The sequence below is a fragment of the Belliella buryatensis genome (assembly GCF_900188245.1).
Lineage (GTDB): Bacteria > Bacteroidota > Bacteroidia > Cytophagales > Cyclobacteriaceae > Belliella > Belliella buryatensis.
Map to the genome: position 1 here is coordinate 1 of NZ_FZOK01000018.1, position 53,796 is coordinate 53,796.

Consider the following 53,796-nt stretch of genomic DNA (forward strand, 5'->3'; position numbering starts at 1 on the left):
GAAATCCAGAGGTTATTAGACCTAGGAATCGTAAGTAAAATTCATTGTTGGCAAATTGATCGCTGTGGACGTGACTTAAGGGATATTATAAATTTTCTACATTATACTACTGCCAAGAAGATCCCTGTTCATTTTATCAGCCAAGGACTTACAACATTAAATGAAAATGGTGAGGAAAACCCCGTCGCAAAAATGATGATTTCAATATTAGGGGTTGTAGCCGAGATGGAGAGAAAACTCATTTTGGAGCGTCAAAAAGAAGGGATTGCGATCGCTAAACTTAAAGGAAATGTTTACTTCGGTCGCAAACCAAATACCAAAGAAGACCCACTCCGTTTTTTGTCTAAACCACGAAATAAAAAAGCGATGGAACTACTTAAAAAGGGATATAAGGCCAGAGAAGTGTCTAAAATAATTGGGTTATCACCTAATACTGTTACAAAAATCAAGAAACTAATAAATGTTAAAGTATGACCTACGATGCAGTTGATTTCGTATTACAGTATGAGGAATTATTGGATAAAGTGAAAGAAATCATTCATCCTGATATGCATGATATGCATTTGATGTTGTTTAGATTCAGGTACCTCGATCCCCATGAACTCATTACACCTGATATGATATTTAATTCATCTAATCAAATGGTAAATTATTTAGCGATGCAGGTGTGGGTTGAGTTTAATGATTACGGTCATAGTCTGGAAAATTGAAATCGAAAAAGTTAGATGTAAATCTGACTTCCACCTAATTTTGCAGATTAAAATTCACTTTCTGGTGGCGCTGGATTTAGCGCTAATAGCATGCTCTATATTTTTTAAATTTATGTTCGAGATTCATGAATAGGTCAATCCCCACGTTTATAATTTCCGACAAAAATTCAGACCTATTTTTTTCAAGAAATCCATTTATTGGTATTGAAATCGGTAAAATGTTCTATTGGTAAGGGGTTTAATCAACTGGATTCACACATACTCTTACTACGACAAAAAACAGTCTACTGTATTGTCAAAAACATTGGTAAAACTTCATAGGAATCAGGCCTTCCCTTTTTCTTTTTTTTTGTTTATATTTTTTAATGTACAGGTTTGATAGTGAAGGATCTTACCAATAGTACATAAAGATTTTATTTTTCCCTGTCCGAGTAATCGTCCTTCACCGATGAAAAGATGGGGATTATTATTTTATGAATGAGCATGAAGAAAAAAGGTATTACATCACGATTGATCCAACACCACAAACAACTAAACCGCCGAAGACACGTAAGGTTGTAGGAAAAATTTCAAATAACCTGAATGTCGTTACAGGATGTACTATTAACGAGGTTGCTACCTTAGTTAATCAACCATATAGTTATACTTGGTCAGGTGGTATATTTAACGGCAATCCTGCAAATGGTAACTGGCAAAAACAATCTGTTATAGGACTTGATTTTGATAACAAAAAACTTAAGGTCACACCAGATATCGTAATAAAACGATTTGATGAAATTAGTATTACACCACAGTTATGGTACCGCACATTTTCATCAACGGATGATTTAATTAAATTTCGGGTATTACTTTTTCTAAATACTCAAATTGAAGACCATCAAATTCAAAACCTATTATTTACTGGACTACAAACCATGTTTCCTGAGGCAGATCCCCAATGTTTCAGTTTGGCCAGATTCTTTTATGGTGGTAAAACTCCTGAAATTATTACCTACCAACCAATAGATGCGATTAAACTATTTGAACATGTGTCTATTAATAAAATTTCTCAGGATAAGGGAAGAACTAGATCCATTTCCGCCCCCTTACAGGGATGTAGTTTTTTTATTGATCAACTGGAAGAAAATGGAGAAAAACGAACATTTCTATATAATAAGTATAGAAGTTCCTCTTTTTCTCCAAGTTCCAGTACACTGGATGGAAAGGGCGAGAAAATTAAAATTGATTGGAAGGTAGCTAGATCTAGAGTGAAGATACTGGACCAATTTCTAAAAGGTGAGTGGCTCTACCATGACCAATTGTTTGGATTGGCAACCAACCTGATCAACGTGAAAGGAGGAAGGAAGATGATGAAGGAGACCATGACCAAATTCAATGAGCAGGGTCTTACGCATTATACGGAAAACAATTTCAACATTCTTCCATACCTGAACATCATCAATTATCCACCGCAACCGATACATGCGTTTTCAACTTACCCTGAGGATGATAACGTGTATGACTTAATAAGTGAGGTGAGGGATCAGAGAGGAAAGATTGAAATAATTGAGAAAGTAAATAAAATTCAATTGGAGGAAGCAGAAACAAAACTCAATGAAGAATTCGAGAAGGTGATTAAATCGGGCAATACTGGAAAGATCCACCTATTTAAATTACCAACCGCTATAGGAAAGACCAAGTTGATCACTTCTGTTACTGGTTGTACGATTGCGTTACCAACGAATGCACTTAAGAACGAAGTAAAAGATAGAATGACTGTTGATTGTAATACCAGTCCTGATCCTGTGATTTTTGCTGATGATCGTATTAATAGAATGATTCAGTATTATTATTCAATTGGTAACTTCAAGAAGGCTGTTCGTATCATCTATGATATGGTTTCGAAAAACAATCATTACAATGTAAGTGAAGAAGATAAGATGATGGCACAGTCCTTCATTGATCAAGTCCAGTTAAGTCAGTCAAGTTTCGATACAGTCGTGACCACCCATGCTAGGGCATTACATACTGAATTCAATCATGATACCTTGATTTTTGATGAAGATCCATTAGGTTCCTTGATCCAAATCCAACAAATCAGGATTTCAGATTTAGTCCGATTGGAGTTGACCATGCAAAAAGATCGAAAAGATATAACCAATACGGTTAATCTCTTGCGTAACGCCAACCAATCCGAAATAACTGCCACACCATTGTTGGACGTTAAATTGGATGAAATGATTGAGAAAGTTTCAGATACCTATACGATGGATTCCAACTTATTTGGGTTCTTCGCCAGTACCTATTTCGTGAAAGATCGGCTGGACCCTGATTTAATTCACTATGTGGTAAAGAAAGAATTACCCCAAGACAAGAACATCATCATATTATCTGCAACGGTGAGTCCTTATATATATAAGAGTCTTTTTGGGGATAGAGTAGAAGTATTTGATGTGGGTGATGTGGTACAAAAAGGACAAGTGATCCAATACACCAAAAGATCCTTTTCCCGAAATTCATTGAATCGGTACGTGAAACAGATCAGTGATGAAGTTGGGGATAAAACGGTGATTACGTTTAAGTCTTTCACACATCAATTTGAAAATGGGGTAAAAGATATCTACTTCGGAAACTGTTCAGGATATGATACGTTGGCTGGTAGAGACATTACGGTAGTGGGTACACCGCACCGCAATAATGTGGAGTATCTGATGATTGCGAAGATGTTGGGAATTGAATTCAAGACTTCAGATACCTCAGTTAGTCGAAAACAGATCGATTATAATGGCTTCAGATTCATGTTCAACTGTTTTGACAATGAAGACCTCCGTGAGATTCAACTGGCACTGATCGAGTCCGACCTGATTCAGGCAGTTGGTAGGGCTAGAACTTTAAGAACACCGGCAACGGTTGAACTGTATTCCAACTTTCCGCTGAGGATTTCCGATAGGTTTATTTATTGAAATATAACGTTCTTAAAAATTGAAGGAAGATGTAAGTGGTTTTACTATCATCCTCTCAGGTACCACCAACTTCTTAACAATTTAAAGGAAGTTCTGAATCTCACCTTTCGTAAAATTACGATTTGTTAATGGGGTACTGTTTTCAACCAGTACACAAAAGTATTGGTTGTTTTTTTATGGATAATATCACCCTCAAATGAACGTGAATAACCCTGAATTCCTGAGATTGATACCGAATCAAACATATGTTTTTAAAATTTTTTAATCTGGAAATCAGCATGTTAAAATTTTATTATGAATTACATACAGGTAAGTTGTGATTAAAATTTGCACAACAATTTTATTCTCCCTAGCTTTGTTGTGTAAAAATAAAAGTCAACATGGATTTATTAATTGAAGTCACCAACACACCGGTCATCGAATGTTTACTTCTTCTCTTATTAACAGGAGATAATGGGAAGATAGATTGGACAAATAATCTAATTAAGGATTACAGATTACAATTCATGGAGCTGAAAGAAAAGTCTGAAGCAACTGAATTTATTAATCTAGTTATCCAAAGTAACTTGGAAAAAGAAGTTTTGGAGGATAAATCATTAACACACCTTCATATTAGACTTGAAAAACAAAAAAGAAAACTCCTAAAAACTTATTTTACCTCAATAAAACAAGAAAAAGAGTTTTTGGATGAATATGAATATGTTGGTGATTTCAATTCTCTTATTTCAAAGTATTTTCTTCAAATGAAAAGACTTCAATTAGTCATTCAACCTGATGTTCAGATTGCTACTAGTGTCCATTCTAAGTCAAAAATTACATATCTAACCGCCCGTGGTTTTTGGTTAAATGATAAAGGAGAGAGGGAAAGGAAGTATGTCAAATCCCTTGGTAGGTTAGATGAGTTCGATGGTGGTAAGAAAGATCCATTGGTCATAAAACTTGGAATTGAAAAAATCAGAGAGGAAAGTCTTAAGGACTACAATCAAAGATACCCAGACTAATGGGTGTTTTTTTGGGAACAATGTTGACCTTAAAAATATAACAACAATATAAGAGGTGTAATCACTTAACCCAGTTTTAGAGGTTTAAACTCCTCTACTGGGAAACCTATGCCCATATTGTCGACCTAAATAAAATAACAACAAATTACAATTTTATACTTCAAAACTATGATTACTTCCAAAATCAATGATACCCACGAGGTATCCATTCCTACTGTAACAGTAGAAGAGGTGTCTAATCAGACTCTTGGTATGTTAGAAGATTCACGATCAAACTGTTTCAAGTTGATCGGTGATCATGGTTACAGGATTCAACCTGTTGTGTATGCTCATAAATTCCCTGAAAACTTGGATACCTCGAAATTGAGACCAGTTTTGGAGGGAACAATGGTGTTGATCAAAATCCGCCAGGTTATTGAAGTAGAATCTCTTAAGTCTTTCTACGAGACTTGGTCTGATGAAGAAAAAGAGGAAATGATTACCTCTATTGAAGACCATGGACAAAAAGTTCCGATGATTATCAATCAAAAATTTGAGTTGGTTGATGGGTACCGACGAAAGTTTTGTATTGAACATCTTGGATTGGAAGATGTGTGGGTCATTATCAAAGATGTCGAAGCTTCAGAAGAGGAAAGAATCATACACAACAAATATCGAAAAAAAACGAAAAGTGATGAGGTAAAGGAGATTAAGACTGTTTTCAATCGAATTCCAAAAAGACAAGGTAAGAAGACACTTGGAGAAAAATACAATAGACATGAGGTGATTGCACGAGAACTTGGGAACAGATGGAAAGGTGATAAGACCATTAAAAAAGTTGAGGATATTATCAATAATGATCTTGAAAATGATACTCTTTTGACCGGGATTGTCACCCAAAAATGGTCAATTGATAAGTGTCATGAATATCTTGAAAAATGGAAAGATATCGACGAAGAGAATAGGTATGGGTTTACAGAAAGACTTGTGAAAGGTGAATTGGGTATTACCGAAGCCTGTAAATTGATTGAGTCACGAGACTCTCTCAATAAATATAAGGATACGTTCGTAATCCCAAATAAGTCATTTTCTTACAACATGAATTGTCTTGAAATTAAAAATAAGACAGAGTTCATCAATAAGGTAGATCTCATTTTCACGTCTGTACCGTATTACTCCCTTCGTTTTTATGAGAATGGTGAAGGGTATGACCAAGCAGGACATGAAGAGACACCTGAGGAGTATTGCGATCGAATGGCAAAAATCTTTAGAGAGGTTTCTGTGACAATGAAAGACACTGGTAATGTCATGATCAATATAGGTGAGACTTATGATAATGGTGTTGGACTTGGAATCGTAGATATGCTCAAAGATGCCATTGTTAGGAAAACTAAATTGGTGTACAAAGACAGAATTGTATGGTCAAAACCAAACCCTAAACCTCAGAATGAGCATGTACAAAGACCGATTAATAATTTGGAGTATATTCTTTGGTTTGTGGTAGACCCCAAAAAAGCTAAGTATAATTTGGTGACTTACACTCATCCTGAAAAAGTGAAGAAAATGAAAATTACCAATGGTGCTAAAGATGTGGATGAAAATGGAACGGTATGGAAGAAAGTGAAATCAATTTCTAAACCGTACCAAAAAATCATGTCCCATATTAAGGCTCAGGATGTACTTCATATGATTGAGTGTACTACAGGGAAAAACAATGAGGTATACAAAGTTTACAGCGAGGGAGGACCAGCAGTTATGGCGGAACTTCTTCCTTTCATTCCGATCATGATGACTACTGATGAAAATGATATTGTGTATGATCCTTTCGCAGGGACTAATGTCGTGGGTCGTTCATCTATCCTCTTGAATAGGGTCGCATTGTCAACTGAGTTGTCAAGAAAGTATCATACCATTGGATGTGGAGTTATTGAAAATGCTGTCAAACATTTCAATTCGAGTGATTTGGAATTGGTCAACTATCACTGTCTCCCTGAAAAAGGGGACAGTGGTCTCCTTCTTAATGCAGCTTAATATTTCCCAAAATCTTTAGAGTATTTTCTTACAGATAAATAAAAAACATGAACTCCTTCATTAAAAATACAACTCCAGAATATGCCCTTTATAAAGGTGCCAGAAAAAGACGTTTGTTCCTTTCCCGTGTTGAATCGGTTGTTAAGATTTCAAGTTCACAGAAATACAGACATTTGTACTTGTATTCACCTCCTGGACTTGGGAAAACATTCTCCGTTAAACATGTTTTGAATAATCTAAAAATCAATCATTTGGAATTGACGGGAAATACTTCAATGTATGCCTTTGGTATTATGTTGGCAGTAATTCAGTATAGAAACCCAAATCTCATTCCATTGACAATCTTTGTAGATGATTCGGATGAGTTGTTCCGAACGGAACCATCATGTAATGCCATGAAAAATGTGTTGGAGGGAGCAAATAAATTTACTTATGAAAAATCAATGGCCAATACGGAAGGTGATCTTACTGAACTACAATTGGAGGCTGTAAAGTTTTTCAGACATGAAGGAAGGTCTGGATTTGAAGTACCAACCCATAATTTGAAATTCATTTTCACTTCTAATAATCGTCTACCTCTCGACGAAGAAGTGGAAAAGGCCAGAAAAAAGGGAGCAGCCAAATCACCGTTGATTGTTCACCGAAACGCAATCAGATCAAGATGCAGAGTATTGGATTTTGACTTATCTAAGACGGAACATTGGGGTTGGTTGGCAGATGTGGCACTAAATACCAACTGTCTTTCTGAATTGGGTATAGATGAGAAGTCAACCAATGAAATACTCATGTACGTGTGGGAAAATTGGGATCACCTTAAAGAGAGATCCATTAGGGTTGTGGAAAAAATGGGATTGACGATTCTTGAACAACCACACAACTACGAGAAGTATTGGAGGATGGACTTTCTTCAGGTTGCCTAACATGGAAAAACTCCCAAAACATCTCAATATCGATTTAATACAATCTGAATTGAATCGGATCATGAACTCTGATTTTGTAATGAAGTCAGATAAAAAATTGGAACAATACCAAAACCTATCTGACAGATTTAAAGGGAAAAACAAAGGGATTCAGGCCTCAGGTCTGATCCCTTTTAACCGACCTGAGAATAGAAGTACATGTAAACTTACAAGAGAACAAGTGGAAGAAATTAGGAAAAAACATATCCCTAAGGTATATGGTAAGGCCAAACTTGCCAAGGAATATGGTGTATCACGATCAGTAATCTACAGAATAATCAAAGGTCAATCATGGAAATAAACTCTTAAAAAATATGATCATCATAATTTATGAAGACAGTTAATTTAAAAGAAGTCTCTTCCAATTTAGAAGATGAACGAATAAATTCAATAGCAATCCTTTTATATGAGTTCGCTGAAATTGAATATCAGTACTTTTTGGAAAAAAACGAAAATATAGGTGCAGCAAAAGAGGATAAGAATCTGGAAATTGGCCAAAATCAAAAAACAGCAGCCTGATGAAAAATGTCATTACTTATTCTCGTGTCTCGACCGATGAACAAGCCCAACAAGGATATTCATTGGACTATCAGGAACAGACTATTCGAAGGTTCTGCGAACTAAAAGAGTATAACGTTATTCAGTCTTTTCGTGAAGACCATTCTGCAAAGGATTTTAATAGACCTGAATGGAAAAAGATCATCAAATTGATCAAATCCAAAGAAAAACAAAAAGACAAGATTACCGCTGTGGTAATACTAAGAGCGGATAGGTTTTCAAGAAATCTCTTGTTGTCTCTGATGGAGAAAGCCAAACTTACTGTTCTCGGGTGTGATGTGGAGTTTGTTGAAGGGGGGATAGATCTCACAAGTCCTGAATCATTGGTCGTTGAGGCTATTCAATACGCACTGCCACAAGTTGAGAACGAAAAACTATCTCTTAGAACCAAAGAAGGATCATATCGGTGTCGTTTATCTGGAGGATGGACAGGTTCACCATTACGCGGATATAAACCGATAAGGTTGGAAAAGTATCCTTCGATGGCGTTTAATGAACAGGCGAATTTGATAAGAGAAGCATTCGAAAAAATGGCTTCAGGTTTATATTCAGCTGATCAGATCCGAAGGTGGTTGAATGGAAAAGGTATGAAAATAACAAAAAACCAATTCCCCAATATCATTAGGAATGTTGCATACACTGGAAAAGTAGTGATAATGCCATTTAAGGATCAACCTAAAAAGATTGTGGATGGTCTTCATCCGCCACTGGTCAGTGAAGAACTATTTGCGACAGCAAATGACGTCTTGGACGGAAAAAAACGAAATATGGATTTCAAGAGTGACAAATCAGAACTCTATCCATTGAAAGGTTATTTAAGATGTTCTGAACATGGTAGAACACTATCAGCTTATGGTGCAAAGGGGAGAAATGATATCTATCATTATTACGTGTGTACAAAAAATGGTTGTCCAAGATATCCAGTTCCATGGACACATGATGTAATAGAAAAAATATTAGAAAAGATTCAGTTTTCGGCTAAAACCATTTCTGACTATAAGAAAGTTTTGGTCAAGAAATTTGAATCAATGGATGTTGACCGAAAACACAAATTAAGGAGTTTAGAAAAAGAATTAGAAGTTCTAAAAGGTCGTAAAACCTTTTTACAGAATGAATATTTGGAAGGTAAAATTGATGCTAGTGATTATAATGAGTTGAAATCGTCAGTTGAAGTAAAACTCTTTCAAATTGATAGTGAACTTTCAAATCTAAGAAGTCAAAAGACCCCATTTAAAGACTATCTGGACAACGATATCAAGTTAATGGAGGATTTGGTTGGATTTTATAAGAAAGCGGACGGCAGGACCAAAAAAAAGATTCTGGGATTAATCTTTGCTGATAAGATTGAATTTGATGAGGACAAAAATCCAACATATCAGTTTACTCCTCCAATCAAAGCACTCATTCAAATCTCAGAGGACGCAGACAAAGACAATGTATCGATGGGTCAATTGGAAACATTTGTAAAAGGCAGTGGAGATTTCAAAGTTCTTCGGACATGATCAATTCGAAAAAAACGAAAAGTAAGTAACTACCTTCTAAACCTTGAATCAACAATACGTTTTGACTTTCAATCAGTTACAACCTTCAGCTGCAGCTTGGTACTTTTTGTCAAGATGGACTTTTAAAAAAGCTGCAACCATCCAAAAACCTTGTTTAAATGAAACTGGAGGGGTTAAAAACAAAAAAAGAGGTCGATTCTGACCTCTTTTTTGAATTGGCTCCCCCTCTAGGGCTTGAACCTAGGACCCCATGATTAACAGTCATGTGCTCTAACCAACTGAGCTAAGGAGGAATTTGTTGTATTTGTTAAACCCGTTTGTCTAACGTGATGCAAACATAACAGGTTGCTTCATTTTTTCCAAACTAGACCCTCAAAAAAAATGTATTTTTCAGCCAACAAAAGCTATTTCTATTCAAAATCAGGAACTTATTTTTTCAATTTTCTCCAGTTCTGGTACTTTGTTCAAAAGCATGTTGTAAATAGCAGTAACTCCTAACACCATCAGCCCAGCTATTATAGCCAAACCCACATTGTAATAGGCAGGAGCTGACAAAGTCAATCTGAGGAATATAGTCGCCAAGGCAAATGAAGAATAACGGAAAAGATTGAAATATTTGGTCGTATACCGCAGTGAAAACAAGAGAATAAAGACATCAGTAAATATCAATAAGGTATAAAACAACTTGATGCTATAAATAAACTGATGTGTCTGATAAGTCGAAATCACATCATAAACTCCCAATCCAAAAAAAGAAATCGTCAAATATATAGATAGCAACTTTTTGATTCCTATAAACCCTTTTTGTTCCTCATGGCTTTGAGTAATCCGAAGATGCCTTTGATTCTTATAAAAAATCCCCGTAATGAAAAAGATCAGTATAGCCCCGAAAGCGTCAGATATGATCGGAAGCAATTCCATGACAAATTCTAATTCCCAATTTACAGATTCCAAGTAATGTCCAAACTCCTTGAATGCATCTCTAAGTAGCACCAATGATATGATTTCGAACTGCTTTCCTACTGAATCAGCAACTGACTTAGGAATCAGGAAGATCAAGCCCAGCACTTCAAAAATCAACAATACATTGAAAGCTAACTCAATAGCAAAGAAAGGACTGAAAAGGGCATTGTATACCCAAAAACCTAAATAATTCAATAACCCCAATAGTAGCCCAAACAAAAAGAAGCCTAGCACAATATTGCTGATCACTTTGGAAACTGTTGAGCCTTCCCAATGACTATCTAGGTAATCAAACGCTTTGATTTGCAATTGGAAGAAGGAACGCAACATAACCCGAATTTAAATCACTAACAATAAAGCAATTGCTAAAGGTAATTGTTCAAACTTAAATCTAATTGCAACAAAGGTCACATAGGAAGTTCTAGCATTTCTAAAACAGATTCCAAAGACATTCCTCCGGGATTCAAACCTAACTTTCCTTCTGGAATTTCAACATTTAGCTTTTCAAAATAATTAATCCAAATCGGAAATAATTCTCCAGTATCTGGATCTTTGTAGGTCATTGGCTTAGGAGTAAATAAATCTTCCCCCCCATTAGCTGCTTTGAAAGCGAAATGAATCAATTCGGAACAATAATAGGCCTCATTTTCAAAATCAAAAACAGAATCATAAGGTTTGCCTAGATGCTTTTTTGCTTCCTCAATGGCTTTTGGAACCAAATCTTGGTATTCAGATTTAAGTCTTCCTACCATGACTTTTGGTTTTCCTTCACCGTCGAGGTGTTTGTTGAGAAAATCATCCAAAGGTGTCTTGGTTACCCCTGTGCCAATGGCTTCTAGCACATACCAACGGCCTTCTTCCTGTATCAAAAGTCCATTATGGGAAAAATCTCTTCCCTGATATCCTTGGGTCACCTTTCTGATCGCATCACAAAAATCTCCACAATCGCCATCCTGAAATAAAATATCTCCTTCTTGCCAAAATTCCTGCTGTCTGCATGAAGCTAGAAATATCAGAGTCAACCCAAATACAAATAGAGCTCTTTTAATCATACCTTAGTTGATTTAAACTCAGATGACCATAAAGAAAAACAATAAAGAAACTCCTAATACCAAAATCATTTGCTTGGCCTTGTCCTTTGTTTCCTCTTGGATTTTACGCTTTCTCAATACAAGAACCGCTATACTCAACCCGAAAAACTGCAAAGCTACCCCAACTCCGTTCAAAGGTCCCATAGGAGCTTGTAATAACTCAAAATAAGTATTGGCCAATGCTAATAAACATAAGGCAATTCCAGTTGCTCCAAATAAAAACGAGCGCTGCAACAAGAGCTTCTCGTCCTTTTCCATCCAATTCATAAGTACTTATTTACTTGAGTTCTTTTTTCTTTCTTTGAAATACTTGTCTATTGCATCAAGGCTCAGTGCATTGAAAGTCATGTCTGCAGTAAGTCCTCCTTTCCTTCCTACCAGTACTCCATAGCGCATATCTGCATAACCTTCCATAGCATGGGCATCAGGATTGATGGAAAGCTTCACTCCTTTTTCTAAAGCATAATGAACCCACCTCCAATCCAAATCTAGCCTCCAAGGATTAGCATTGATTTCAATCACTACCTGATTTGCCGCACATGCTTCTATGATTGCCTGATGATCTATTGGGTAGCCTTCCCTTCTTAGTAACAATCTTCCAGTAGGGTGTCCAAGTATGGTTGTATAAGGGTTTTCAATGGCTTTAAGTAATCTTGCCGTGGCTTTTTTTCGATCCATACTCAAACCTGAGTGAATAGAAGATACGATAAAGTCAAAACTAGCCAATACTTCATCAGGATAATCCAAGCTACCATCAGTCAAAATATCACTTTCTATTCCTTTGAATATCTTGAAAGGGGCGAGTTCTTTGTTCAATTCATCAATTTCACGATGCTGCTTTGCTACTTTCTCAATATCTAGTCCTCCAGCATAAGATGCAGTACGGCTGTGGTCAGAAATTCCTAAATATTCATAACCCAATTCCTTGCAATATTCGGCCATCTGTCTCAAGCTGTGCTTTCCATCGCTATAAGTAGAGTGATTATGCAGAATCCCTTTAAGGTCTTTTTCTTCCAAGAGAGATTCTTCCTTTTTGGCCCAATCAAACTCAAAAAAACCTTCTCTTAATTCTTCTGGGATCCAATTCAATCCTGCCGATAGATAGACTTCCTTCTCTGATTGGAAGTCACCTGTTTTTAATATATCCGCAAATGGAAGGTTTCCTTCCATTGGATAGAGTAAGTGTGCCTTACTTCCTGTTCTTAAAATTTTCTCTTTAATAAATTCATCCTTGGATGTCAGATGAATCACCAAGCTAAGTTCTGGATCTAGCAGTTTTCCCCTCCACTTAAATGGGCTACTTTTTTTCTCGTTGATTACTATACCCTGGATTTTGGCTAGTCCCTCAAACACTCCTTTCCTATCAGCGGTGGCTACTAAAAACTCTACCTCTGTGATGATTTCAAGTTTCCTAGCAAACTCACCCACTGTAACTATATCATTGATCCAATCTAATTTTGCTAAGTTATTTAACAAATCATCGACAACATCTTCAATATCTGCATAAAGCCATTTGCCTTGATTGGCTGCTTTGAATTCCAGAGCCTGGATGATGCTTTCCTGTGTTTTTTCACCAAAACCTTTAATCTTAGCAACCTGACCTGACTGACAAGCCTCCATCAACTCGTGAGTAGAGGTGATATTCATTTCTTCCCAAAGGACTTTGACCTTTTTTGGTCCCAGGCCTTTTACGTCTAAGACTTCAAGAATACCGCTTGGTGTTTTTTGTAACAATTCCTCCAAATAAGCATTTGTACCTAAGTCACTTAGAGAATAAATTACTTCTGCAATACTTTTTCCTATACCGCCTATTTCTTGTAGCTCAGCAATACTTTTTCCCACGATTTGGATATCCTCTCCACGTTCCAAAGTATTCACTGCAGACTGATAACTCCTGATTTTAAATGAATTTTCATCATGCAACTCCATAAGTTTGATGATGAGTTTTAATTTTTTTATAATTTCTTTTTGATCCAAGGCTTCAAAAATATTGGTTACAGATAAGGACAAATGTCAGGATTAATTGTTTTAAAATAAAATCTTAAGGTGTATCTTAAGCATCAATCATTGAAAACTTGTTGCCACCCTTTCTGTTTAATGAAAAATGTCTCATAGCTGAATTAAGAATTTATGAAATATATACTCAGCATCTTTTTAGCAATCTATCTCTTTTCGCCAGTAGTGGCTCAGGTTGATTTTGTCCAAAGACTTGAAATGGAAGTCAAGTTTGGGGAAAGTGATTATATGACCATTTTTACAGAAAGTGGACTAATTGCGTTCAGAACAAATAAAGACAGAAGTTCCAGTAGTCAGCCTATTTTTGAAATATTTAGTACAGATTTTAATCTTAATAAAGGAGCGATGAATACGATTCCTGTAAAACCTGGGTATGATTTAATCGGATATGACTGGAATGATGGTAGCTTTTATGCCCTATTTCAAAAAGGTAACTCTTATGCTAGTAAAGATCGATATATCATCAAAATAAAGCTTTCTGAGGAAGCGAATTTGGAATATGATATGTCCAACGTATTGGATATGGAGCTGAAGGAATTTTTTGTCTTGGGGGAAAAAATTGTATTTATGGGGGATTCGGAATCACTACCCGTCATTCAATTTTTTGATATAGAAACGAGCAATGTGATCACCGCGCAAGGAATATATTCTAAAGATTCAAAGATCCTCCAATTACGCAAAGATGAAGAACTTGGTGTAATTGATGTGCTGTTGAGTAAACGAGATCAATATAAAGTCAAGCAAGTATTCGTGATTACTTTTGACCTTGAAGGCAACAAGCTTAGAGAAATCAACCTTAAAGGTCTTGATGACCCCAAAATGGAGATCATAGAAGGGATACTGACCCCCTTCCAAGAGTATCAACAAGCTTTGATCGGAACTTATGGAAAGAAAAAGCAAGAGGCTTATCAGGGGATTTATATGTCTGAAATTAACGAGTTTGGAGAAATCACTAGTAAATACTATACACTCGAAAATCTAGAAAACTTTTATAATTATCTGCCTGAAAAAACCAGACAAAGAAGAATTAGAAGCTTAGAACAAAATCTAAGTAAAGGTAAAATCCCTACTATCAAGCCTGCTTTTTCCTCACGAGAAGTTATCACACTAGGAAATGGGCACCTGATTTATAGTGACCTTTTCACAGCCAATAATCCTAGGTATTTCCCTCGAGATGGTGTCTATGCCAATAGTTTTTACAGAATCAATCCGTACAGCCCTTTTTACAACAATATGTTTTATGATCCCTATTTTGGATACAGAGGTATGCCGTATAACCCCAACTTCAATACCTCAAGAGAGGGAGAGTATAAATTTCATGCTGCTCAAATTATACTACTAGATAACAATGGTGACATCGTCTGGGATAATGCTCTCCGACTACCAAGTAAGACTACCAACAACCCAAGTAAGTTTGGGGAGCTTAGTTACGATGGAAAGAAATTGCACTTTATGTATCTAGAGGGAGAAAAGCTGGCTTTAAGCTATATAGAAGATGGGGTAGTAATTTTCGAAAATGAACTTTTCGATATAGAACTCATCAACGAAACAGAAAGAATCAGGGATACGCAAGTGAGAAGTTTGATGCTATATTGGTGGTATGACAACAATTACTTATTGACAGGAAAGCAAAATATCAAGTACCAAGACGAAGATGGCAGACAGCAAAACAGAGATGTATTTTTTATTACTAAAATTGCTGTCGATGGGGCATTGTTTGATTTTGAAGACAGTAAATATAACTCAAACTAATCTATTGCGTAATAAAATAGTGAGTGGTTAAATTTTTAAAAAAAAAGATTCTTTATGCTTAATAAATCAACAGTCTTCTTATCCTGCTTTTTACTATTTATACAATCTACTTTTGCTCAAATAGAAATAGAAAATAAACTTGATCTTGATGTAAAATTTTCAGAATCAGACTTTATAACAATTAATACTTATGAAGGGGTTATTGGATTCAGGTCATATGTGAATCAATCAAAAGGTCCCATTTTAGAAGTTTTTGCAACAAATAAAGGTTTAGATATCACAAAATCCTATCAAGTTCCACTTCAGACTTATTACAGTATGGTAGGGTATTATTTATTTGATTTGAAACTTTATTTGATTTTTGAAAAGAGAGATCTCAGTGAAACAAAAAGATATTTGATTGAAGCAGATTTTCAAGAACAGCGCACCAAACAATACTCAATCGATAATCTGACTGAAATGATACTGAGGAATTTTATGGTCATAGATAGAAAGGTAGTTTTACAAGGAGAATTAGACCAAAGTCCCGTTTTACAATTATTTGATTTAGAAAATGGAGAGATAACAACTTTGCCAGGAATATTTTTTTATAAGGCTAAAGTCTTACAGCTTCACCATGATAAAAATATTGATTATTTCAATGTCTTAATCAGAAAGGAAGTTATCAATAAAGTTTACGAGTCATCACTTATTTCATTTGATACCAATGGAAATTTAATTAGAGAAATTACATTAAATAATCCAAATGAGAAAAAAATGGAATATATAGAATCAATACTTTTTTCAAGCGATAATTTAGACGAATCCTTGATTGGGACATACGGCCAGAAGAAAAAGTCAGCTTATTATGGGTACTATCAGAATACGATTGAGGATTTTGGAAATCAAAATATCCAATTTTTTAACCTATATAAATTTCCCAAATTTTATAATTACCTACCTGAAAGAAAAGCTAAAAGACTAACCAAAAGACTTGAGAGAAAAAAAGAAAACATTAAAAGCCCGAAACTTAAACCTTTAATAGCAGTAAGGAAAATAGTCGAACATGAAGATTACCAATTGGTGTATTCAGAAACGTTTACGAGTAGAGATGTTCTTTATTATCCTAGAAGAGGTCGTTATGCCGATTATTCTGCCTTAAGGATGGGATCCATCACACCTTCTCTTGTGGCATTCAATCCAATACCTAGAGGACTAACGAGAGGGGATAGTTACAGACTCCACGCAGGTAGTGAAACTTTTACCAATAATTTTATAGAAAATTTCAGGTATGTTTCAGGACATCTATTTTTAAAAGACAAAGAGGATAATATCATATGGGATGATGCCGTTTCATTGAAACCCTCAGGATCACATTTCCCAATCAAAATAGGAGAAGTCAACATTATGAACGAGAACGAGCTTCATCATATTTATAATGTTGAGAACAATCTTTTCATTCATTTTTTCAATCCTATAAATGGGACCAAGGAAAAATATGAAGTCCTTGTCACAGGATTGAACAACAATGAGGAATTAGTCGGAATCAAGCGAAACAGTTCAAAAATCGTTCATTGGTATGAGGATTACTATCTTTTCTCGAGCACTCAAAGAATTAGGTACACAGATGATGATGGAAATAGAAGTTTAAAAGATATCTTTTCTTTATACAAAGTAAAAATTCATAGAGATCAATTCAATCAAATTGAAAGATAGATTCTTTTTGAGTCTAGAAGGTTACTATTTAATGCTTAAAAAAAGGCGTTTTGACTTTAAATTGAGTTGAAAACAGAAAACTCTCTATTGATAATCTGACACTGTCAATATCTCTATCCAATAGAATAGGAAGATTCTTTAAAGTAAAGCACGGAAGTAAAAAACTAACTTACTGTTATGAAAACTACTACTTAGTCACATTTAAAGGGATGATTGATTCTATAAATAGAATTGCAAATGGCACATAAAATAACATAGAAGTCTTCAGTGTATCAAAAATAGAAGTAAACGCAGATTGAAATTGTTTGAATATCAAACAAAAAGCGTCCGACAAAATCGGACGCTTTTCTAACCATAAACGAACTCTAAATATTACTCCTTACTTAATTAACTGCCGCACATTTCACAGTCATCAGGATTATCTAATGAACATGCGATAGCATCTTGCTTTTGTTGTGTCATAGTCAAGTCAGAAGATACAGGCTGTGCCTGAGAGTCAACATTCAATGCTGCCTTATCTACTGTAAACTGAATAGCACTTGTTGCGGCCTGTGATCTCAAATAATACATACCTGTTTTCAGTCCTTTCTTCCATGCATAAAAATGCATAGAAGTCAATTTTCCAAAATTAGGGTCCTGCAAGAACACATTCATACTCTGAGATTGACAGATGTATGCTCCTCTATCTGCGGCCATATCAATGATGTTTTTCTGAGATATTTCCCAAACAGTTTTATATAAATCCTTGATGTTTTGTGGAACTCCAGGGATATTTTGTACAGAGCCATTAGCTGCTATCAACCTATTTTTCAAGTTGTCATTCCACAAACCTAAATTAATCAGATCTCGCATCAGGTGCTTATTCACCACAATGAACTCTCCAGACAAGGTTCTTCTGGTATAAATATTTGAAGTATAAGGTTCAAAACATTCATTGTTACCTAGAATCTGAGAAGTAGAAGCCGTTGGCATAGGGGCCACCAAAAGTGAATTTCTGATACCGTACTTTTTCACTTTATCCTTCAATTCTGACCAATTCCACCTGCCAGATTTAGGAGTTACACCCCAATGATCAAATTGGAACAAGCTCTGAGACACTGGTGATCCTTCATAGGTTTCATAAGTCCCTTCAACTTTTGCCAATTCCATGGATGTTTCCATCGCTGCAAAATACATGGTCTCAGCAATGTCTTCATTTAGTCTCCTTGCCTCTTCAGAATCAAATGGCATTCTTAAGAGAATGAAGGCATCAGCCAAACCTTGTACGCCAAGACCAATTGGCCTATGTCTGAAATTGGATCTTCTTGCTTCTTCTACTGGGTAGTAGTTGACATCTATGACCTTATTGAGGTTTCTTGTTGCTACTTTAGTGATTTCGTAAAGCTTTTGATGATCGAAATATTTTACACCATCCTTTCCTTCCAACACAAACTTAGGGAGTGCTATAGAAGCTAGATTACATACAGCAACCTCATCTGGAGCAGTATACTCGATGATTTCAGTACACAAGTTGGAGGACTTGATTGTCCCAAGGTTTTTCTGATTGGATTTCATATTTGCTGCATCTTTGTACAGCATGTATGGCGTTCCAGTCTCTATTTGGGATTCTAATATTTCGAACCACAACTCTTGCGCTTTTATAGTCTCGCGAGCAAGTCCTTCTCTCTCGTACTTTTCATATAATTTCTCAAACTCAGCACCGTAGCAGTCCGCCAATCCAGGTGCTTCATTTGGACAGAACAGAGACCAGCTTTCATTCTGCTCCACACGCTTCATGAACAAGTCTGGAATCCACATGGCGTAAAACAAATCTCTAGCTCGCATCTCTTCTTTACCATGATTTCTCTTCAACTCCAAGAAATCCTTTACATCAGCATGCCAAGGCTCCAAATAAATCGCAAAGCTTCCTTTCCTTTTTCCTCCACCCTGATCTACATAACGGGCAGTCATATCAAAGTTTCTCAACATCGGAACGATGCCATTAGAAACACCATTGGTTCCCTTGATGTAAGAGCCTTTTGCTCGTACATTATGAATAGAAAGACCAATGCCACCGGCAGACTGAGATATTTTGGCACACTGTTTCAAAGTATCATAAATACCATCAATACTATCATCCTTCATTGTCAAGAGAAAACATGAAGATAGCTGTGGCTTAGGTGTACCAGCGTTGAAAAGTGTTGGTGTAGCGTGTGTAAACCACTTTTCAGAAAGCAAGTTGTAAGTTTCGATTGCCGCTTCAATATCTTCTTTGTGAATTCCCACCGATACACGCATCAACATGTGCTGAGGCCTTTCTACAACTTTCCCATCCAATCGAGTCAGGTAGCTTCTTTCAAGCGTCTTAAAACCAAAATAATCGTAAGAGAAATCCCTATTATAATCAATGGCCTCGTCGAGCTTAGCTGCATTTTTCTTTATAATACCATAGACATCCTGGGCAATCAAAGCCGCATTTTCACTAGTCTTGGGGTTGATGTAAGTGTACAATCTTTTCATTGTATTTGAAAAAGATTGACTTGTGGTTTTGTGAAGGTTAGAAATCGCTATCCTCGCTGCCAAAGTTGCATATTCCGGATGCTTTACAGTAAGAGAAGCACAGATCTCGGCAGCCAAGTTGTCAAGCTCTGTAGTAGTCACACCATCATACAAGCCATCGATTACCTTTTTGGCAACCTCAATGGGCTGAATGTATCTATTATCCAATCCATAGCAAAGGTTTTCTATCCTTGCGGTGATTTTGTCGAATCTTACAGATTCTCTTCTTCCGTCTCTTTTGATTACTAGCATGATATCTTTGGTTTGGGCTTTAAAAATTTATTAGAAATCTTCTCCAATGGAGAATTTTGGGGAGTCACTTATTTCTGTGGACTTCATGACACCTGCCTTCTGGTAATCACCTACTCTTTTTTCAAAAAAGTTAGTTTTCCCTTGTAGAGAGATCATATCCATAAAGTCAAACGGATTGGTGCTGTTCCAAACTTTCTCACAGCCCAATTCCATAAGCAATCTATCGGCTACGAACTCTATATATTGACACATCAAGTCAGAGTTCATACCAATCAGTCTTACAGGTAAAGCATCAGTTACAAATTCTTTTTCAATTTCAACAGCATCTTTAATGATCATGGTTACTGTTTCTTTTGGCAATTGATTATTGACATGCTGCGTGTAAAGATGGCAGGCAAAATCACAGTGCAAGCCTTCGTCTCTTGAAATCAATTCATTTGAAAATGTTAATCCAGGCATTAAACCACGCTTCTTCAACCAGAATATAGAGCAAAAAGAACCCGAGAAGAAAATTCCCTCGACAGCAGCAAATGCAATCAAGCGCTCTTGGAAACTGCCATTATCAATCCATCTCAGCGCCCAGTCTGCTTTTCTCTTTACACAGTCTATGTGTTCAATGGCATTCAGGAGTTTATCCCTTTCCTTTGCATCTTTGATGTAAGTATCAATCAACAAACTATAGGTTTCCGAATGGATATTTTCCATCGCAATCTGAAACCCATAAAAGAACTTTGCTTCTGTGTATTGCACCTCAGCTACAAAATGCTCCGCAAGGTTTTCATTTACGATTCCATCACTAGCAGCGAAAAAAGCTAATACGTGGGAAATAAAATGTCTTTCTCCATCATTTAGATTTTTCCAGTCATTTAGATCTTGACTCAAATCGATCTCTTCAGCAGTCCAAAAACTAGCCTCTGCTTTCTTGTAATACTGCCAGATATCGTTATGCTGAATTGGAAAAAGGACAAAACGACTTTTGTTATCCTGAAGAATTGGTTCGATCTGTTGCATTTTTATAATAATTTAATGATTGAAAGCCTCGTCTCTAAGACTTTAAACATGATTTACTCCGACGTGCTAGGGCTTAAAAGGCAAAAAGATTCACTTGCCTCTGAACAAATATGGACAACAATTTTGAATAATAAAACCCGAAAACAGGCTATTTACTTAGTTTTTTGACCATTATTCAAAATACTTTAATTAATTGATTTACAAATTTTTAAATATATTATAGTATAACTTTAATTAAATCAAATACATCAAGATCACGCTTTTGATCTTTTTGAAAAAAAAATAAAAAAATATTTTTGGACTAAAACCAAGAAAACTTTGACCGTTGGTCAATTAATTCCCTTCAGAAGGAACTCTTTGAATGAATATCAATAAAAAGCTAATGAATAGCTGTAAATCAATTATCTTTGAAAGAAATAAAGGTTGAAAACCTCAGTAATCACTAAATTATCGTCCAATTTTATATACTTATTTTTTTGTATGAGGTAGACTTCCTATATTTGCACCTCAATTTGATAAAATAGTTTCAAACAAATTCTATGTACGCAATCGTTAACATCGCAGGTAAGCAGTTCAAAGTAACTAAAGATCAGTACGTCTATGCACCAAAATTGCAAGGCGAAGCTGGCGCTTCCGTGGAATTTGACCAAGTATTGTTGGCAGATGACAATGGTACAGTGTCAATCGGTGCTCCAGTAATCGCAGGAGCAAAGGTATCAGGAAAGATTCTTGATCATGTAAGAGGTGATAAAGTAATCGTCTTCAAGAAAAAAAGAAGAAAGGGTTACAAAAAGAAGAACGGTCACAGACAAGACTTCACTAAAGTATTGATCGAAAATATTGTATTATAAGAATTCCTTCAGGAATCAATAAACATTAAAGATTATGGCTCACAAGAAAGGTGTCGGTAGTTCCAAAAACGGAAGAGAATCACATAGTAAGAGACTAGGTGTTAAGAAATTTGGCGGTGAATCAGTAATTGCTGGTAATATCATCGTAAGACAAAGAGGTACTAAACATCATCCAGGAGAAAACGTAGGTCTAGGTAAAGATCATACGCTTTTCGCTACTGCTGATGGAAAAGTAGAATTCAAAAAGAAATTTGATGGTAAATCGTATGTTAACGTAGTTCCTGCGGAAGCATAATTAATACAATCAATAAATTATAAAGAGGATTTGTTTAGACAAGTCCTCTTTTTTTTGTCCGAACAAACCAACACCATCAATGTAATTTTTATTTGATTACTCCTGTTTTCATTTGATATTGGATTTTGATCAAAAAACTTACTAAAATCCAATCATATGAATTTAAATAAATACAGTATCATTTTATTACTAATGATCTTGGTGGGAAACAGCTATGCCCAAAAAAAGCTATTACAATTGGAGGACTATAGCAAATGGTCTAGAATAGTCTCTCCTACTACATCATCAGATGGAAATTGGTTTGCTTATGCCTTGCGCCCCAATGGAGGTGATGATACACTTCATCTCAAGTCCTTAGCTTCAGAGAAGCTAGAAAGGATTCCTTATGCTTCCTCTCCAACTTTTTCAAGTAGCAACGCTTATTTTGCTTATCTAACAAGACCAAACAAGGCTGAAACAGAAAAATTAAGAAAAGCTAGAAAACCTGTACCGACTACAGCCCATGTTAAATCCCTTAATTCTGATCATAAATTCTCAGTTGAGAGAGCAAATAGAATGGCTTTTTCAAATGATGGGAAGTTTTGGGCGGTATTGAAAGACAAGGCTGAGAATGCAAAATCGGATGTAAGGGGTTCTGATTTGGTCTTGTATGATTTATCGACTAAAACAGCCCTCAACCTGGGAAATGTTGTAGAATTTGCTTTTAATCAAAAAAGTAGCCACTTAGCTTACCTAGTAGATGCAGAAGATCAAATAGGTAATGGTGTTTTTATTCTTGACCTTAAGAGCATGGCTACTAAGAGTCTAGACAGTGACAAAGCTATCTATCAAAGCCTTACTTGGGATGATGCTCAAGCAAAAAAAGCTGAGTGGAGCAGTAAAGGCAATCAACTTGCCGTATTGAAAGGAAATAAAGTTGACTCTCTTATTCATCAAAATAACGAACTAATTGTCTTTACAGCTGTAGATAAAGCACCAGTAAAAAAAGTGCTCTCCAATAAGGTGAATGGTTTCCCAGATGACTACGTCATTAGTGAAAAAGGAAGACTAAGCTTTAGCAATGATGGTAAAACGGTAGGTTTGGGAATTAAGGAACAAGAAGCTAAAGTAAAAATGAGTAAGGACACCATTGCAAATGTAGATGTTTGGCATTGGAAAGATGATTATATTCAGTCGGTACAGATCGTAAGAGCAAATAGAGACAAAAACTACACTTACAATGCTATCTACCATGTAGCAGATGATAAATTCGTCAGACTCGCTGATGATGATCTCAAATATGTGATGGACTCTAAACATCCCCAATACAGAATAGGAAGAGATGACAACCCATATATCAGTGATGTCAACTGGGGGATTTCGCCAGCAGATCTTTATAGGGTAGACATCAATAATGGCTCACGTAAAAAAATCGAAGATTTAGTGATCAGAACTTTAGAGTCTTCGCCTGACGGAAGATATTACTTATATCAAAAAGATACGGCTATTATCGCTTACGACCTTCAAACTGATAAAAAAACGAATATTTCTGAGAAAGCAGCAGTCATCTTCATGGATATGGAGCATCCTTATCCGCATGAGAACCCAACTTTCGGTGTGGCTGGATGGACTAAGGATGGTAAAAATGTAATTCTCAATCATAAGTATGACCTCTGGATGCTAGTGCTAGACGGCTCTAAAGCTGAAAACATTACCAAAATAGGAGATCAACAAGAAATTAGATTGAGATATATTTCTCTAGACAGTGAAGAAGAGTGGATTGATACGAAAAAACCACTACTTCTGACTGCCTATGGTGACAAGACGAAAAAAGAAGGTTTCTTTGAATTGAACTTAGGTTCTCAGCCAAAAGCTTTGGTGTACGAGGACATGAGCTATGGTAGACCTATGAAAGCAGAAAATAGTGATAAAGTCTTTTTCACCAAACAAACATTTGTAGATTATCCTGATTACTATGCTGCAAATAGTAAGTTTAATGGCCAGAAAAAACTAACCGATGCCAATCCGCAGCAAGTTGAATATGCATGGGGAAGCAGAAAATTGGTTGATTTCACTGACAGCAGAGGCAACAAGTTGCAAGGTACCATGACGTTACCTGCTGATTATGAAGAAGGGAAAGCTTACCCTACGATTATTTACTTTTACGAAACCATGTCAGAGCGACATCACCAGTACTCTATGCCAGTATATGATGACCGACCGCATTTCTCCACTTACGCAAGTAATGGCTATGTGATTTTTATGCCAGACATTGTATTTGAAGAAGGCAAGCCTGGTACTAGCTCACTTGATGTCATCACATCTGCTGCCAAAGAATTGATCAAGCAAGGGTATGCGGATGAAAACAACATAGGGCTTCAAGGACACAGCTGGAGTGGATACCAGACTTCATTTATCCTGACTCAGACTGATATGTTTAAGTGTATCGTGACAGGCGCTCCACCTACCAATTTGGAGAGCTTCTACAATAATATTTATGGTAGTAGTGGAACTGTACACCATGGAATCATGGAAATCGGTCAAGTAAGAATGGGGTATGGCGTGACACCTTGGACACATAGAGAAATCTATCAGCGTGAAAATCCGATGTTTCATATCCCAAATATCAAAACGCCATTCATGATTCTTCATGGCACCAAAGATGGAGCGGTGGATTGGTCACAAGGACTTGAATTATACAATGCTGCCAGAAGAATGGGTAAAGAAGTGATCTTCCTTTCCTATCCAAATGAAGGTCATCACCTAGCCAACGAGGCTAATCAAAAAGACTTCCAAAGAAGGATGAAAGAGTACTTTGACCATCATTTGATGAATAAGCCTGCTCCTGAGTGGATGGAAAAAGGTGTACCTCATCTTAAAAAGCTTTACGAGAAAGCTGATTAACAAACCAGTCTTTAAAATCTAAAAACTATCAGTCAATTCATTTTGGTTGACAGTTTTTTTTATCATATATAGTTAATAATTCAGAATTAAATACGTGGTAATTAATAAAAAAAAATAAAATATTCTAATCATAAAAGAATAATAAACAGAGACTAACAATAGTAAATTTCGATTAATACTTATATTAATTATTTAAACTAATATTATCACTTGATTTTAAAACTATTCTAACATTATTTTTCAGTTTACCATTTTTAATACTTTTATTTAGATGAACCCTTGAAAATTAAGCAAGATTTTTTCTAACTTTTAAGAAGTTTATTGTTCAACAATACTAAACCAGTCTAACTATGAGGAAAGTTTTACTCGCAGTCATGTTATCATTGATTGCATCGACGGGCTATCTGCATGCCCAACAAAAAAACGTATCTGGTACAGTGATATCAGGCTCAGACAACCAGCCAATACCTGGTGCAAACATCCAAGTCAAAGGAACTACTATCGGGACAGTAACCGATATTGATGGTTCCTTTACAATTCAAGTCCCCAATAGTGATGCGGTCTTGATCTTTACCTACATTGGCTATTTAAGTCAAGAAGTGGTCGTTGGAACTAGAAGCAGTATCAACATTACGCTACGTGAAGATGTCAAGCAGCTAGGAGAAGTAATCATCGTTGGTTATGGAGAGCAAGACAGAAAGACCCTAACCTCAGCTATTTCTTCAGTAAGCTCCAAAGACATTGAAAATCTACCTATGCCAAGCCCTGATCAAATGATGCAGGGTCGTGCAGCTGGTGTTTTAGTATCATCAAATTCAGGAATTCCTGGGGGTGGTATGTTTGTCAGAGTAAGAGGTACAACTTCGATCAATGCAAACAACGACCCCCTCTATGTAGTGGATGGTATTCCAATTGTCTCGGGAAACTTATCAGCAGTTGGGCTTGGTGGTAGTACTGCAAATGCGATGGCTGATATCAATCCCGCCGATATTGAATCTATGGAAATCCTAAAGGATGCATCAGCAACAGCCATATACGGAGCAAGAGCTGCCAATGGAGTAGTTTTGATTACTACCAAAAGAGGTAAAAGTCAAAAAGCTAGGGTAACAATCGGCGCCTATCACGGTGTACAAAGCGCTTGGAGAAAGCCAGACTTGGTAGATGGATCCACTTTTGAGATGCTTCGCAATGAAGCAGCTGTTAACAATGGTGGCCAACCAATATATCCGAATCCATCTCAAGCAATTAGTACAAATTATGCTGATTTTGTTTTTAGAGATGCGCCAATTACCAACTTTGATGTTTCTGTTACTGGTGGTAATGACCAAATAAGGTATCTAGCATCTGCTTCAGATTTCAATCAGGATGGAATTGTTGCTCCATCTTCATTTACAAGAAGAACTGGAAGACTTAATCTTGATGCTTTCGTTTCGGATAAATTAAAAATTGGAACCAGTATCCTATATTCAAGAAATATCAGAAATAGGGTCAATAATGATGACAACATTGCTGGAGCACTAGGTGGTACGCACTTCTTTCCATCTAACTTACCACCATACCAGCCAGATGGTAGTTATACAAAGTTCTCAATTTTCGAGAACCCTATTGCTGTAATCAATGAAAATGATATTACCATGGTGACAAACAGAGTATTAGCCACAGTATATGGTGAATATGAATTTTTCCCTGGTCTGACATTAAGAAGTAATTTCAGCGTAGATTATAATAATGTAAAAGAAGATACCTACATCAACACTCTACTCAATGCTGGTGCTGCTGTAAATGGTCAAGCAACTTCAATAGTTTCTGTAAATGACAACTGGATTCAAGAAAATGTTTTAAACTATCAGACCAATTTCGATGGAGGTCATAGTCTAAGCGTACTGCTAGGAACAACATTACAACAATCAACTTTTGAAAGAACTTCGGCAACAGGACAACAATTCCCGTCCAATGACTTCAAAAGAATTGCTTCTGCTGCAGTTCAAACATCATCTTCTGATGGATCTATCTGGGGAATTGCTTCTTTGTTTACCAGAATAAATTATTCCCTTCAAAACAAATATTTACTAACCTTGAATGTGAGGCGAGATGGTAGTTCTAGATTTGGTACAGCCAATAGATGGGGAACATTCCCTTCTGCAGCAGTAGGCTGGAGAATTTCTGAGGAAGACTTCTTTAATAAAAGTAAACTTGTATCTGACCTAAAACTTCGCTCAAGTTACGGTGTCACTGGTAATCAAAACGGTATCAACGATTTCCAATCAAGAGGACTATGGGCAGGTGGAGCAAATTATGCAATCACTCCTGGAACCGAACCTTCTCAGTTAGCAAATCCAGATTTAAAATGGGAAAGAACGGCTCAATTTAATATTGGAGTTGACTTTGCCATGTTCAGTGACAGGCTCAATGTCTCTTTTGATTATTACAACAAACAGACTACTGACCTGCTCTTAGCAGTACCTATCCCTAGAGCCAGTGGTTTCAGCAGTATTTTCCAAAACTTTGGTGAAATGGAAAACAAAGGATTTGAACTTTCAATCGCTGGAAACTTGGTGAATAGACAAGATTTTACTTGGGATGTCAATTTCAATGTCGCTCAAAATAGAAACAACATTAAAAAGCTAGCACAGGCCATTCCAGTGTACAACAGAGATATCATCAGAATGGAAGAAGGAATACCTATGTACTCATTCTGGATGCACAAGCAGTTAGGTGTAAATCCTGAAACTGGAGACCCAATATGGGAGACAAAAGATCCAAATAGACCATTTGATCCAAATATTGATAGGTTCATTGTAGGTGATGCATGGCCTGATTTCTTTGGAGGACTCACCAATACCTTTAGGTATAAGAATTTCGATGCCATGATTTTCTTCCAGTACTCTTATGGAAACGATCAGCTTTTTTGGAATAAATTCTTCCAAGAGCACGGAGGAACAAGGAATACGAACTTCCTATCCAGCCAGCTTGAAAGATGGCAACAGCCTGGAGACATCACCATGGTTCCAAGAATGACTAATGCCAACTATGCAGCCAACCTTAGGCCTTCAAGGTTTGTGGAAGATGGATCCTATTTGAGATTGAAGAATTTAAGCATTGGCTATACTTTACCAGCCTCTCTGGCATCCAAACTAGGGATGACCTCAGCAAGAGTGTATATCAGCGGACAAAATGTACTAACCTTCACGAATTACAGTGGAATGGATCCTGAAGTCAACTCTACAGCTAGTACAGCTACCACGCAAGGAGTTGATTTCTACGCTATGCCGCAGCCAAGAGTATTTATGGGAGGTTTCAATATCACATTCTAAATCCAAGAAATCATGAAATTTAACAAATTAATATTAGGTATATCGATTTTAGGATTTGGTCTGAACACAGCATGTAATGTATTGGATCAAGAACCTGAAACACAAATATCAGATCAGACAGCATTCACCAACGAAAAAAGTGCTGATGCTGCACTAGCAGGATTGTACCATCAATTACAATCTGGTTTCTATTATGGTAGAAATTTCCAAATCATCAGTGATGTATCCAGTGACATTTCTCAAAGTGTAGGAACTTGGGATTTCTACAGAGAATTGGATACATATCAACTGGACGCCTCAAACCTTGAAATCACCAACTTCTATACGGCTGCTTATAGAGCCGTGAACCAAGCCAATAATATCATTGCAGAGGTTCCGAACATAGAAATGACTCAGGCCAGAAAAGACAACATCATCGGTCAAGCATATTTTGTCAGAGCATTGGCATTCTTTGATTTGAATAGAGTCTTTGGGGGTGTTCCTGGAGTGCATGGTGAGCGTAGTGTTGTGCTTCCCACGACACCTTCTAGAGCTGTCAATGAATCACTTTACCCAAGTAGACCTGTACTGATAGACGGCTACAACCAGGTAGAGGCTGACCTATTAAATGCACTCAACCTTCTTCCTGAAACACAAGCGAATAACACCGCCACCAAAGCTAGGGCTGTAAAAGGAACTGCAAGAGCTTTACTTTCTAGGTTTTACTTGTATACTAAAAACTACCAAGAAGTAATCAGACTCAGTACTGACGTGATCAATGATAGCAAATACAGCCTCTTAAATGATTATTTGGGAATATTTGCCGGGGAGTTTACTTCCGAATCTATCTTTGAACTTGAGTTTATCGCGGCGGATCAAAGTGGTATGCGATTTTGGTATTTCCCAGGAGCTCAAGGAGGTAGGGGTGAGTTAGCTGTTCACGAAAGCTTCATTGCAGAGATTCAAGCCAACAGCAATGACATAAGAGGTACCATGTTTGGCTTTGATGGTGTGCAAGGTGTATTCTATCCTACAAAATATAGAAAGCCTGGGAATATCGACAACTTCCATGTCATTAGAGTCTCTGAGATGTATCTCAATAGAGCTGAAGCTTATGCTCAAAGTCCAACTACTCTTCCACTTGCTATCGCTGACATCAATGCAGTGAGAAATAGAGCGGGTGCTGGAGCATATTCAGGACCTATTTCTACACAGGATATTCTCTTAGAAATCGAAAAGCAAAGAAAATTTGAGTTTGCTTTTGAAGGTCATAGTTTCTTCGACTTGGTAAGGACAGGGAGAGCACTTACAGTGTTGGGGAGTGTAAGTCGCAAGAATTCTGCTGCGCCAGTGAGTTTGGACCAACCTTGGAAGCAAATTCTACCAATCCCAAGGGATGAGTTACTCTCCAATCCAAATATGACACAAAATCCAAATTACGGAAATTAATATTTCAATCTTAGCAAGCTGTTTGGGATCAGTAGTATTCCAAACAGCTTTTTTTCAAATAGACTTTTGACCATTGATCATTTTCCCTAATGTGTACCCTTCAAAATAAAGTAAATTTTAAGAATCAATAACAAACCCTTTATACTATGAGAAAAATCTATATTCCAATCTTAAGCTTTCTTCTCTGGTTTTTGATCATACCAACGCCAGAAATCAAGGCACAGACCTATGATGAAAAGATATATGAAGCAGTACAATGGCGACTAGTAGGACCACATAGAGGTGGTAGATCTGCAGCCGTAGAAGGTATTGCTGGAGCTCCTGACACTTACTACTTCGGTGCAACTGGAGGCGGTGTATGGCGAACAGACGACTCGGGGAAAACTTGGCGATCTGTTTCTGATGGTTATTTTGGTGGCTCTATTGGTGCTGTCGCTGTAGCTCCAAGTGATACGAGTATCGTCTATGTAGGCGGTGGCGAAAAAACTGTCCGTGGTAATGTATCCTATGGCTATGGCATCTGGAAAAGCAAAGACTCTGGCAAATCATGGGAACAAACAGGGCTCAAAGACTCAAGATTTATCCCGAGGGTAAGAATTCACCCAAAAAATCCAGACGTAGTATACGCAGCAGTACTAGGTGATATATTCAAACCAACCCCAGACCGAGGCGTATACAAATCTACCGATGGAGGATACAATTGGGAAAAGATACTATATGTCAATGAAGTATCAGGTGCCATCGACTTGATCATGGATCCAAATGATCCAGAAACACTCTATGCGACCACTTGGGAAGTCAAAAGAACTCCATACAGCTTAGAAAGTGGTGGCCCAGGTTCTAAAATGTTTAAGAGTACCGATGGTGGTAAGAACTGGACACAAATATCTAGAAATCCTGGACTTCCTGAGGGATTGCTTGGGATCATGGGCATCACGGTTTCTCCTGTAAACTCAAATAGACTTTGGGCCATTGTAGAAAACCTCAATGGAGGTGTTTTCCGATCTGATGACGGAGGCAAAACTTGGGAAAAAACCAATGAAGATAGAAACCTCAGACAAAGAGCGTGGTATTACACCAGAATCTATGCAGACACACAAGAAGAAAATACTGTCTATGTTGTCAATGTAAGGTATCATAAATCGACCGATGGGGGTGAAACATTCACAAGCCATTCCGCTCCACATGGAGATCATCATGACCTTTGGATAGATCCTAACAATAACAAGAGAATGGTGATCGCTGATGATGGCGGCGCTCAGGTTAGCCATGATGGAGGTGCTAATTGGTCTACTTATATGAACCAACCAACCGCACAGTTCTACAGAGTGACTACAGATAATCATTTCCCGTACAGAATCTACGGCGCTCAGCAAGATAACAGTACCATGCGAATCGCTCATAGAAATGAAGGTGGAGCAATTACAGAATCTGACTGGGAAGTTAGTGCTGGATCTGAAAGTGGATGGCTCGCTGTAGATCCTGACAATCCTGATGTGGTCTTTGGTGGAAACTATGGTGGACTACTCCAAAGACTGGATCATGGCACCATGGCAAGAAGAAATGTCAATGTCTACCCTGACAACCCAATGGGGCATGGAGCAGAAGGAATGAAATATAGATTCCAATGGAACTTTCCTATTTTCTTCTCTATACACGATTCAAAAGTACTCTATACTACTTCTAACCAAGTTCACAGATCTACCAATGGAGGTCAGTCATGGCAAACCATCAGCGGAGACCTTACCAGAAATGCTAAGGAAAAACTTGGACCATCTGGAGGGCCAATTACTAAAGACAACACTTCTGTAGAGTACTACAGCACTATATTCTCAGCAGCTGAAAATCCAATCAAAGCAGGAGTAATCTGGACAGGTTCTGATGATGGATTGGTTCATGTATCCAAAGACAATGGAGCTACTTGGGAAAATGTCACTCCAAAAGATCTTCCAGAATGGACTCAAATCAACAGTATGGAAGGACATCCTTTTGAAGAGGGAGGAGTATATTTTGCTGCTACTTCTTATAAAAATGGGGACTTTGCACCATACCTGTACAAGACTACTGATTTTGGTAAAACTTGGACTAAAATAGTCAACGGTATCGACGGGGAACATTTTACCAGAGTGGTAAGAGCAGATCCTGTCAAGCGAGGTATACTCTATGCGGGGACTGAGACTGGCATGTACATTTCATTCAATGATGGATCAAACTGGCAACCTTTTCAACTTAATCTACCTATAGTTCCAATCACAGATTTGACGATCAAAGAAAATAATTTGATAGCAGCTACTCAAGGGAGAAGTTTCTGGATAATAGATGACTTGACAGTCTTGCACCAAATGTCTGAAGACATCTCTAATAAACCATTTCATCTTTTCAAACCACAGGATTCTTATCGACTTGATGGTATGAGGAGAGAGTCTCTGACTGCTGGAACAAATAGACCAGGTGGTGTATTGGTATATTATCACTTGAAAGATGAACCTAAAGATGAGCTTAGATTTGAGTTTTATGACAACAACAATAAGCTCATTAGAGAATTTTCTTCCAAAGCGGAAGGTGGCGAAAAAATAAAATATAGCCTTGGATCTAATGAATTTAACTGGAATTTGAGAATACCAGATGCGAGAGGATTTGAAGGGATGATCATGTGGTCAGGCCCATTGAGAGGTCCAAAGGTAGTTCCAGGTGATTATAAGGTAAAGCTAATCGTAGATGGAGTAGCTCAAGAACAAGGATTCAAAGTTCTGCCTGACCTGAGATATCCTTCTACACAAGATGATCTGCAAGCACAATACGACTTCTTGTTGGCTGTCAGAGATAAACTCACTGAAACTCACGAGGCCATCATCATGATCAGAAAATATCGAGATGAACTCAATGCAATCGTTGAAAAAGATGCTAGACAAAAAAGGAGAATTGAACCTATCATAAAACAAATATCTGATATCGAGAAGGAACTTTATCAAACTCAAAATAGAAGTGGTCAAGATCCATTGAACTACCCTATCAGATTGAATAATAAACTCGCGCACCTCAACGTGATCGCAGGTACAGGAGAATACCGGCCAACCGACGGTGCTGAGGAAGTTAGAGCAGAAATCACCAAACAGATTAATATTCAACTCACTAAATTCAGAGAGATCGAAAGCAATCAAATCTCGAAAATTCTCAATATTGAAGAGATGAAAACTGAATTGACAAAAAAATAAGTCTCAGACTGAGATGATTAAAAAAGCCACTCAAATTGAGTGGTTTTTTTGTGACTTTTAACACCTTAAATCCGTATAATTAGATATATTTTCGAAACAAATCTAAATTTTATAACCATGAACTACACTGAAAATTATAAAGGAGTAAAGATCGATGTTCAATCTCCAAATCTCGATGTAAGCGAATCTGTTCAAGCCGAAATCAGAGCCAGCATAGATAAACTCTCTAGATTCACTTCAAATATCAATGCACTAGATATATACTTCAAATCTGAAGGTCAAGGCGGCACGGCTACCACGACAATCGGAATGAGAGTAGGTGTTCCAGGGCCAGATGTATTTGCAGAAGAAAAAGGCGAAAATTGGATCGGCATGCTGAAGTCTGTAACAGACAAAAACATCAGACAACTTCAAAAAGACAAATAAAAATTCAATACCGTTTAGATAAATCTACAAGTTGAATTTAAACTTTTCCAAAGTTGGATTAAAAGTAAAAACAAACATTGTTTACAAATCTAAACTTTGGAAAAGTTACCCTTAACTAAACGACATTGAATAAAGGTTAGAAAAAATTAATCATAATGTAAAAAGCTTCAGGTCAGAACAACCTGAAGCTTTTTATTTGGTCTAGAAAATTCAAAGCACTACCAGGACTGAGAATCAAGATAAATACAATTCCAAATAATGCACCATACAAATGGGCATTATGATTGACACCATCGTTTCCTTTGCGAGCTTGTACAATAGAATAAATTAAAAACAAAGCTCCCAAAGCAAAGCCTGGCAAACAAATCAACCCAAACAAACAAATATCAGATAAGGGCATCAAAATGATACTGGCAAATACCGTAGCTGCCACTCCCCCACTTGCTCCCAAAGCACGATAGTAGCTATTCCCTCTTTCCTTCATATAGGTAGGAATATCCGCTACTACGATAGCTGCCACGTAAAAAGCTACAAATGCCAACGTCCCTGGTATAAAACCCAACTGATACAAGAGAAACCGCTCCACAGCTCCACCAAAGAAAAAGAAGGTAAACATATTGAAAAGCAAATGTGTACCATCCTTATGAATAAACCCTGACAACACAAATCTATACCACTGATTTCTTTCTTGGATTAAATAAGGCGTAAACATCCACCGATTGAGTAGCTGAGGGTTTTTGAATCCCCAGTAGGAAGTCAAAACGGTGATCACTATTAGGACCACCGTCGTTGATAATTCTATCATGATTGAAAAGCTAAAGGATTATTTCTCTCTATTGACTAGATCTTCTGTAAGCTTGAGAAGGATCTCAAAATTGGCTCTATTAGGCACTTTCAGAGACTTAAACTGCTCAAACCCTTCCTGAAAGTATTCGTGCATCTTTGCCTCGGTCAATGCTTTGATGCCTAATTGATCATAGATTGCTGTTACAGCTTTTACTTTTTCTTCTTTGTCAAACGCTGTCTTTGCAAGCCAACTTTCTAATTGCTCCCTTTGAGAACCAGTTGCCAATTCCTTGGCTTTGATCAACAAGTAAGTCTTTTTATTGGCAATGATATCACCACCTACTTGCTTACCAAACTTAGCTTTGTCTGCATAGACATCTAGCAAGTCATCTTTAAGCTGAAAACCAATCCCAATATTGACACCGAAATCATACAACTTCTGTACCTCTTCAGGTGTAGCATCCGCGAGTAAGCCGCCAAGTTGCAATGAAAAACCAAGTAAAACAGCCGTTTTCTGCCGAATCATATCTATATACGCCTCGTCAGTGACATGATCCATTCTTTCGAAATTCATGTCATGTTGTTGTCCTTCGCAGACTTCAGCCGCTGTTTGGTTAAATAGACTCAAAGCTACTGGAAGCTTATCAGAGGAGATATCTAGCAGCATATCGTAAGCTTTGACCAACATCACATCACCAGACAAGATTGCAGTGTTGGCATTCCACTTTTCATGTACAGTCGCTTGCCCCCTTCTCAGCGGAGCATCATCCATGATATCATCATGCATCAAAGTGAAGTTATGAAAAACCTCCACTGCTGCGGCAGGGCTAAGGATGTCCTGATAGTTGTCCTTATAAAGACTATAAGCCATCAATGCCAAAAGAGGCCTGATCCGCTTGCCTCCCAAGCTCATGATATAACTAATGGGCTCGTATAGTTCATTAGGTGACGCACCATAATGGTGCCTTTGAATGTGGTTTTCTAAATCAGCTAAAAGCTTATCTACGCTTAGGTTTTCTGTCGTTTGATTCATTATCTGCAAATTCCAAGTCTATGGTTCTTCTGTCTATATCGGTAGCTACTACACGGACATTGACTTGATCACCCAAAGTGATCATTTTTTTATTTTTGCTACCTATCAGGCGCATATTTTTTTCATCAAATTCATAATAATCATCGTCCATATCTTGGACTCTAATCATTCCTTCACATTTGGTTTCGGTGATTTCTACAAACACACCCCATTCTGTCACACCTGAGACAATTCCCACATAATCCTTGTCTTCAGCCAAAGACATAAATTCTACCTGCTTGTATTTGATAGATGCCCGCTCAGCATTAGAAGCTCTCTTTTCTCTATCTGAGGAATGCAGACATTTATCTTCCCAGCTCTCTGACTCAGGAGACTTTCCACCATCCAAATAATGCTGCAATAACCTATGCACCATCATGTCAGGATACCTTCTGATAGGTGAAGTGAAATGCGTGTAATGCTTAAATGCCAATCCAAAATGGCCTCTAGGCTCTACTGTATAGATTGCCTTAGCCATACTACGAATCGCCAATTGTTCCAATACATTCTGCTCAGGTTTACCCTGAATCTCATCCATCAATTTATTGAGTGCCTTGGAGATCCTATTCCCTTCTCCCATCTGGATTTCATGACCGAATTTCTTGGCAAAATTGGAAAATGTCTCTAATCGCTCTAGATCGGGATGATCGTGAACTCTATATACAAAAGTATCTGCACCTTTGTTTTTATTATAAATGAATTCTGCCACCGTCCTGTTTGCCAACAGCATGAACTCTTCTATCATCTTGTGTATATCCTTGCGCTCCTTGACAAAAAGTCCCAGTGGTGTACCTTTTTCATCAAGTTTAAACTTCACCTCCACTGTTTCAAAATTCACCGCTCCTTTGTCAAACCTTCTTTTTCTTAATTTTTTAGCCAATTCATTCAGCAAAGTTAATTCTTCAAAGAAGTCACCTGACTGGTTATCGATATTTTCTTGTGCCTCTTCATAGGCAAACCTGCGATCCGAATGAATCACTGTCCGACCGATCCAATGATTCAAAACGTCACCTGATTCATCCATCTCAAAGACACATGAAAAAGTCAATTTGTCTTCATTGGGTCTCAAAGAACACAGTCCATTACTCAATCGCTCAGGAAGCATTGGGATGGTTCTATCTACTAGGTAAACAGATGTAGCTCTATCAAAAGCCTCTTTTTCAAGACCTGTTTTGGGTTGCACATAATAAGTAACATCTGCGATATGTACGCCTATTTCATAATTCCCATTATCTAGTTTTCGGTAAGAGATGGCATCATCAAAATCCTTCGCATCTGCTGGATCTATGGTGAATGTAGTAATTCCCCTAAAGTCCTTTCTAGCACTGATCTCTTTGGGAGAAATCTGCTCTGGGATCGTGTCAGCTTCTGCCACTACATCTGCAGGGTATTCGAATGGCAAACCAAACTCAGCCATGATGGAATGAATCTCTACTTCATGTTCTCCCGCTTTTCCTAAAACTCTGGTGACTTTTCCAGTAGGATTCTTATCCCCCTCTCTCCATTCGGTCAGCTTCACTACTACTTTTTGATTGTGCTCTGCTCCTCCTAGATCTCCCTTGTGCACGAAGATATCATGATGCATTTTCTTGAAATCTGGCACCACAAAGGCAAATCTTGGGGATATCTCCACCCTACCTACAAATTCATCCCTACTTCTCTCTAGTACTTCAAGTACTTTGCCCTCGGACCTTCCTGTTCTCCCCTTCATAGGCAAAACCATCACTCTCACCCTATCTCCATCCAAAGCATTTTTCAAGTCTGCTTCTTTGACAAGGATGTCTTCTTCCACATTGAACTTGGCATCTGCTATGATATAAGCAAATCTCGGATTCACATAATCCACTACACCTTCGACAAACTCAGGGTCTTTGGTCGAGGAGAAATAATTCCTCGGTGACTTGGATACAGATCCTCCAGCGGCAAGCTTATGTAAGATAGGCTCTACCCCTCCTTTGGTGACAGAGTCTCTGATTTCTAATTTCTTAATAATCTGTTTGGCATTGAATTCTTCTCCAAAGTTATTATCCAAAAAGTTTAAGATTTTTCTAGCAAGCTGGGCAGCATCCATGACCTTACCTCCTTTTTTCTTGCCTTTATCTGATTTGTTGTTTGATTTTCTTCCCATAAAAATGGTCGTGTATTTAATTTCTTTAATTTAATAATTATCTCTTTCGGAATTTAACATTCCGAAGAAAAGTATTGGCATGCATTGAAAAGCTTGTAAGCTGAAGTACTTTTTCAAATAGCTTCGATTCGCTATGTACTGAAAAATTGAGGCGACTAATCTTTACTTTTGGGTGGCTATTCAAAGCGACTACATTTATTATACCCAAAGATAAGAAGAAGATTATTGTCTAAAAGGTTCCATTCCAAAAACAAAGATTATTTAACTCATCTTGGAAAACGCTTCCATGAAATCAAGTCACCTGCTGTTCTTAATTGATTATCATCGCCTCCATAGACAAGTGATTTTTCCAAATTCTGAATTTTTGAAATATCTTGAAACTTATTGAGCCCATCAAACATATCCGTTGTAATGGTTTTTGTCGCTTTGAATTCGTAAACCCTAACATCCAACCCTTGGTCCACAAGTAGATCGACTTCATTACCTCCAGAATCTCGCCAAAACCATATATCTTCCAAATTATTGGAATGATGCATTTGTTTGACATATTCTGCAATCATCATATTCTCAAACAAAGCTCCTTTGATAGGGTGAATCAAAAGCTTCTCCACAGATGAAATCTTAAGCAAATGACATAACAATCCTGTATCATAAAAATACAGTTTTGGGGTTTTCAAAATCCTTTTGCTGAAGTTTTTAAAATAAGGATCCAGCTGAAACGTAATAAAACTTTGCTCCAATGCTGAAAGCCATGCTTTTGCAGTAGGCTGTGTGATACCACATTCATTAGCCAAAGCATTCAGATTCAGTAACTGTCCCGCACGAGCCGCACAAAGCGAAAGGAAATTTTGAAATAATCGCATTTCCCTAATAGCAATCAATTCACTTACATCTCTATTGATATAAGTCTGAATATAATTGGAATAAAAGACCTTAGACGGAATATCTCTATGATAAATCGCGGGATAAAACCCTTTGACTAAATTGTCTAAAAACTCATCTTGCAATAAGCCAACAGAACTTAGTTCCTGATGATCAAGCGGGAAAAGCTTAAATATCGCAACCCTTCCCGCCAGACTCTGTGTGATATTATGCATCAAATGGAAATTTTGTGACCCTGAAAGTACATAAGTTCCCATCCGATCTGGATGATTATCCACTTTTGTCTGGAGATAAGAAAACAGTGCTGGTACCCTTTGTACTTCATCAAAAATTACTTGATGATCATACTCTTCCAGAAATCCATTTGGATCCTTTTCAGCGAAATTTCTATAGTCAGGATTCTCAAGACTGATATATCGATACCCCTGAAACAAATCCTTCAACAAAGTAGTCTTCCCAGATTGTCTCGGACCAGTCAAAGCAATAATAGGGTACTTTGGAATCATTGCCTTTACCGAATCATATATCTTCCTGTTAATCAGCATTTTTTATTTCAAAAATACTAATTATTTTGAAATAACACAACATAAATTTTGAATTATCATGACTTCAATTTTGAAATAGCACGAGTTTAATTTTGAAATAGCACAACATAAATTTTGAATTAACACGAATTCAATATTGAAATAACACGAGTGTAATCTTAAAATATAAAGCGAAAAAGTTATTTTAGGTCACTCTTTTTCTAGATCCAAATTGATGATTTCAAACTCAATTTCAGGTGGCACCCCCCTAAAGGCTAAGTAAATTCTCGCAGTCACCAATACATCTCGAAGGCAATATGCCCTGATACTTGTTAAGCCAGCTTGGTTGTAATACACATCATTCACTTGGGAGCCATCTATCCCTCCTTTGGAAGTAGGAATATCAAAAACAGTTGCCAACAACTCTAAGCGCGTATAATGCTTGTAATCACCAAACTTCCAAAGCTCCAAGGTATCCAAATGTCTGATCTCCCATGGTCTTCTACCAGCCATCTGTAATGGCTCTGGCAGAGGAATTCTATTAATCAAAATTCTTCTGGAGAGATAGGGAAAATCAAACTCCTTCCCATTGTGTGCACAGAGAACCCATGGCTTTTTTTCAAGTAATGTCGCGAATGCCTGTAGTGTTTCATACTCACTATCTTCTGCAAAAGTCTTGGTTCTATACACCAACTCTTCCTTTTCTTTATCAAACACAAAGTAGCCAACACCTATGCAGAGCACCTTTCCAAACTCAGCATAAATCCCTGCCTTTTCGAAAAATAACCCCCCTGGCTCAATGGCTTCATCTGATTTCTGGATGAGTTTCTCTTTTTTCAACCATTCCTCTTGATATCTTTCTGATAGAGTTTCAAAATCTGACTCAAGAGATGCTGTTTCAATATCCAAAAACAGGATATCATTCAATTCTTCAAAAAAATTCTTCATAAATCTGTCGTTTATCCATGAAGGACACCCTCTAGACCAAGTTCAGGAATCATCCTGATGTTAGAAGGATCCATACTCCCTTCTGTAAAGATAAACTTTTTGTCAAATATCTGATCCAAAATGTAATAGCTTAGCCAAAATTCATTGTTCAATGTAAATACCGCAGGATCAATAGGCTCTATCTTAGCGATAGATTGAGAACCCACTTCTTGAATCATGTGTCTCAATACAGAGGTCTTTCGCTGTTCTCCATCGATGAGCCCATATCCTTTGCTCGTGATCATCACTGTGTGTAATTCTATCAAGTTCAAATTGATCATGTAAACAGCCCATTCCTCTTGACCGTCCACCATCTCTCTAGCTATGGCTAATTTCACTCCTGTGACAGGGTGAAAATCGATATCCTTCTTCATATTATATTTCTCCTTCTATCAACTCCATTTCAAAAAGATTGACCAAATGTTGCTTCACTTTTTCTTTGACTACTACTTCATCTACTGATCTCCCTAATTCGAGATGCATGGAAGTGACAGCTTTGTCTGCAATTCCACATGGCACAATATTTCCGAAATACTCCAAGTTAGCATTTATGTTAAAAGCAAAGCCATGCATAGTGACCCAACGGCTAGATTTAACACCTAAGGCACAAATTTTCCTTGGGTTCTTTTGCTCGATATGATCCAGCCAAACACCAGTAAGTCCCTCAATTCTGCCTGCAATGATCCCATACTCTGCTAAGGTCAAAATAATCGCCTCTTCTAAGTACCTCAAATACTTATGAATATCTGTAAAGAAATTATCCAAATCCAAAATCGGATACCCTACCAATTGCCCTGGGCCATGATAAGTAATATCTCCACCTCTATTGATCTTATAAAAAACCGCCTGCTTTTGCTTCAATCCTTCTTCATCCAAAAGCAAATGGGCTAACTCTCCGCTCTTACCCAAAGTGTAGACGTGAGGATGCTCTACAAAAATTAGATAATTGTCAGTAGTTAGTTGCTTATCAACTGTTGATTTCCTGTTTTCAATTTTTCTGGCAACAGTAGTTGCAAAAAGAGTTTCTTGAAAATCCCAGGCCTCTTTATAATCTTTGCTGCCTAAGTCTAGAAATTTTACCTTTTTATTGATAACTTGATTCACCTTTGAAATATTTATTTGTCAAAACGCCCACCAAGTACTTTAAGTTCTAGTAGTGGTAGATGATTCAGAGGACATTTTTAAAATGATTTTTCAAAATTAAACATTTATTGTGATGGCAACACATAATGAAAAGGGAAAGCAAGCGGAAGACCTGGTAATGGAATGGCTTTCGGGCAAAGGCTACAGCTTCAGAACTGCAAACTACAGGTATGGCCATGCAGAGATCGACTTGATTTTTGAATACAAAGGCATTTTAATATTTGTTGAAGTCAAATTTAGGAGTGGAACTGGATTCGGATTCGCAGAAGAGTTTGTCGACTACACTAAAAGAAAACTCTTAATCAAAGCTGCTGATCACTACATCCACGAGCAAGATTGGCATCAGGATATTCGGTTTGACATCGTAGGAGTCTACCAAGACAAGCACGCCAACATCAATTTTAGGCATTTTGAAGATGCTTTTTATTAAAATAATAAAGTGGTCTTGAAATTATGAATGAAATTTCCCTCCCCATTCTTATTTAGTAATTAACCTGAACAAGCTTTGTATTTTGGACTCTTAATGGTATTATTAATCATTATAGCCACAAAGGTACTAAGACACAATAAGCTTAATTCTAATCTCAAAATTTCCTTTTAGGATGAAAATACTTGTGAGATAGCACCTTGGGCAATTACTTTTTAGCCACAAATTTTTCTACGTAATTTTCGACAGGATCAAGGGACTGAAGGTAAGCGTAGATAGCTTTGAGGTCTTCGACTTTCATGCCAGCATACATTACCCAAGGCATAATTGTTTGAAAATCATCAGGTTGCACTTTCTCTGGGGTATAATGTCCCTCTTCATACATTTTAAATCGCTGTACAAACATCTCCTCTGACCAATTTTTCAATCCACTTTCATGTGGTGTCAAATTAGGTGTCGTCAATAGACCTCCGGGCATTTCCATTGCCCGACCACCAGCTAGAGGTTCGCCAACAAAAGCCCCATTTTCAAATCGAGTATGACAATCTGCACAGGCGGATGCAGTTACTAAATATTTCCCATATGCAATCTGATCAGAAGGGTCAGGTTTCTGTATCAAAGTTGCTTTGGTAGGCATAGTTCTTAGGATGAAATTAAAAGGGAAATCTGCCTTGGACTTTGGATGATTTGTTTCTATTGGCTCAAGAGACCTCAAGTACGCTATCACTGCTTCGATATCTTCAGAAGCTATCTTCCCATAGCTATGATATGGCATTACAGGAAATATTGGTGTTCCATCACGCTTTACGCCAGTCGTAATCAGTCGAAACAATTCACCATCTGTCCAGTCCCCTATACCATAAGGTGTAATATTGGCTGAAATAAAAACACCTGGGAACCCCATGGTTTGATCAAATCTCTCCCCTCCAGAAGTCTCTGTACCGGAAACAGGAGGACCAGAAAATAATGAAAAATCTCTCACAGAATGACAGTCCACACACATCATGACATGATAAGCCATATACTTTCCATGCTCTACTTTCTCTGGCGTGATTTCTACTTTGAAATCCATTGGAGGATCTCCCACATTTGGCAAGGCAAGAGAAACATAAGTGACTACTGCCAAAATTAAAATCACCAATAATGTGGCTAAATAGGCCAAAATTTTAAATATCCTTTTCATAGTTTAGGGGTTAAATGATTTGTTTTTAAAGTCTAAATTTCAAAGTTCCTTGCAATTTTTAACTCACCCTAATGGGTGAAATAACCCTTACCTTACTGTAAAATCAATGACATTGCCCTTACCTTATGAATCATATCTGTTCTGTTTTGGGCTTCAACTTTTATAAATATGTTTTTCAAATGTGTTTTCACTGTATTTTCACTTACAAAAAGAGATGCTGCTATTTCACTATTACTTTTCCCTAACTCTACCAATTGTACCACATCCCATTCTCTACAAGTGAGGGGGGTTGGCAAATGACTATTAACCAAATTAAAATCAAGTAAATCTGAAGTTTGATGAATCAATTCGGGTTTGAATCCTCTTTTTTGAGGCTTAAGTTTTAAAAAATAAATTCTATAACCCAGATAAATTGTCAGTAAAAACAGAAAAGAAAAACCAGTGATAATTGTGAGTTTACTTTTTGTTTCAGCATACAAAGCTGCTTTTTGCTTACTGATCAACTTCTCTTTCTCGATCAATTCATATTTGGCTTGCATTTCCTCAAAAGCCCACAACCTCTGTTCACTATTGATGCTATCTTTCACTTGATCATATATTTTCCAATAATGTACGGCTTGATCTGCTTGACCTAAAAGTTCGTAGGCAGAAGCTAACTCTTTGGTCACCTGCTTTTGAAGTTCCAATCTTCCCGTAAGCGCAACCATTTCATTTGCTTGCAATAAATCTTGCAGTCCTATTGTTTTTTCTCCTTTCTTGATTTTTAACATTCCTAGATAAGCCAAAGCCGCAATTTTTTCATGTGACTTATCTGATTTCAACATGGAAATTCCTTTATCTAAGAGCTCAAAAGCTTCTTCAAGCGCACCTAAATGGTATAATGCAACACCTTCTCCTATTTGAATGACTGCTTGATCCCTTGGTGTTTTGGTATAGAGATTTAATTTTTTCGCTTGCCTAAATGCATTCAAACTCTTATCATATTCTTGAAGATAAGCATAGAGCAACCCTATATTATAATTTGAATTTATAATTCCGATTGTATCAGCACTTGCTAACTTTAAACTCAGCGATCTCTCGTAAGCCTCCAAAGCTTTGCTGTAATTTTTTTTGTTGCTGTAGATGATACCCAAATTATTCAAAGCATGACTTAAACCTTCATTATAATGAATTACTTCAGAAATTTCCTTAGCTTCTTGATAAGCCAATGTAGCCAAAGCATAATCAGAATTATAATAATAAGCTGCACCTATCGCATTCTTCAACTTTGCTACACTGAGCAGATCATTTGATTCTTCTGCTAGATCCAAGGCAAATCGATAGGTAGACATTGCTTCATTAAAGTCATCACTGAATTCAAGAGCAAGTGCTTTTTGATAGAGGTTCCATATTTGCCCAGAAACAAAATTGAGGTTTCTTGCTAACACATACCCTTTTTGACTGTAGAATAAGGTTGAGTCTAAGTTTTCTTCTAAATGATAAAATGCCAAATCTCTTAAAATCCAAACTTTGTTGGTGTCAGCGCTGCTTATTAATAGCTTATAGTGAAGGCTATCAATTTTACTTTGATTTGCAACGACTTCTAAAGTTGATCCAAAAAATATCGTCATCATATAATAAATTAAACAGACTCTGTTGAACAGGGCTATTTTCAGATATGATAATATAGACTTACAAAAATCCATCCCAACTATCTTGATATTTAAAAACCAATAAAATATATCTTTATAATTCAATATACTGAATTACAATAACTTAAGCCGTAAATGACTAGTAAGTAATTTAAAAATAAATACTTGAAATTGTTAAAAAGTATCTAAAATAGTTTAATCATTAACCCTCTAAGTAACTTTTAAAATCATTAAAAGTCTCAAATCGAAACTGATTTTGTTGGGTCTCTATCTTAATTGAAAATGGACTCTCTTTTATCGAAATCTTAGAAATTTCATTAACTTTTACACTGTGATTTTTTCTCAAAAATAACTTCATCCAAAATATCAAATAACTATCTCCCTCCAATATCGGATAGGACACATCATTCAAAATCAACACCTTACCCGTTATTTTATCAAAACTCAACTGCTCTGATGGTAGTAGTAAATTAATCTGTCCATTTATTATTAGATCTTCAGGAGTACCTTTTACCAGTGGTAAGCCACATTGCATCAGCCAAAATTCGTCAGCTGTATCAATGGCGATTTCCAGATCATGAGTCACAACCAGAATAGATTTCTTCTCTTCATGCGCGATGCTTCTTAGTAACTGCATCACTTCAAACCTATTGATCAGATCTAAATGTGCTGTAGGTTCATCGAGTATCAACAAATCTCCATCCTGTGCCAAAGCTCTTGCAATCATCACCTTTTGAAGTTGTCCATCACTGAGTTCACTCAAAACATTATCTTGAATATAAGAGATGTGCGTTAGCTGAATGGCTCGATCTATTTTAAGATGATCTTGCTCGCTCAAATTCCCAAGCCAATTTGTGTGGGGTGTTCTTCCCAAAGCTACTAGTTCTAGGACAGTCAGATTTCCTAATCTCACTTTATCAGTCAAAACCACAGCAATCCTTTTCGATAGTTCCTTAGGTCCTATTTCGGAAAGTGTCTTCCCATTTAGCTCAATTTTTCCTTTCATCGGAGGGATTTGTCCCATAATAGTCTTGATCAAGGTCGATTTACCTACCCCATTGGGGCCTAGTAAGCAGGTAAGCTTTCCTTTTTCTAACTTAATAGACATGTCTTTAGCAATAGTCGCAGCTTGCGACTTCTTTCCATAGCCTATTGCTAATTCATCTGCCTGCAATATAATATCAAGATGACTCAAAACTCTTTACTGAAATTACGTTTTAAAATCAACCATATTACCATTGGTGCACCAACAAGAGATGTGACCGCGTTGATAGGCAAAGACTGTGCAGAGCCTGGCAATTGACTAATTGAATCACAAATGAGTAAGACAATCGCCCCAAGCAAAAGAGAAGCAGGAATCAAAATACTGTGATCCGCTGTCTTAAAAATAATTCGCGCCATATGTGGCACTGCTATCCCAATAAATGCAATAGGGCCACAAAATGCCGTTGCACTTCCTGCTAGGATCCCTGTGCTGATTATCATAGCCCATCTCAATTTGCGAATATTTACCCCCATACTTTCAGCATATGCTTCCCCTAAGAGCATAGCATTATATGATTTGATAAAAATCAAGACTGGAATCAATCCGATAAAAGTTGCCAAACAGAAGATTTTTAGTTGTGAGATGGTCGTACCACCAAGACTTCCCATAGACCAGACTGTGAATACCTTTAATTGGTCTGCATCACTAAAGTAGGCCAAGACCGAAACAACCGCTCCAGCAAGACTTCCAAACATCAAACCTACAATCAGCAATGTCATACTATCCTTGACCTTCCAAGCGGTCAAACTCATCAATAAAAGGACTAAGATTGCCCCAGTAGTAGCAGCAATCACTACTGCCCAGCCTCCAACTCCTCCAGAAAAAAGACTCAATCCAAATACAGATCCGGTAAGAACCAAAATAGCCACTCCTAAGCCAGCTCCTGAACTGATACCTAGCACAAATGGCCCTGCAAGAGGGTTTCTGAAAAAAGTCTGCATTTGAATACCACTCACAGCTAATGCCACACCTGCCAATACAGCTGTGAAGGCTTTGGGTATACGATATTGATAGATGATAATCTCCCATGACTTCTTTGAAAACTCTCCGCCAAGCAATCCTGAAATGATCTCACCAATTGGAATAAAAACAGATCCTACCCCTAGATTGATTAGAATTAATACAATCAAACCAAATCCAAGAAATGGGAAAAGGACACGATGTGGGATGCTATTATTCATTCAATTTGGTGTAGAAATAAGGTTTGTAATCTTTCAATAGGTCAGGATGTAGAATACTAATCAAATCTTTCAGAATCAAATCAGGACGAATATACCCAAGTTCAAAATATTCAATCCCTCCAGTAGGCCCTTTTTTGGAAGTATAAGAATATACATTTCCTAATTCAAAAGCTTTAAAAGCAGCATATCTTTGATCAGCATCACGCATGGCTTGAAGAGAGGGAAAATCAGATGCCCCAAGCCAAAAATCAGACTCTTGTGCCTGATCTAAGACATATTCATAATTCAGTTGGGCACTTCCAGTTCCTTTTTGATCTTTAAAAATATAGTCTCCTCCAGCAGCCAAAAGTAATTGAGTCCCCCAAGAGTCACTACCTGGTACGTACCAAATATCCTTATACATCACTCCTGCCATGACTTTCGGTTTTTCATCGTCTCTTATATTTTCTGCGATGCTTTTTGCTTCAACGTAATCCAACGCTATAGTCTCGAAAACCTTCACAGCTTCTTCAAACTTTCCTAGCAATGCACCTGTAAATTTGATCCATTCTGCTCTTCCGAGTGGGTCCTGTTCTACATATTCACCATTGATTACTGCTGGAATCCCTGCTTGCTTGAGCAATTCAATATTTTTTAAATCTCCCCCAAGTGTGGATATCATTACCAAATCAGGTTTTAAGTCAATGATCAACTCAATATTAGCTTGAGCACCGCTACCAAGGTCTTTCACCTCCCCTTTTTCTATTAATTTTCGAATAGATAGCGAAGAAATCAAATCTAAATTAGGAAAGGCTTTTAACTTTTCAGATTCATCCAACAAATCTAAGTGAGGAATATGTGAAGTTGAAGTCATTACCACCGATGAAGGAATCAAAGTAATGATTGCATCAAATGATCTCTTTGGTAATTGTACAGTAGTGTCTTCTATTACCAAATAATTGAATGCATCATGCTCTCCAGGGAAGCCTTTTGAAACTTCCAAAACTTTGTAACCATCCCCTTGAATCACCTTGAAACCAGACGCATAGGAATTTTCCAAAATGGTTTCTTCTTGCTCTTGACTCAAACCTTTTTCCTCACAGGAATACGCTATGCTTAAGAAAAACAAATAGACAAGATACTTTAGATTTCGCATGATTTGATTCACGATTTTTATCTTTCGAAGGCTCAAAGATAGTAATGGCATTTATTAATCCTATAAAGTTCAATGCTAGCATACATTCACTATTATCATCAAGCAATGAAGATAAGTCCTTAAAACAAAAATTGGCTACATGCTCCAAATATTAAAATTTGAGGCTTCTGACACATATTTTACTAAAAAAACGGAATATTATTTGAAATCAGAAAATAAGTTTACTTATGTTTGTGGATAGAAAGCGGTTCTCGATCCTTACTCAAGCTCTCGAGATTAAAAGGGAATTCGGTGAAACACCGAAGCTGTCCCCGCAACTGTAACCCCATTCTGAATTACTTTCAGAATAGTAGTTTGTCCACCTACATTGCCATTGTCCCACGATTCGAGACGAGAAGGCTGACAAACTCAAGGAAGCCAGGAGACCTGCCGATTTCTGATGATTCAAAGCTTTCGGGTGAAAGGCTGAGAAGATGATAACCTACATCAGATAAGAGAACATTAAATTTAATTTCCTTCGTCTGATCACGTTCCCATTTATCTCAATTTTACTAATCCGATGACTTTGTATTAAATAATCTACCATTATTTAATTCGAAAGGCATTGTTACTTATTACACTCCTATTCATCGTTTCTTTCTCAAAAGAAACAAATCAAACTGTCTTGAATTCGCAAGACACCGTTGAGCTCAAACTAGTGGAAGTCTATTCTGCACCACTTGACAAATACAGTTTTGGGCAGTCGCTACAAAAAATAGACAGTAGAGACCTGAACGAATTTCAAGGACAAACATTAGCAGATTTACTTCAGCAGCGCTCAGGTTTATTTTTAAGACAATATGGAGCGGGCATGTTAGCATCACTTACCATGAGAGGAACGTCTGCAGGTCATAATGCAGTTTTTTGGAATGGAATCCCGATCAATAGTCCCTCACTTGGTCAAGCAGACTTTTCAATATTACCAGTTGGAGGATTTGACGAAGCTACGATACATTATGGAAGTAGCGGAGCACTTTATGGTACTGATGCCATCGGTGGAGCTATCCATCTGAACAATAAAAGCACATTTAACAAAGGGCATCAAACCAGGGTAGCCAGTACGGTTGGTAGCTTTGGGAGATGGAATCAACTAGTAGAATATGGCTATTCAAATGGGTTTTATTCAAGCAGAAGTCGGGTATATCGAAATACCTCTAAGAACAACTTCAAGTTCAGAAACTTGGCGAGGGCAGGAAGCCCTGAAGAAAGACAAAACAATGCAGCTATTGAGCAAATCGGAGCCATACAAGATTTAGCTTGGAATATTGGAGCTAATCAACAACTAAGTACCTCTATTTGGTGGAATCAGACGGATAGACAAATCCAGCCAGTAATGGGATCAAACGACAAAGATCGGCAAGAAGACAGGAATTTCAGAGCAGTACTGGACTACAATAAATTCACAACCTCTGCTATTTGGAATATCAAAACAGGAGTTGTCCTAGATCAATTACAGTTCAATAATAGCATCAACAAGACTTCACAATTCCTACTCTCTTCTGATATTGACTGGACTATTTCTGAAAAGCTTAAGTCTAAATCAGGCTTGCGTTTCAACCATGTCATTGGAAACCTCAGCAGCTATGAAGCGACAGAAGATAGACTAGAACTATATCAATCCATTAATTTCCTACCATCTCCTAGCCTATCATTTTCTGTAAATCTAAGGCAAATGATTTTCAATGGGGATTTTGCCCCATTCACACCGAGTATTGGATCTGAATGGACATTTTTCAAGAATAATAAAAGCACCCTGAGCACTCATAGCTCACTTTCAAAAAGCTTTAAAATCCCTACACTCAATGATAGATTTTGGGTTCCTGGGGGAAATCCTGATTTAGAATCCGAGGAAAGTATCAGTGCTGAAATTGGCTTAATTCATGTTTTTGACAATAAAAGGTTTTTCATAAGTAGCCAAATCAATATCTACAACATGTGGGTAGATAATTGGATCATATGGTTGCCAAGGGGTAATTTTTGGAGCCCCGAAAATATTCGAGAGGTAAGAAATCAGGGCCTGGAATACTTCATAACAGCAAAAAAAACATTCAATCTAACTCAATTGGAGTTCAATGGCAGCTATAATTGGACCCTAGCGACGATTCTGAATACAATTTCGGAAAATGACAGGTCAGAAGGAAACCAACTCCCCTACACCCCCTTTCACAAAGCCCAAGGAAATTTACGCTTGACCCACAAGACAAACACCGCTTTCATCAATGGATATTGGGTTGGAGAAAGGTATATCAATACAGACAATATTTCATCAGTTGCAGCCTATGGAATATTGGACATAGGCTTTAGCAAAAGTCTAACATTCATCTCCAAGGTAAAAGCTTCGGTGGGTTTCCAAGTAAATAACATTACAAACAACGATTATCAAGTTCTCAGGTTGAGAGCTATGCCAGGAAGAAACTATTTAATTAATTTCAACTTATCACTATAAAATCGAGCATAATGACAACCTCAAATAGAAATGCGATTTCTCAACTTACGAGACTCCATAAATCCATTAAACAAATTATAACTATATGAAAAATCTAAGATTCTTTGGCCATCTGTTAGCCCTATCATTATTTATCTACTCTTGTGATGGAAGTAAAGTTGAGCGACCTTTGGGTGAGTATGAAAAAGGCCTTTTGATCATCAATGAAGGAAACTTCACTCCTCGAGACGGAGATGTTAGCCATTACAATTTCAATACTGGTGAAATACAGCAAAACATATTTGAAAAAGTTAATAATAGACCTTTTGCAGGGTTGGTTCAAGATCTCATTGAATACGAGGATTATTTTTATTTGGTCGCTAATACCGGTAAAGTAGAAATTATCAATAAAAACACTTTTGAGAGTTTAGGTTCAGTGGAAGGTGAGGAGCTAAATATTCCTAGATCAGCTATAATTGCTGATAACAAAATTTATATTGCCGATTGGGGCCCTTACAATGCAAGTTTTTCAAACCCAGAATCTTTTATTGCAATTGTAAGCAATGTCACAGGAGGAGTAGTTTCAAAAAAAATAGAAACCTCAAGTCGTCCCGAGAAGCTTCACAGAATTAACAATGACATTCTCATTGCATGTACTGCCGCCAGAAAAATCGATGTATTGGGAATCGGAGACGACGCTATAAGTAAAAGCATTGAAATCCCAGGAACACCCGCCGAATTCTTGGAACTTGATGGAAAGCTGCTGCTTTTTTCCAGAACCTCAAGCTCAGTATTTTTCCATGAAATCGATAAAAATGATTATAGCATTGTCAATACAACTGAAATTAATATCCCAAATCCAACATCAAATCTAGCTTCAGGTGAAAATGGTGAAGCATATATTATCACAAGAGACGGAAGCAATAATTCAATTAGTAAAATTTCCATTACGACAGGCCAAATTATCAATGCCAATTTTTTTGAAGGAAGTGGGTTTTATGGCATAGGTTACGACAAAATCGACAAATACATCTATGTTGCTGATAATAATGGATTCCAAGGCTCTGGTACGGTCATTGTCGTAAATCAAAATGGTGAAGAAGTAAAAAAGATAACATCAGGAGCAGCACCGTCAGGTTTTGTATTTAAAAGATAAATGAAAAAAATCAAGATTTCAATGAGTTGGTCAGGGGGTAAAGATAGTGCTTTTGCCCTCTGGAAACTGATGAATGACGCTAAATTTGAAGTAGTAAGATTGCATACCACCTTCGGCGAAGAAAACCGAAGAGTAGGTATGCATGGTATTCATGAATCACTCTTGGAGCAGCAAGCGGAGTCAATAGGATTGCCACTAGATAAACTTTATTATCCCGCTAGTGGAGACAATACCGCGTATGAAACGGTGATCAACAAATATTTAGATGATCTCAAGGAGGCTGATATAGGCTCAATAGCATTTGGGGACATTTTCTTAGAAGATTTGAAAATCTATAGAGAAAATCAGCTCACTAAAAAGAACTTTAAAGCTGTTTTTCCGCTTTGGAACGCAAAGACTACCCAAACTGCAAGGGATTTTATTGCAGCAGGGTTCCAAACAATGATCTGTGCAGCAGACGCTGATTTGATAGCGGAAAAATGGGTCGGGAAAATATTCAACCTTGATTTCTTGGATAATCTACCTAGCCAAGTTGACCCCTGTGGAGAAAATGGGGAATTCCATACTTTTTGTTATGATGGACCTCTTTTTAAAAAAGCAATTGCAGTCAACACGAGAGAAGTACTAAGCAAGTCTTATCATTTTACAACAACTGAGGGAAAGGAGATTGAGAAGAAATTTTGGTTTGCCGATTTAAAGTAGGGCTTAATAAAATTAATTTCACCTCACACCTGCCAACAAATACAAAACAGCCATTCTAATAGCTACGCCATTTTCAACTTGATTGAGAATGATAGAATGTTCGCTATCTGCCACATCCGAGTTCAATTCGACCCCTCTATTGATTGGCCCTGGATGCATGACAACAATCTCCTTATCTAGACCATCCAACATCTTTTTATTCACACCATAGTACAAAGAGTATTCTCGCAAGGAAGGGAAATATTTGATTTGCTGTCGTTCAAGTTGAATCCTGAGAATATTGGCCACATCACACCATTGAAGTGCTTTATTGACATCATGCTCTACCTTTACTCCTAAGCTGCTAATATACTTTGGCAGAAGTGTTGTTGGTCCACAGACCATTACCTCAGCCCCTAATTTTTGTAGACAGAAAATATTTGAAAGCGCTACTCTAGAATGTAAAATATCACCAATAATTGCAACTTTCTTACCAGCTACGTCACCTAGTTTTTCGCGAATAGAAAAAGCATCAAGCAAAGCTTGTGTGGGATGTTCATGCGTCCCATCACCTGCATTGACAATATTGGCTTTGATATTTCTTGATAAAAAATGAGGCGCTCCTGGACTACTATGTCGCATCACCACCATATCTACCTTCATAGATAAAATATTATTGACTGTATCAATCAAAGTCTCTCCCTTTTTGACAGAACTATTGCTAGAAGAAAAGTTAACAACATCTGCCGAAAGTCTTTTCTCTGCTAGCTCGAATGATAATTTGGTTCTCGTAGAATTTTCAAAGAAAATATTAGCAATCGTAATATCCCTAAGCGAAGGAACTTTTTTGATTGGTCTATTGATCACCTCTTTGAAGTTATCAGCTGTTTCGAAAATGAGGTTGATATCATCTGTTGTAATATCTTTAATTCCAAGTAAATGTTTCGTGCTGAGTTGTGACATGTTTTATTATCAATGAGCTTATTCAGTTATCCAAATTGCATTTTGTTCTAATCCTTGTTCTTTCCACTCTACAACCACATACTGGCTTTCTAAAGTATTTACTTTCACCCCACAATAATCCGGCATAATAGGATAATCTCTGGTAAATTTTCTATCAACCAAGACCATTAATTCTACTTTTGCTGGTCTACCAAAGGCAATCATTGCATCCATAGCCGCTCTCACAGACCTTCCTTTATAGAGAACGTCATCCACAATTATAACCTTCTTACCCTCGATCAAAAAATTAATTTTGGTTTCATTGGCTTTTAATGGAAAGTCTCTTCTTCTGAAATCATCTCTATGGAAAGTTGCATCCAAATAGCCATAAGGCACATCTAATTGAGTGATTTCTTTTACAATTTGAATGATTTTATCTAAAACAACAGGTCCTCTGGGTTGAAGGCCAAGCAAAACAGTATTTTCAAAAGTATCATGATTTTCGATCAATTGATAACAAAATCTCCTTAAGATGATATCAATTTGTTTGTGATCAAGGATAAGTCTTTTTTGCATAACGGTACTTTGTTGGCAAATATAAAGATTCTAGAGGAGAAAGCTGATTACAAGGTTAGAAAGTTGGGAAAGTTTGAAAGTTGTTTACTCCCTGAAGATGTTCAGGGTGAATATTGAGTTCTTCCAGATAAATATGATAAGCATTGTCCTTTAAGGTTGCTGAAGTAACCTTAAAAAATTCCAAAAGCCCTTTAGGCAAAAGCAAACTGAGGTAATCCTTTTCTTCCAATTCTTTTTTTTAACAAAGAAAATCGATTGAACCCAATTCCCCAACTTTTAGGACTGATCCCTTTATATAGCGAAGCATATATCATTCTCTATCCATGAAAATATAGCTATAGGGTATAAAACACAAAAGCCTTTCAGTTTCCTGAAAGGCTTTTTGATAATGTGGCGGCGACCTACTCTCCCGGGTGTAACCCCAGTACCATCGGCGCTGCA

Annotated in this window: 42 protein-coding genes, 1 tRNA gene and 1 riboswitch; of the genes, 22 read left to right on the forward strand and 21 right to left on the reverse strand. The window is 37.2% G+C overall.

Going from position 1 to position 53,796, the window contains the following annotated elements:
- From CHB66_RS15610 to CHB66_RS15650, 9 genes are all read left to right on the forward strand, one after another.
- On the forward strand, window positions 1-474 hold a 474-nt coding region (locus tag CHB66_RS15610; protein ID WP_089242351.1), incomplete at its 5' end, for a recombinase family protein.
- The gene (locus CHB66_RS15615) at window positions 471-710 is read left to right on the forward strand and encodes a hypothetical protein (protein ID WP_089242352.1); all 240 of its coding nucleotides are present in this window, start codon (window positions 471-473) and stop codon (window positions 708-710) included. The genes CHB66_RS15610 and CHB66_RS15615, both read left to right, overlap by 4 nt.
- Before the next feature lie 473 nt (window positions 711-1,183).
- Entirely contained in the window at window positions 1,184-3,652 is a 2,469-nt protein-coding gene (locus CHB66_RS15620) for a hypothetical protein (protein ID WP_089242353.1), read from the forward strand.
- 380 nt (window positions 3,653-4,032) lie between these two features.
- Window positions 4,033-4,653, forward strand: a complete 621-nt coding sequence (locus CHB66_RS15625; RefSeq protein ID WP_089242354.1) for a hypothetical protein — start codon at window positions 4,033-4,035, stop codon at window positions 4,651-4,653.
- Between the two features lie 168 nt (window positions 4,654-4,821).
- Window positions 4,822-6,663: a DNA methyltransferase gene (locus tag CHB66_RS15630; RefSeq protein WP_089242355.1), complete on the forward strand. Its 1,842-nt coding sequence runs from the start codon at window positions 4,822-4,824 to the stop codon at window positions 6,661-6,663.
- 47 nt (window positions 6,664-6,710) lie between these two features.
- A complete protein-coding gene (locus CHB66_RS15635; protein WP_089242356.1) occupies window positions 6,711-7,583 on the forward strand; it encodes an AAA family ATPase in 873 nt (290 codons plus the stop codon).
- Between the two features lies 1 nt (window position 7,584).
- Window positions 7,585-7,923, forward strand: coding sequence for a helix-turn-helix domain-containing protein (locus CHB66_RS15640; protein ID WP_089242357.1), 339 nt, complete (start codon window positions 7,585-7,587; stop codon window positions 7,921-7,923).
- 29 nt (window positions 7,924-7,952) lie between these two features.
- Window positions 7,953-8,141, forward strand: a complete 189-nt coding sequence (locus CHB66_RS15645; RefSeq protein WP_089242358.1) for a hypothetical protein — start codon at window positions 7,953-7,955, stop codon at window positions 8,139-8,141.
- On the forward strand, window positions 8,141-9,682 hold the full coding sequence (locus CHB66_RS15650) for a recombinase family protein (protein ID WP_089242359.1): 1,542 nt from the start codon (window positions 8,141-8,143) through the stop codon (window positions 9,680-9,682). The genes CHB66_RS15645 and CHB66_RS15650 overlap by 1 nt, the downstream gene beginning before the upstream one ends.
- Window positions 9,683-9,898: 216 nt before the next feature.
- Here the strand turns inward: CHB66_RS15650 and CHB66_RS15655 are convergent.
- The 5 genes from CHB66_RS15655 to polX form a co-directional block, all read right to left on the reverse strand.
- Window positions 9,899-9,975 (reverse strand) — tRNA-Asn (locus CHB66_RS15655).
- Window positions 9,976-10,102: 127 nt separating this feature from the next.
- Window positions 10,103-10,975, reverse strand: a complete 873-nt coding sequence (locus tag CHB66_RS15660; protein WP_089242360.1) for a hypothetical protein — start codon at window positions 10,973-10,975, stop codon at window positions 10,103-10,105.
- Window positions 10,976-11,052: 77 nt separating this feature from the next.
- Window positions 11,053-11,697, reverse strand: coding sequence for a YiiX/YebB-like N1pC/P60 family cysteine hydrolase (locus CHB66_RS15665; RefSeq protein ID WP_089242361.1), 645 nt, complete (start codon window positions 11,695-11,697; stop codon window positions 11,053-11,055).
- An 18-nt stretch (window positions 11,698-11,715) separates the two neighbouring features.
- The gene (locus tag CHB66_RS15670) at window positions 11,716-12,003 is read right to left on the reverse strand and encodes a hypothetical protein (RefSeq protein WP_089242362.1); all 288 of its coding nucleotides are present in this window, start codon (window positions 12,001-12,003) and stop codon (window positions 11,716-11,718) included.
- A gap of 6 nt (window positions 12,004-12,009) precedes the next feature.
- Window positions 12,010-13,665: a DNA polymerase/3'-5' exonuclease PolX gene (gene polX, locus CHB66_RS15675; RefSeq protein ID WP_245812765.1), complete on the reverse strand. Its 1,656-nt coding sequence runs from the start codon at window positions 13,663-13,665 to the stop codon at window positions 12,010-12,012.
- Window positions 13,666-13,866: 201 nt separating this feature from the next.
- On the opposite strand from polX, the gene CHB66_RS15680 reads away from it, so the two are divergent.
- Together CHB66_RS15680 and CHB66_RS15685 are read left to right on the forward strand one after the other, a co-directional pair.
- Window positions 13,867-15,504 carry a transcriptional regulator gene (locus tag CHB66_RS15680; RefSeq protein WP_089242363.1) on the forward strand — a complete coding sequence of 546 codons (1,638 nt, stop codon included), beginning with the start codon at window positions 13,867-13,869 and terminating at the stop codon, window positions 15,502-15,504.
- Between the two features lie 54 nt (window positions 15,505-15,558).
- On the forward strand, window positions 15,559-17,199 hold the full coding sequence (locus tag CHB66_RS15685) for a hypothetical protein (RefSeq protein WP_089242364.1): 1,641 nt from the start codon (window positions 15,559-15,561) through the stop codon (window positions 17,197-17,199).
- Window positions 17,200-17,586: 387 nt separating this feature from the next.
- On the opposite strand, the gene CHB66_RS15690 is transcribed toward CHB66_RS15685, so the two are convergent.
- Together CHB66_RS15690 and CHB66_RS15695 are read right to left on the reverse strand one after the other, a co-directional pair.
- Window positions 17,587-19,989: a ribonucleoside-diphosphate reductase subunit alpha gene (locus CHB66_RS15690; RefSeq protein ID WP_089242365.1), complete on the reverse strand. Its 2,403-nt coding sequence runs from the start codon at window positions 19,987-19,989 to the stop codon at window positions 17,587-17,589.
- A gap of 30 nt (window positions 19,990-20,019) precedes the next feature.
- On the reverse strand, window positions 20,020-21,000 hold the full coding sequence (locus tag CHB66_RS15695) for a ribonucleoside-diphosphate reductase small subunit (RefSeq protein WP_089242366.1): 981 nt from the start codon (window positions 20,998-21,000) through the stop codon (window positions 20,020-20,022).
- 539 nt (window positions 21,001-21,539) lie between these two features.
- Here CHB66_RS15695 and rplU point away from each other — a divergent pair.
- From rplU to CHB66_RS15730, 7 genes are all read left to right on the forward strand, one after another.
- Complete coding sequence (gene rplU, locus CHB66_RS15700; protein WP_089242367.1) at window positions 21,540-21,851, forward strand: 50S ribosomal protein L21; 312 nt, start codon at window positions 21,540-21,542, stop codon at window positions 21,849-21,851.
- Between the two features lie 34 nt (window positions 21,852-21,885).
- A complete protein-coding gene (gene rpmA, locus CHB66_RS15705) occupies window positions 21,886-22,146 on the forward strand; it encodes a 50S ribosomal protein L27 (protein ID WP_089242368.1) in 261 nt (86 codons plus the stop codon).
- A gap of 156 nt (window positions 22,147-22,302) precedes the next feature.
- Window positions 22,303-25,029 carry an alpha/beta hydrolase family protein gene (locus CHB66_RS15710; protein WP_089242369.1) on the forward strand — a complete coding sequence of 909 codons (2,727 nt, stop codon included), beginning with the start codon at window positions 22,303-22,305 and terminating at the stop codon, window positions 25,027-25,029.
- Between the two features lie 350 nt (window positions 25,030-25,379).
- On the forward strand, window positions 25,380-28,343 hold the full coding sequence (locus tag CHB66_RS15715; protein WP_089242370.1) for a SusC/RagA family TonB-linked outer membrane protein: 2,964 nt from the start codon (window positions 25,380-25,382) through the stop codon (window positions 28,341-28,343).
- A 12-nt stretch (window positions 28,344-28,355) separates the two neighbouring features.
- On the forward strand, window positions 28,356-29,771 hold the full coding sequence (locus CHB66_RS15720) for a RagB/SusD family nutrient uptake outer membrane protein (protein WP_076502997.1): 1,416 nt from the start codon (window positions 28,356-28,358) through the stop codon (window positions 29,769-29,771).
- 146 nt (window positions 29,772-29,917) lie between these two features.
- Window positions 29,918-32,986 (forward strand): WD40/YVTN/BNR-like repeat-containing protein, encoded by a 3,069-nt coding sequence (locus CHB66_RS15725; RefSeq protein WP_089242371.1) that lies wholly within the window; start codon window positions 29,918-29,920, stop codon window positions 32,984-32,986.
- Window positions 32,987-33,103: 117 nt separating this feature from the next.
- Window positions 33,104-33,412, forward strand: a complete 309-nt coding sequence (locus tag CHB66_RS15730; RefSeq protein ID WP_089242372.1) for an HPF/RaiA family ribosome-associated protein — start codon at window positions 33,104-33,106, stop codon at window positions 33,410-33,412.
- A gap of 172 nt (window positions 33,413-33,584) precedes the next feature.
- Here the strand turns inward: CHB66_RS15730 and CHB66_RS15735 are convergent, their stop codons facing one another.
- The 7 genes from CHB66_RS15735 to lipB all read right to left on the reverse strand — a co-directional run bounded on the left by CHB66_RS15735 (window position 33,585) and on the right by lipB (window position 40,895).
- Entirely contained in the window at window positions 33,585-34,214 is a 630-nt protein-coding gene (locus CHB66_RS15735; RefSeq protein ID WP_089242390.1) for a rhomboid family intramembrane serine protease, read from the reverse strand.
- Between the two features lie 21 nt (window positions 34,215-34,235).
- Window positions 34,236-35,231 (reverse strand): polyprenyl synthetase family protein, encoded by a 996-nt coding sequence (locus tag CHB66_RS15740; protein WP_089242373.1) that lies wholly within the window; start codon window positions 35,229-35,231, stop codon window positions 34,236-34,238.
- Window positions 35,197-37,398 carry a ribonuclease R gene (rnr, locus tag CHB66_RS15745; protein ID WP_089242374.1) on the reverse strand — a complete coding sequence of 734 codons (2,202 nt, stop codon included), beginning with the start codon at window positions 37,396-37,398 and terminating at the stop codon, window positions 35,197-35,199. The genes CHB66_RS15740 and rnr overlap by 35 nt, the downstream gene beginning before the upstream one ends.
- A 266-nt stretch (window positions 37,399-37,664) precedes the next feature.
- Entirely contained in the window at window positions 37,665-38,825 is a 1,161-nt protein-coding gene (locus CHB66_RS15750) for an ATP-binding protein (RefSeq protein ID WP_089242375.1), read from the reverse strand.
- Between the two features lie 189 nt (window positions 38,826-39,014).
- Window positions 39,015-39,752 (reverse strand): 3'-5' exonuclease, encoded by a 738-nt coding sequence (locus CHB66_RS15755; protein WP_089242376.1) that lies wholly within the window; start codon window positions 39,750-39,752, stop codon window positions 39,015-39,017.
- Between the two features lie 11 nt (window positions 39,753-39,763).
- A complete protein-coding gene (locus CHB66_RS15760) occupies window positions 39,764-40,165 on the reverse strand; it encodes a hypothetical protein (RefSeq protein WP_089242377.1) in 402 nt (133 codons plus the stop codon).
- Between the two features lies 1 nt (window position 40,166).
- Complete coding sequence (lipB, locus tag CHB66_RS15765) at window positions 40,167-40,895, reverse strand: lipoyl(octanoyl) transferase LipB (RefSeq protein WP_089242378.1); 729 nt, start codon at window positions 40,893-40,895, stop codon at window positions 40,167-40,169.
- A 112-nt stretch (window positions 40,896-41,007) separates the two neighbouring features.
- On the opposite strand from lipB, the gene CHB66_RS15770 reads away from it, so the two are divergent.
- Window positions 41,008-41,364: a YraN family protein gene (locus tag CHB66_RS15770; protein WP_089242379.1), complete on the forward strand. Its 357-nt coding sequence runs from the start codon at window positions 41,008-41,010 to the stop codon at window positions 41,362-41,364.
- Between the two features lie 205 nt (window positions 41,365-41,569).
- On the opposite strand, the gene CHB66_RS15775 is transcribed toward CHB66_RS15770, so the two are convergent.
- The 5 genes from CHB66_RS15775 to CHB66_RS15795 all read right to left on the reverse strand — a co-directional run bounded on the left by CHB66_RS15775 (window position 41,570) and on the right by CHB66_RS15795 (window position 47,536).
- A complete protein-coding gene (locus CHB66_RS15775; protein WP_089242380.1) occupies window positions 41,570-42,544 on the reverse strand; it encodes a c-type cytochrome in 975 nt (324 codons plus the stop codon).
- A 92-nt stretch (window positions 42,545-42,636) separates the two neighbouring features.
- Window positions 42,637-44,157 carry a tetratricopeptide repeat protein gene (locus tag CHB66_RS15780; protein WP_170932511.1) on the reverse strand — a complete coding sequence of 507 codons (1,521 nt, stop codon included), beginning with the start codon at window positions 44,155-44,157 and terminating at the stop codon, window positions 42,637-42,639.
- Between the two features lie 220 nt (window positions 44,158-44,377).
- Entirely contained in the window at window positions 44,378-45,370 is a 993-nt protein-coding gene (locus CHB66_RS15785; protein ID WP_089242382.1) for an ABC transporter ATP-binding protein, read from the reverse strand.
- Window positions 45,367-46,401: an iron ABC transporter permease gene (locus tag CHB66_RS15790; protein WP_089242383.1), complete on the reverse strand. Its 1,035-nt coding sequence runs from the start codon at window positions 46,399-46,401 to the stop codon at window positions 45,367-45,369. Before CHB66_RS15790 ends, CHB66_RS15785 begins: the two co-directional genes overlap by 4 nt.
- Entirely contained in the window at window positions 46,394-47,536 is a 1,143-nt protein-coding gene (locus CHB66_RS15795) for an ABC transporter substrate-binding protein (RefSeq protein WP_089242391.1), read from the reverse strand. The genes CHB66_RS15790 and CHB66_RS15795 overlap by 8 nt, the downstream gene beginning before the upstream one ends.
- A 228-nt stretch (window positions 47,537-47,764) precedes the next feature.
- Window positions 47,765-47,984, forward strand: a riboswitch (cobalamin riboswitch).
- Window positions 47,985-48,200: 216 nt separating this feature from the next.
- On the opposite strand from CHB66_RS15795, the gene CHB66_RS15800 reads away from it, so the two are divergent.
- From CHB66_RS15800 to CHB66_RS15810, 3 genes are all read left to right on the forward strand, one after another.
- On the forward strand, window positions 48,201-50,021 hold the full coding sequence (locus tag CHB66_RS15800; RefSeq protein ID WP_245812762.1) for a TonB-dependent receptor: 1,821 nt from the start codon (window positions 48,201-48,203) through the stop codon (window positions 50,019-50,021).
- 85 nt (window positions 50,022-50,106) lie between these two features.
- Window positions 50,107-51,156, forward strand: a complete 1,050-nt coding sequence (locus CHB66_RS15805) for a YncE family protein (RefSeq protein WP_089242385.1) — start codon at window positions 50,107-50,109, stop codon at window positions 51,154-51,156.
- 21 nt (window positions 51,157-51,177) lie between these two features.
- Window positions 51,178-51,858, forward strand: a complete 681-nt coding sequence (locus CHB66_RS15810; protein WP_245812764.1) for a Dph6-related ATP pyrophosphatase — start codon at window positions 51,178-51,180, stop codon at window positions 51,856-51,858.
- An 18-nt stretch (window positions 51,859-51,876) separates the two neighbouring features.
- Here CHB66_RS15810 and CHB66_RS15815 read toward each other — a convergent pair whose 3' ends face one another.
- Window positions 51,877-52,800 carry an aspartate carbamoyltransferase catalytic subunit gene (locus CHB66_RS15815; protein ID WP_089242387.1) on the reverse strand — a complete coding sequence of 308 codons (924 nt, stop codon included), beginning with the start codon at window positions 52,798-52,800 and terminating at the stop codon, window positions 51,877-51,879.
- Between the two features lie 18 nt (window positions 52,801-52,818).
- Complete coding sequence (pyrR, locus tag CHB66_RS15820; protein WP_089242388.1) at window positions 52,819-53,355, reverse strand: bifunctional pyr operon transcriptional regulator/uracil phosphoribosyltransferase PyrR; 537 nt, start codon at window positions 53,353-53,355, stop codon at window positions 52,819-52,821.
- Window positions 53,356-53,796: the final 441 nt, after the last annotated feature.

What these genes read in the sequence shown, in the direction of transcription:
- CHB66_RS15805 (WP_089242385.1), top strand. Translation starts at nt 50,107, where the DNA reads ATGAAAAATCTAAGATTCTTTGGCCATCTGTTAGCCCTATCATTATTT.
- rpmA (WP_089242368.1), top strand. Translation starts at nt 21,886, where the DNA reads ATGGCTCACAAGAAAGGTGTCGGTAGTTCCAAAAACGGAAGAGAATCA.
- CHB66_RS15640 (WP_089242357.1), top strand. Translation starts at nt 7,585, where the DNA reads ATGGAAAAACTCCCAAAACATCTCAATATCGATTTAATACAATCTGAA.
- rnr (WP_089242374.1), bottom strand. Translation starts at nt 37,398, where the DNA reads ATGGGAAGAAAATCAAACAACAAATCAGATAAAGGCAAGAAAAAAGGA.
- CHB66_RS15740 (WP_089242373.1), bottom strand. Translation starts at nt 35,231, where the DNA reads ATGAATCAAACGACAGAAAACCTAAGCGTAGATAAGCTTTTAGCTGAT.
- CHB66_RS15730 (WP_089242372.1), top strand. Translation starts at nt 33,104, where the DNA reads ATGAACTACACTGAAAATTATAAAGGAGTAAAGATCGATGTTCAATCT.
- CHB66_RS15680 (WP_089242363.1), top strand. Translation starts at nt 13,867, where the DNA reads ATGAAATATATACTCAGCATCTTTTTAGCAATCTATCTCTTTTCGCCA.
- CHB66_RS15755 (WP_089242376.1), bottom strand. Translation starts at nt 39,752, where the DNA reads ATGAAGAATTTTTTTGAAGAATTGAATGATATCCTGTTTTTGGATATT.
- CHB66_RS15760 (WP_089242377.1), bottom strand. Translation starts at nt 40,165, where the DNA reads ATGAAGAAGGATATCGATTTTCACCCTGTCACAGGAGTGAAATTAGCC.
- CHB66_RS15620 (WP_089242353.1), top strand. Translation starts at nt 1,184, where the DNA reads ATGAATGAGCATGAAGAAAAAAGGTATTACATCACGATTGATCCAACA.
- CHB66_RS15810 (WP_245812764.1), top strand. Translation starts at nt 51,178, where the DNA reads ATGAGTTGGTCAGGGGGTAAAGATAGTGCTTTTGCCCTCTGGAAACTG.
- CHB66_RS15770 (WP_089242379.1), top strand. Translation starts at nt 41,008, where the DNA reads ATGGCAACACATAATGAAAAGGGAAAGCAAGCGGAAGACCTGGTAATG.
- CHB66_RS15645 (WP_089242358.1), top strand. Translation starts at nt 7,953, where the DNA reads ATGAAGACAGTTAATTTAAAAGAAGTCTCTTCCAATTTAGAAGATGAA.
- CHB66_RS15660 (WP_089242360.1), bottom strand. Translation starts at nt 10,975, where the DNA reads ATGTTGCGTTCCTTCTTCCAATTGCAAATCAAAGCGTTTGATTACCTA.
- CHB66_RS15685 (WP_089242364.1), top strand. Translation starts at nt 15,559, where the DNA reads ATGCTTAATAAATCAACAGTCTTCTTATCCTGCTTTTTACTATTTATA.
- CHB66_RS15725 (WP_089242371.1), top strand. Translation starts at nt 29,918, where the DNA reads ATGAGAAAAATCTATATTCCAATCTTAAGCTTTCTTCTCTGGTTTTTG.
- pyrR (WP_089242388.1), bottom strand. Translation starts at nt 53,355, where the DNA reads ATGCAAAAAAGACTTATCCTTGATCACAAACAAATTGATATCATCTTA.
- CHB66_RS15815 (WP_089242387.1), bottom strand. Translation starts at nt 52,800, where the DNA reads ATGTCACAACTCAGCACGAAACATTTACTTGGAATTAAAGATATTACA.
- CHB66_RS15665 (WP_089242361.1), bottom strand. Translation starts at nt 11,697, where the DNA reads ATGATTAAAAGAGCTCTATTTGTATTTGGGTTGACTCTGATATTTCTA.
- CHB66_RS15625 (WP_089242354.1), top strand. Translation starts at nt 4,033, where the DNA reads ATGGATTTATTAATTGAAGTCACCAACACACCGGTCATCGAATGTTTA.
- CHB66_RS15615 (WP_089242352.1), top strand. Translation starts at nt 471, where the DNA reads ATGACCTACGATGCAGTTGATTTCGTATTACAGTATGAGGAATTATTG.
- polX (WP_245812765.1), bottom strand. Translation starts at nt 13,665, where the DNA reads ATGGAGTTGCATGATGAAAATTCATTTAAAATCAGGAGTTATCAGTCT.
- CHB66_RS15795 (WP_089242391.1), bottom strand. Translation starts at nt 47,536, where the DNA reads ATGCGAAATCTAAAGTATCTTGTCTATTTGTTTTTCTTAAGCATAGCG.
- CHB66_RS15670 (WP_089242362.1), bottom strand. Translation starts at nt 12,003, where the DNA reads ATGAATTGGATGGAAAAGGACGAGAAGCTCTTGTTGCAGCGCTCGTTT.
- CHB66_RS15780 (WP_170932511.1), bottom strand. Translation starts at nt 44,157, where the DNA reads ATGATGACGATATTTTTTGGATCAACTTTAGAAGTCGTTGCAAATCAA.
- CHB66_RS15635 (WP_089242356.1), top strand. Translation starts at nt 6,711, where the DNA reads ATGAACTCCTTCATTAAAAATACAACTCCAGAATATGCCCTTTATAAA.
- rplU (WP_089242367.1), top strand. Translation starts at nt 21,540, where the DNA reads ATGTACGCAATCGTTAACATCGCAGGTAAGCAGTTCAAAGTAACTAAA.
- CHB66_RS15690 (WP_089242365.1), bottom strand. Translation starts at nt 19,989, where the DNA reads ATGCTAGTAATCAAAAGAGACGGAAGAAGAGAATCTGTAAGATTCGAC.
- CHB66_RS15650 (WP_089242359.1), top strand. Translation starts at nt 8,141, where the DNA reads ATGAAAAATGTCATTACTTATTCTCGTGTCTCGACCGATGAACAAGCC.
- CHB66_RS15720 (WP_076502997.1), top strand. Translation starts at nt 28,356, where the DNA reads ATGAAATTTAACAAATTAATATTAGGTATATCGATTTTAGGATTTGGT.
- CHB66_RS15790 (WP_089242383.1), bottom strand. Translation starts at nt 46,401, where the DNA reads ATGAATAATAGCATCCCACATCGTGTCCTTTTCCCATTTCTTGGATTT.
- CHB66_RS15715 (WP_089242370.1), top strand. Translation starts at nt 25,380, where the DNA reads ATGAGGAAAGTTTTACTCGCAGTCATGTTATCATTGATTGCATCGACG.
- CHB66_RS15710 (WP_089242369.1), top strand. Translation starts at nt 22,303, where the DNA reads ATGAATTTAAATAAATACAGTATCATTTTATTACTAATGATCTTGGTG.
- CHB66_RS15775 (WP_089242380.1), bottom strand. Translation starts at nt 42,544, where the DNA reads ATGAAAAGGATATTTAAAATTTTGGCCTATTTAGCCACATTATTGGTG.
- CHB66_RS15695 (WP_089242366.1), bottom strand. Translation starts at nt 21,000, where the DNA reads ATGCAACAGATCGAACCAATTCTTCAGGATAACAAAAGTCGTTTTGTC.
- CHB66_RS15630 (WP_089242355.1), top strand. Translation starts at nt 4,822, where the DNA reads ATGATTACTTCCAAAATCAATGATACCCACGAGGTATCCATTCCTACT.
- CHB66_RS15750 (WP_089242375.1), bottom strand. Translation starts at nt 38,825, where the DNA reads ATGCTGATTAACAGGAAGATATATGATTCGGTAAAGGCAATGATTCCA.